The sequence below is a fragment of the Microbulbifer mixtoriginis (SeqCode) genome (genome assembly GCF_052466695.1).
On sequence record NZ_CP174285.1, the window covers coordinates 4,823,055 to 4,880,725 of the forward strand.

38 protein-coding genes and 1 pseudogene (2 of these 39 cut by a window edge) are annotated in these 57,671 nt (G+C 49.2%); 24 read left to right on the forward strand and 15 right to left on the reverse strand.

The annotated features are described in order from the left end of the window. The 5 genes from odhB to ACJJI0_RS21135 form a co-directional block, all read left to right on the forward strand. Positions 1–496, forward strand: partial view of a 2-oxoglutarate dehydrogenase complex dihydrolipoyllysine-residue succinyltransferase gene (gene odhB / locus ACJJI0_RS21115; protein WP_444884076.1) — the 3' end only. Its footprint begins 698 nt before the window's first position; only the last 496 of its 1,194 coding nucleotides appear in the window; the start codon falls outside the window, past its left edge; the stop codon is at positions 494–496. A gap of 64 nt (positions 497–560) precedes the next feature. Further along, positions 561–2,003, forward strand: a complete 1,443-nt coding sequence (gene lpdA / locus ACJJI0_RS21120; protein ID WP_252082924.1) for a dihydrolipoyl dehydrogenase — start codon at positions 561–563, stop codon at positions 2,001–2,003. A gap of 162 nt (positions 2,004–2,165) precedes the next feature. Continuing rightward, on the forward strand, positions 2,166–3,332 hold the full coding sequence (sucC, locus tag ACJJI0_RS21125) for an ADP-forming succinate--CoA ligase subunit beta (protein WP_252082922.1): 1,167 nt from the start codon (positions 2,166–2,168) through the stop codon (positions 3,330–3,332). A 2-nt stretch (positions 3,333–3,334) separates the two neighbouring features. After that, positions 3,335–4,207: a succinate--CoA ligase subunit alpha gene (gene sucD, locus ACJJI0_RS21130; RefSeq protein ID WP_020412684.1), complete on the forward strand. Its 873-nt coding sequence runs from the start codon at positions 3,335–3,337 to the stop codon at positions 4,205–4,207. Positions 4,208–4,673: 466 nt separating this feature from the next. Next, positions 4,674–5,393: a M12 family metallopeptidase gene (locus tag ACJJI0_RS21135; protein ID WP_444884077.1), complete on the forward strand. Its 720-nt coding sequence runs from the start codon at positions 4,674–4,676 to the stop codon at positions 5,391–5,393. A gap of 175 nt (positions 5,394–5,568) precedes the next feature. On the opposite strand, the gene ACJJI0_RS21140 is transcribed toward ACJJI0_RS21135, so the two are convergent. Both ACJJI0_RS21140 and ACJJI0_RS21145 read right to left on the reverse strand, forming a co-directional pair. Next, positions 5,569–6,942, reverse strand: coding sequence for an MATE family efflux transporter (locus tag ACJJI0_RS21140; protein WP_444884078.1), 1,374 nt, complete (start codon positions 6,940–6,942; stop codon positions 5,569–5,571). A gap of 12 nt (positions 6,943–6,954) precedes the next feature. Continuing rightward, positions 6,955–7,518, reverse strand: a complete 564-nt coding sequence (locus ACJJI0_RS21145) for a DUF2239 family protein (protein WP_444884079.1) — start codon at positions 7,516–7,518, stop codon at positions 6,955–6,957. 256 nt (positions 7,519–7,774) lie between these two features. Here ACJJI0_RS21145 and mtnP point away from each other — a divergent pair, with 256 nt between their 5' ends. The 6 genes from mtnP to ACJJI0_RS21175 are packed head-to-tail and all read left to right on the forward strand — an operon-like array spanning position 7,775 to position 13,178. Next, positions 7,775–8,674: an S-methyl-5'-thioadenosine phosphorylase gene (mtnP, locus tag ACJJI0_RS21150; protein WP_444884080.1), complete on the forward strand. Its 900-nt coding sequence runs from the start codon at positions 7,775–7,777 to the stop codon at positions 8,672–8,674. 5 nt (positions 8,675–8,679) lie between these two features. After that, the gene (arsS, locus tag ACJJI0_RS21155; protein WP_444884081.1) at positions 8,680–9,627 is read left to right on the forward strand and encodes an arsenosugar biosynthesis radical SAM (seleno)protein ArsS; all 948 of its coding nucleotides are present in this window, start codon (positions 8,680–8,682) and stop codon (positions 9,625–9,627) included. A gap of 36 nt (positions 9,628–9,663) precedes the next feature. Further along, the gene (locus ACJJI0_RS21160) at positions 9,664–10,347 is read left to right on the forward strand and encodes a TVP38/TMEM64 family protein (protein ID WP_444884082.1); all 684 of its coding nucleotides are present in this window, start codon (positions 9,664–9,666) and stop codon (positions 10,345–10,347) included. A gap of 7 nt (positions 10,348–10,354) precedes the next feature. Then, positions 10,355–11,830, forward strand: coding sequence for a dihydrolipoyl dehydrogenase family protein (locus ACJJI0_RS21165; protein WP_444884083.1), 1,476 nt, complete (start codon positions 10,355–10,357; stop codon positions 11,828–11,830). A 39-nt stretch (positions 11,831–11,869) separates the two neighbouring features. Next, complete coding sequence (locus ACJJI0_RS21170; RefSeq protein WP_444884084.1) at positions 11,870–12,544, forward strand: TIGR04283 family arsenosugar biosynthesis glycosyltransferase; 675 nt, start codon at positions 11,870–11,872, stop codon at positions 12,542–12,544. After that, entirely contained in the window at positions 12,537–13,178 is a 642-nt protein-coding gene (locus ACJJI0_RS21175) for a TIGR04282 family arsenosugar biosynthesis glycosyltransferase (RefSeq protein WP_444884085.1), read from the forward strand. Before ACJJI0_RS21170 ends, ACJJI0_RS21175 begins: the two co-directional genes overlap by 8 nt. A 332-nt stretch (positions 13,179–13,510) precedes the next feature. On the opposite strand, the gene ACJJI0_RS21180 is transcribed toward ACJJI0_RS21175, so the two are convergent. Beyond that, the gene (locus ACJJI0_RS21180) at positions 13,511–13,663 is read right to left on the reverse strand and encodes a hypothetical protein (RefSeq protein ID WP_444884086.1); all 153 of its coding nucleotides are present in this window, start codon (positions 13,661–13,663) and stop codon (positions 13,511–13,513) included. Positions 13,664–13,681: 18 nt separating this feature from the next. Beyond that, positions 13,682–15,157, reverse strand: coding sequence for a membrane-bound lytic murein transglycosylase MltF (mltF, locus tag ACJJI0_RS21185; protein WP_444884087.1), 1,476 nt, complete (start codon positions 15,155–15,157; stop codon positions 13,682–13,684). 413 nt (positions 15,158–15,570) lie between these two features. Here mltF and purL point away from each other — a divergent pair, with 413 nt between their 5' ends. The 3 genes from purL (at position 15,571) to ACJJI0_RS21200 (ending at position 21,407) form a co-directional block, all read left to right on the forward strand. Beyond that, the gene (purL, locus tag ACJJI0_RS21190; RefSeq protein ID WP_444884088.1) at positions 15,571–19,437 is read left to right on the forward strand and encodes a phosphoribosylformylglycinamidine synthase; all 3,867 of its coding nucleotides are present in this window, start codon (positions 15,571–15,573) and stop codon (positions 19,435–19,437) included. A 464-nt stretch (positions 19,438–19,901) separates the two neighbouring features. Further along, positions 19,902–20,225 (forward strand): TfoX/Sxy family protein, encoded by a 324-nt coding sequence (locus ACJJI0_RS21195; RefSeq protein ID WP_252082900.1) that lies wholly within the window; start codon positions 19,902–19,904, stop codon positions 20,223–20,225. A gap of 300 nt (positions 20,226–20,525) precedes the next feature. Beyond that, the gene (locus tag ACJJI0_RS21200) at positions 20,526–21,407 is read left to right on the forward strand and encodes an aldo/keto reductase (RefSeq protein ID WP_444884089.1); all 882 of its coding nucleotides are present in this window, start codon (positions 20,526–20,528) and stop codon (positions 21,405–21,407) included. 80 nt (positions 21,408–21,487) lie between these two features. On the opposite strand, the gene ACJJI0_RS21205 is transcribed toward ACJJI0_RS21200, so the two are convergent. The 3 genes from ACJJI0_RS21205 to ACJJI0_RS21215 all read right to left on the reverse strand — a co-directional run bounded on the left by ACJJI0_RS21205 (position 21,488) and on the right by ACJJI0_RS21215 (position 23,511). Further along, the gene (locus ACJJI0_RS21205; RefSeq protein WP_444884090.1) at positions 21,488–22,006 is read right to left on the reverse strand and encodes a TrmH family RNA methyltransferase; all 519 of its coding nucleotides are present in this window, start codon (positions 22,004–22,006) and stop codon (positions 21,488–21,490) included. Between the two features lie 24 nt (positions 22,007–22,030). Next, complete coding sequence (locus tag ACJJI0_RS21210; protein ID WP_444884091.1) at positions 22,031–22,630, reverse strand: SLATT domain-containing protein; 600 nt, start codon at positions 22,628–22,630, stop codon at positions 22,031–22,033. 209 nt (positions 22,631–22,839) lie between these two features. Beyond that, entirely contained in the window at positions 22,840–23,511 is a 672-nt protein-coding gene (locus ACJJI0_RS21215) for an outer membrane beta-barrel protein (RefSeq protein ID WP_444884092.1), read from the reverse strand. Between the two features lie 400 nt (positions 23,512–23,911). Here ACJJI0_RS21215 and ACJJI0_RS21220 point away from each other — a divergent pair, with 400 nt between their 5' ends. The 3 genes from ACJJI0_RS21220 (at position 23,912) to ACJJI0_RS21230 (ending at position 26,625) form a co-directional block, all read left to right on the forward strand. After that, the gene (locus tag ACJJI0_RS21220; protein WP_444884093.1) at positions 23,912–25,291 is read left to right on the forward strand and encodes an SLC13 family permease; all 1,380 of its coding nucleotides are present in this window, start codon (positions 23,912–23,914) and stop codon (positions 25,289–25,291) included. Positions 25,292–25,440: 149 nt separating this feature from the next. Then, positions 25,441–25,716, forward strand: coding sequence for a hypothetical protein (locus ACJJI0_RS21225; protein WP_444884094.1), 276 nt, complete (start codon positions 25,441–25,443; stop codon positions 25,714–25,716). 240 nt (positions 25,717–25,956) lie between these two features. Next, positions 25,957–26,625 carry a DNA-3-methyladenine glycosylase I gene (locus ACJJI0_RS21230; RefSeq protein WP_444884095.1) on the forward strand — a complete coding sequence of 223 codons (669 nt, stop codon included), beginning with the start codon at positions 25,957–25,959 and terminating at the stop codon, positions 26,623–26,625. A gap of 93 nt (positions 26,626–26,718) precedes the next feature. On the opposite strand, the gene ACJJI0_RS21235 is transcribed toward ACJJI0_RS21230, so the two are convergent. Continuing rightward, on the reverse strand, positions 26,719–27,489 hold the full coding sequence (locus tag ACJJI0_RS21235; protein WP_444884096.1) for an SIMPL domain-containing protein: 771 nt from the start codon (positions 27,487–27,489) through the stop codon (positions 26,719–26,721). Positions 27,490–28,137: 648 nt separating this feature from the next. Between ACJJI0_RS21235 and ACJJI0_RS21240 the strand changes: the two genes are divergently transcribed. The 3 genes from ACJJI0_RS21240 to ACJJI0_RS21250 all read left to right on the forward strand — a co-directional run bounded on the left by ACJJI0_RS21240 (position 28,138) and on the right by ACJJI0_RS21250 (position 32,103). Further along, positions 28,138–28,800: a hypothetical protein gene (locus ACJJI0_RS21240; protein ID WP_444884097.1), complete on the forward strand. Its 663-nt coding sequence runs from the start codon at positions 28,138–28,140 to the stop codon at positions 28,798–28,800. A gap of 1,010 nt (positions 28,801–29,810) precedes the next feature. Beyond that, on the forward strand, positions 29,811–31,028 hold the full coding sequence (locus ACJJI0_RS21245; protein WP_252082881.1) for a hypothetical protein: 1,218 nt from the start codon (positions 29,811–29,813) through the stop codon (positions 31,026–31,028). 544 nt (positions 31,029–31,572) lie between these two features. Beyond that, positions 31,573–32,103 (forward strand): redoxin domain-containing protein, encoded by a 531-nt coding sequence (locus ACJJI0_RS21250; RefSeq protein ID WP_444884098.1) that lies wholly within the window; start codon positions 31,573–31,575, stop codon positions 32,101–32,103. A gap of 160 nt (positions 32,104–32,263) precedes the next feature. Here the strand turns inward: ACJJI0_RS21250 and ACJJI0_RS21255 are convergent, their stop codons facing one another. Together ACJJI0_RS21255 and ACJJI0_RS21260 are read right to left on the reverse strand one after the other, a co-directional pair. Then, positions 32,264–32,650 (reverse strand): DUF2750 domain-containing protein, encoded by a 387-nt coding sequence (locus ACJJI0_RS21255; protein ID WP_252082877.1) that lies wholly within the window; start codon positions 32,648–32,650, stop codon positions 32,264–32,266. Positions 32,651–33,521: 871 nt separating this feature from the next. Then, on the reverse strand, positions 33,522–35,018 hold the full coding sequence (locus ACJJI0_RS21260) for a hypothetical protein (RefSeq protein ID WP_444884099.1): 1,497 nt from the start codon (positions 35,016–35,018) through the stop codon (positions 33,522–33,524). 3,216 nt (positions 35,019–38,234) lie between these two features. Between ACJJI0_RS21260 and ACJJI0_RS21265 the strand changes: the two genes are divergently transcribed. The 3 genes from ACJJI0_RS21265 to ACJJI0_RS21275 all read left to right on the forward strand — a co-directional run bounded on the left by ACJJI0_RS21265 (position 38,235) and on the right by ACJJI0_RS21275 (position 49,464). Further along, a complete protein-coding gene (locus ACJJI0_RS21265) occupies positions 38,235–42,890 on the forward strand; it encodes a fibronectin type III domain-containing protein (RefSeq protein WP_444884100.1) in 4,656 nt (1,551 codons plus the stop codon). 185 nt (positions 42,891–43,075) lie between these two features. Then, positions 43,076–49,108, forward strand: a complete 6,033-nt coding sequence (locus ACJJI0_RS21270) for a toxin TcdB middle/N-terminal domain-containing protein (protein WP_444884101.1) — start codon at positions 43,076–43,078, stop codon at positions 49,106–49,108. Positions 49,109–49,113: 5 nt separating this feature from the next. Further along, positions 49,114–49,464: a hypothetical protein gene (locus ACJJI0_RS21275; protein WP_444884102.1), complete on the forward strand. Its 351-nt coding sequence runs from the start codon at positions 49,114–49,116 to the stop codon at positions 49,462–49,464. Positions 49,465–50,777: 1,313 nt separating this feature from the next. Here the strand turns inward: ACJJI0_RS21275 and ACJJI0_RS21280 are convergent. The 3 genes and pseudogenes from ACJJI0_RS21280 to ACJJI0_RS21290 all read right to left on the reverse strand — a co-directional run. After that, a pseudogene (locus tag ACJJI0_RS21280) lies at positions 50,778–50,921 on the reverse strand (ribonucleotide-diphosphate reductase subunit beta); the annotation flags it as partial. A 318-nt stretch (positions 50,922–51,239) separates the two neighbouring features. Then, positions 51,240–52,487: a ribonucleotide-diphosphate reductase subunit beta gene (locus tag ACJJI0_RS21285; RefSeq protein WP_444884103.1), complete on the reverse strand. Its 1,248-nt coding sequence runs from the start codon at positions 52,485–52,487 to the stop codon at positions 51,240–51,242. A gap of 452 nt (positions 52,488–52,939) precedes the next feature. Continuing rightward, entirely contained in the window at positions 52,940–55,879 is a 2,940-nt protein-coding gene (locus ACJJI0_RS21290) for a ribonucleoside-diphosphate reductase subunit alpha (protein WP_444884104.1), read from the reverse strand. 39 nt (positions 55,880–55,918) lie between these two features. On the opposite strand from ACJJI0_RS21290, the gene ACJJI0_RS21295 reads away from it, so the two are divergent. Next, complete coding sequence (locus ACJJI0_RS21295; protein WP_444884105.1) at positions 55,919–56,173, forward strand: hypothetical protein; 255 nt, start codon at positions 55,919–55,921, stop codon at positions 56,171–56,173. A gap of 528 nt (positions 56,174–56,701) precedes the next feature. Here the strand turns inward: ACJJI0_RS21295 and argF are convergent. Beyond that, entirely contained in the window at positions 56,702–57,616 is a 915-nt protein-coding gene (gene argF, locus ACJJI0_RS21300; RefSeq protein WP_444884106.1) for an ornithine carbamoyltransferase, read from the reverse strand. Between the two features lie 22 nt (positions 57,617–57,638). Next, positions 57,639–57,671, reverse strand: partial view of an acetylornithine transaminase gene (locus ACJJI0_RS21305; RefSeq protein ID WP_444884107.1) — the 3' end only. The gene runs 1,152 nt beyond the window's last position; only the last 33 of its 1,185 coding nucleotides appear in the window; the start codon falls outside the window, past its right edge; it ends in the stop codon at positions 57,639–57,641.

The following is a 57,671-nucleotide window of genomic DNA, read 5'->3' on the forward strand; positions in this document are numbered from 1 at the left end:
TGCGGTAGAAGCGTTGAAGCGCTACACCGCGGTGAACGCGTCTATCGATGGTAACGATATCGTTTACCACGGTTACCAGGATATCGGTGTAGCGGTTTCCTCTCCGAAAGGCCTGGTTGTACCGATTCTGCGCAATGCGGAAAACATGGGCCTGGCGGATATGGAAAACAATATCCGCGATCTGGGTGTTCGCGCCCGCGATGGTAAATTGTCTATCGAAGAGATGACCGGCGGTACCTTCACCATTACCAACGGTGGTGTATTCGGCTCCCTGCTGTCCACTCCGATCCTGAACCCGCCGCAAACCGCAATTCTGGGTATGCACAAAATCCAGGAGCGCCCGATGGCGGTAAATGGCAAGGTGGAAATCCTGCCGATGATGTACCTGGCGCTGTCCTATGACCACCGTCTGATCGACGGTAAAGAAGCGGTTGGCTTCCTGGTAGCGATCAAGGAAATGATCGAAGATCCAGCGCGTATCTTGCTCGAAGTTTAAAAAATAAGTTCTGGGGCCTGCGGGCCCCTCGATCACACTGCATTAGAAATATCTGGAACTGATCATGTCGGAAAAATTTGACGTAATCGTAATCGGCTCTGGTCCTGGTGGTTATGTCGCTGCCATCCGTGCCGCTCAGCTGGGCCTGAAGACTGCTTGTATTGAAAAGTGGAAAAACAAGGAAGGTAAATACGTTAACGGCGGTACCTGCCTGAACGTAGGTTGTATTCCCTCCAAGGCACTGCTAGACAGCTCCTGGAAGTACCACGAGGCCAAAGACGCTCTCGACGTGCACGGCATTGAAGTCGGCAAGGTCAAGATGGATGTGAGCAAGATGATCGAGCGCAAGGGCGAGATCGTTAAGAAGCTGACCGGCGGCGTAGCTGGCCTGTTCACCGCCAATAAAGTGACCTCCATTTTCGGTACCGGTAAACTGCTGGCCAACAAGAAAGTGGAAGTCACTGACGACGAAGGCAACAGCACTGTCTACGAAGCCGAAAATGTCATTCTGGCTTCCGGTTCTGTACCGGTAAATATTCCACCTGCTCCGGTAGACAACAAAATTATTGTCGATTCCACCGGTGCTCTGGAGTTCTCTGAAACGCCCAAACGTTTGGGCGTTATCGGTGCCGGCGTTATCGGCTTGGAGCTCGGTTCAGTATGGAACCGCCTGGGCTCTGAAGTGGTTGTTCTGGAAGCGATGGATAAGTTCCTGGCGATCATGGACCAACAGGTTGCCAAAGAATCCCAGAAGATCTTCAAGAAGCAGGGCCTGGATATCCGCCTCGCTTGCCGCGTAACCGGCTCTGAAGTGAAGGGCGAGGAAGTGGTTGTTACTTACCAGGACAAAGATGGTAAAGAGCACCAGGAAACTTTCGACAAGCTGATCGTCTGCGTTGGCCGTCGTCCTTACACTGAAGGCCTGTTGTCTGAAGATGCCGGCGTGAAGATGGACGAGCGTGGATTTATCTACGTTAACGACCTGTGCATGACTTCTGCACCGGGCGTATGGGCGATCGGTGACGTGGTACGCGGTCCGATGCTGGCGCACAAGGCTTCTGAAGAAGGTGTTGTAGTCGCTGAGCGCATCGCCGGCCAGAAGCCAATGATGAACTACGACGTGATCCCCAACGTTATTTACACTCACCCGGAAATCGCTGCGGTTGGTCGCACCGAAGAGCAGGTGAAGGCCGATGGCGAGCCCTACAACGTAGGTAGCTTCCCGTTTGCCATCAACGGTCGCGCTATGGCTGCCAACGATACCCAGGGCTTTGTGAAAATCATCGCTCACGCGGAAACTGACCGTGTACTGGGTGCCCACATCGTTGGCCCGTCTGCTGCCGATCTGGTTCAGCAAGTGGCGATCGCGATGGAGTTCGGCTCCAGCGCCGAAGATATCGGTATGACCGTATTCGCACACCCGACTCTGTCTGAGACCGTGAAAGAAGCGGCACTGGGCGTGAACGGTCATGCGATTCACACCGTAAATCGCAAGAAGCGCAAGTAAGAAGTTTTTTCGATGTCGGGGCACTAATTATTGATTAATTAGCGCCCCGGTTTCATTTGCGGAATTCAAAATTTGCAACGACGGAAATTTTGAGTTTTGTCTTTCAGGTGCAGAGAGATCTGCAATTAATAAACACATTTCACATGTGAATTGGTATTGACTATGAACTTGCATGAGTATCAGGGCAAACAACTGTTTGCGGCATACGGATTGCCGGTTTCCAAAGGCATTGCAGCGGAAACCCCGGCAGCGGCAGTAGCAGCGGCTGACGAAATTGGCGGTGATAAGTGGGTAGTAAAGGCCCAGGTACACGCTGGTGGCCGCGGTAAGGCTGGCGGAGTAAAGCTGGTAGATTCCAAGGCAGAAATTGAAGAGTTTGCCAAGAAGTGGCTGGGCGAGCGCCTGGTAACTTATCAAACAGACGAAAATGGCCAGCCTGTTTCCCGTATCCTGGTTGAAAGCTGCACCGACATTGACCAAGAACTGTATCTTGGCGCCGTTGTTGACCGCTCCACCCGTCGTATCGTTTTCATGGCTTCCACCGAAGGCGGCGTTGAGATCGAGAAAGTAGCGGAAGAGACTCCGGAAAAAATCCTGAAAGCCACCATCGACCCGCTGGTCGGCGCTCAGCCTTACCAAGCGCGCGAGCTGGCTTTCAAACTGGGCCTGAACCCGACTCAGGTGAAGCAGTTCACCAAGATCTTCCTCGGCCTGGCGAAAATGTTCGAAGAAAAAGATCTGGCCCTGCTCGAGATCAACCCGCTGGTAATTACTACCGAAGGCAACCTGCACTGCCTGGACGCCAAAGTGGTAATCGACAGCAACGCGCTGTACCGCCACGCGGACCTGCGCGAAATGCACGATCCTTCCCAGGAAGATTCCCGTGAAGCGCACGCTGCCAAGTTCGATCTGAACTACGTAGCCCTCGATGGCAACATCGGCTGCATGGTAAACGGTGCTGGTCTGGCCATGGGTACCATGGACATCGTCAACCTGCACGGCGGCAAGCCAGCTAACTTCCTAGATGTTGGCGGCGGCGCGACCAAAGAGCGCGTTGTTGAAGCGTTCAAGATCATCCTGTCTGACGAGAACGTAAAAGCCGTACTGATCAATATCTTCGGTGGTATCGTTCGCTGTGACATGATCGCCGAAGGCGTTGTGGGCGCAGTAAAAGAAGTTGGCGTTAAAGTACCGGTTGTTGTACGCCTGGAAGGTAACAACGCAGACCTGGGCGCCAAGGTTCTGAGCGACAGTGGCCTGAACATTATCGCAGCGACCAGTCTGACCGATGCGGCTCAGCAAGTGGTTAAAGCTGCGGAGGGTAAATAATCATGTCAGTATTGATTAACAAAGACACTAAAGTAATCTGCCAGGGCTTCACCGGCTCCCAGGGTACTTTCCACTCCGAGCAAGCGATTGCTTACGGCACCAAGATGGTTGGTGGTGTAACTCCGGGTAAAGGCGGCCAGACTCACCTGGGCCTGCCAGTATTCGATACCGTTAAAGAAGCGGTAGAGAAGACCGGCGCTGAAGCTTCCGTAATCTACGTACCTGCGCCTTTCTGTAAGGATTCCATCCTGGAAGCGGCCAACGCTGGTATCAAGCTGATTGTTTGTATCACCGAAGGTATCCCGACTCTGGATATGCTCGACGCTAAAGTGAAATGCGACGAGCTGGGCGTGCGTCTGATCGGCCCGAACTGCCCGGGTGTTATCACTCCGGGTGAGTGCAAGATCGGTATTATGCCGGGTCACATCCACAAGCCGGGTAAAGTGGGCATCGTTTCCCGTTCCGGTACCCTGACCTATGAAGCGGTTAAGCAAACTACCGATTACGGCTTCGGCCAGTCCACCTGTGTGGGCATCGGTGGCGACCCCATCCCGGGCTCCAACTTCATCGATATCCTGGAGATGTTCCAGAACGATCCGCAGACCGAAGCGATTGTTATGATCGGTGAGATCGGTGGTACTGCTGAAGAAGAAGCCGCTGCTTACATCAAGGAAAATGTTACTAAGCCTGTAGTTTCCTACATCGCTGGTGTAACTGCTCCTCCCGGCAAGCGTATGGGGCACGCGGGCGCGATCATCTCTGGTGGTAAAGGCACCGCTGACGAGAAGTTCGCTGCTCTGGAAGACGCTGGTGTTAAAACCGTGCGCTCCCTGGCTCAGATCGGCGACGCTCTGAAGGAAGTTACTGGCTGGTAAGTAATTACTAGCTGGCTAGCACAAAAAAAGGCCACCCTTTGGGTGGCCTTTTTTTGTTTATTAAACTCAACCGTCATCCTAATTCCGTGCCAATCTTTCCCTTGGCTTCTTTTGTTGCCAGATTAATTTCGCTGCGCAGCCATTTTAATTTTCACGCTACTCACTATTTCTGTGCATTTTGCCGATATTTTTCTTCTGCCTTGTGGTTTTTTCATATTTTTGTTTTTTTATGCAATTAAATATTGAATGATATTTATTGTTGTTTGAGAAAGTATCTTATTTTTTATTTTTTCTTGGAGTGTTTTAGGGGTTATTTAATTTTTTCTAGGTGTTGTGAATTTGTTGGGGTATAAATTCCTTGTTGGGATTAAATGCGGAGGTTGGCTTTTAAGAGTCCGGTTGTAAGTTAGATAAAGGATTTATTAACCCTCAAAATAATGACCAAATAATTGTGGAGGTTCACAGCATGGGACTATCAATAGATAAAAATATTCGAAATATTTCATATAAGCTGGTCTTTAGTGGTTTTTCTTTGGATAGAAATGAGGATGTTGGCGGAGTCTGGCCTAATGGGATCGTTAAATATTACGTACCGAATAATCTTGATGCTGGCTATGTAACGGCGGTTAAGAAAGCCATGTCCCGCTGGGAGTTGTGTATTTATCGGGCGTTTCAGTTTGCGGCGATTAAATTTTTGCAGGTGGGAGCGGCGGGGCAGGGTGTGATTACTATCCGGGATAATGATAGTAGTGCCACCGTAGGTTATACCAATACAACAAATCAGTATTGCGGTGTTAATTGGAGAGGGAATCGGGCTGCGATTGCCTCGCTTCCACATGAAATTGGTCATACCCTGGGATTGGCCCACGAGCATATGCGTTCAGATGCTCCCATGGCAGTGCAGAGCACACTGGACTCTTTACAAGTGCAAACCCGCACCCAGACAATGGCACGCTTTATGACTCATGGCTCGTCATTCGATGGCCAGTCTATCATGATGTACGATGCTCAAGCCCAAGCGCTGGGGGTCAGGGAAAATACCAGGACAGGCGGTTGTAAAATTACCCCCAACCAGGTAAATAATTCAAGTTGGAATCCCAGCGCGGGTGATTTGAATATGCTTTCCTATTTGTATGATGGCAGGCGTCTGACCTTACCAAGATCTTTTGCGATGCCAATGGTGTAGATCAGTTCGTTGCTGCGAAGGTGACTTAAAAAAGGGAGTCAGCATCTCCCTTTTTTACTTTTTATTTTCTTCTCTAAACGTACCCTCTAAATTTCTAGCTCTTTAGGCTTAAGCGCAAAATTTACTAAAAGATAAATTGCATTTTCTATCTGTGCCGCTGAAGTATTCGGTACTGCTAGGTGCTATACAAACCGTATTTGTGACCGTGTGTGCGACTGCGTTGGTAAAGAATAAAAGCCGTCAGGCTAAGTAGTAATAACTCAGCAATGGGCCCTGCATACCAGATTCCAACTTCACCAACGGCCAGAGGTAGTAGCACTATCAAAGGCAGTAAAAATATATAAGTTTTTGCCAGTCCGAGAATGGCTGCTCGTTTGGCGTCACCAATCGCCTGGAAGAAGGTATTAACCATCATGAGGGGGCCAGCCAAGAAATAAACCAGAGTCATCATTGGCAGGATACGCGCTACTTCTTCAATGATCAGAGGATCGTTAACAAATAGCCCACCTAAAGTGTCTTTAAAAATAATGACAGCTAGTTGAAGCAGCAGGCAGTAGCCGAATGCCGCAGTCAGGGCGATATTGATACTACTATCCATTCGCGACCAGATCTTTGCGCCAGCATTATTTCCAGCCACCGTTTGAAAAGCCTGGCTTAAGCCGAGTAGGGGTAGAAAAATAAAAGTCATAATCCGAGTGGTAATACCGTAGGCGCTAACGGTAGCGTCATAGTTTTCCGCTCCCCATGCCTGTAGGCTGAATATAACTGCCATAGAGGTGAGGGAAACGCCGATATAGCTCAAACTAGCCGGTAAGCCCAAGGACAGAAACTCTCTCCAATATTGTTTCTCATAGGAGAGGCGGATGACCTGTGTATCAATGACTGTTTTTCCGTAATGACGATAGCCGGCCACTATCATCAGGGCGATTGATTGAGCCAATGCTGTTCCATAAGCGGAGCCCGCTACTCCCATTTGAAAATGGGCAATAAAAATATAGTTAAAAACGATATTAAGAAGTATGGAGCTTAAAGAAACTATCGCCATCAACGATAGTTTCCCCTCACAGCGTAATGTGTCGGAGTTTACGGAACCAATAAATAGGGCGGGAGATAGGAAAACAAGAATTGTTAAATAGGTGTAGCCCATATCCGCCAACGGCTGGGAGCCATTGGCTACTAACATCGTCAATTGTTTACCCCCAAGAGTAAACAGCACCATAAGAAGGCCACAAACTAACAGTGCCAAGGTGATTGCCTGAGAGAAAGCCTGTTTTGCCTTATCTGTTTTTCCCGCGCCCAAGAGTCTGGCCTGAACGCTGGAGTAGCCAGCCGATATTAAGGAGGATAGTGCCACTAGCAACATAAACATTGGAAATGTCAGGGTGACAGCTGCCAGTGCGTCAGGGCCTACATACTCCCCGAGGAAATAAGCATCCAGCAGGGTAAAAGAGCCGTTTACCAACATTATAAAAATGATCGGTGCCGCTGTTTTGAAGAAAACCGGTAAAAGTGCACCCTTGAGGAAAATGTTGTCTTGTTGTTCGCTCATATACGATCCCTATTACTTATTTCCACTATGTATCTCTGCAATATCATTAAATTTGGCCAAAACAAAGTGTTTGATTTCTTCTGGCCAGGCTCGGATGGCTTTTTCAAAGCTTACTTTGCTATTTCGATAGAGGGATCGGCTGGCATCTTCGAAGCCTGGGGCGTCACCAACAACCTGCAGCATAAATCTATCGAGTTGATGCTGGCTTGTGGTGATACGCTCTTCGAGTGAAATATCTTTCTGGGCCTGCTCCACCAGCTTGCGCAGGGTTACGGAGGCTCCGCCTGGTTGCTGTCTCAGCCACTCCCAGTGACGGGGTAACAATGTGACTTCCTTGGAAATGACTCCCAACTTTGGGCGCCCTCGCTTTGCACTGGTAGGTGTTGTGCTGGGCTTCAATTTGGTTAGTACCGTCTCAATATCGCCTTGCCAATCGATCTCGATTCTTTGGCAGTTATCGGTTGAAAAAACCATGGGTTCAAGTGGTGTTTCACGGGATTTTACCTGGCGAACGATCGACTCCAGTGTGCCCCGTGCAATCAGTTGTTGTCGCTCAATGGCTATGTACTCTGGCACAACAAAAGTCTCCTATTAATTTATCCGGGCAAAATAATATTACCCGGGTAAATATAGGCGATCAATTTGTCTATGTACAGCAAAGGTCTCTCGCAAAATCTACTGGTATGTGCTGAAGGACTACTATCGGTGGGATTACCGTGAGTATTTCTGGCTCTAGGTGCGTTCTTAGGGAGTATTTTGCACCCTATCTGCCGATATACAGGGTCATTGCTCAATTCTATACTGCGGAAAAACTAACTACTTAGGAGTGAACATGGCTAGAGCACTGGTTGGTGTGATTGGGGGGAGTGGTCTCTATGAAATGCCGGGGCTGACAGATGTGCAAGAGGTTCAAGTGGAGACCCCATTTGGCCCGACATCGGATCCCATTCTTTGTGGCAAGCTGCAGGGTATCCCGGTTGCTTTTCTCTCCCGCCATGGACGTGGTCACAGGCTGATTCCCTCTGAGGTGCCCTACAGGGCAAATATCCATGGGTTGCGCCAGTTGGGTGTGCGCTATCTGCTCTCTCTCTCGGCGGTTGGCTCTCTGCAGGAGAAGGTCAGGCCACTGGATATGTTGATTCCCGATCAGTTTATCGACATGACGCGCAAGCGTGAGAGCACTTTTTTTGGTGGCGGCGCTGTAGCCCATGTCTCTATGGCAGACCCCGTATGTTCCGCAGTGGCAGATTGTCTGGCGCGGGCCTTTTCTTCCACCCAGGCCGAGCAGCCGGTGCAGTTACATCGGGGTGGTAGTTACTTGTGCATTGAGGGGCCACAGTTCTCAACGCGAGCGGAATCCCACTGGTATCGCAGCATGGGGGCGTCGGTCATTGGTATGACCAATATGCCAGAGGCGAAATTGGCGCGAGAGGCGCAGATTGCCTACGCCACACTCGCAATGGCCACCGATTACGACTGTTGGCACCCTCGCGAGCAAGCGGTTACCGCAGAAGTGGCAATCGCCAATCTGCAGCAAAATGCTACGCGTGCCCAGTTGATAGCAGCAGAGGCCATTCGATTATTGGGTATAGAGAAACCTGACTCCATTGCCCATACGGCATTGACCAGTGGATTGGTCACACCTGTGGAAACAATGTCGCAGGGCCAGCTTGCTGTAATAAAACCACTGCTTGAACCGACACAATCAGTGTTGGAAGAAGTGGAGCACTGAGACATATGTATGAAACACTGCCATTACTTGAAATATCCGATTTCCCGGCAATACGCCGCAGTACTATCGAAACCCTGCAGCTCAACATTGGTTATCGCTGTAATCAGTCTTGTGTGCACTGCCATGTAAACGCAGGTCCCAATCGCACGGAAATGATGTCGGATGCAAACCTGGCACTGCTGTTGGAGGTCATTGAGAAGCGCCGTATTCGGAGACTGGATATCACTGGTGGCGCACCGGAATTACATTGGGGGTTTCGCGGTTTGGTCAGTGCTGCACGGGCATTGGGAGTGCAGGTTATTGATCGGTGTAATCTCACAGTTTTGTTCGAGCCAGGCCAGGAAGATACTGCGGAGTTTCTCGCCCGAAATCATGTGGAAGTGGTCGCTTCTCTTCCTTGTTATTCCATGGATAACGTCGATAAACAGCGCGGCAAAGGGGTCTTTGACAAGAGTATTGCCGGTCTGCAAAAGCTCAATGAACTGGGTTATGGCAAGCCAGAAAGTGGTTTGCAGTTAAATTTGGTATACAACCCTCAAGGCCCCTTCTTACCCCCAGAGCAGAGTGTCCTGGAGGCAGACTATCGCAGAGAATTGAGAAGGCAATTTAATATTGAGTTCAATCAATTGTTTGCACTCGCCAATATGCCCATCAAGCGCTTTGGTTCCATGTTGATTTCCAAGGGGCAGTTTAAAGATTATATGACTTTATTACGTGACAGCTATAGCGCTGAAAATCTCGATGGCGTTATGTGTCGCAGCCTGGTGAGTGTTGACTGGCAGGGGAATCTATTCGATTGCGATTTTAATCAGCAGCTAGATATTCCTGTGCCAGGCAGGCCGCACCTGCATGATTTACTCAATGAGGATCTGCAGGGGAGCGCGATTGCAGTGGCAGACCACTGCTATGGCTGTACTGCGGGGCAGGGGAGTAGCTGTGGTGGAGCACTGTAAGAGGAAAGGGTTTTATAGCCATAGGGCAGGAATATTATGAGTAAAAAAATACTGCTGTTGGTGGTTATCGCGGTATTGGTGATTGCTTTTTATGCACTTGATTTACATCACTGGTTGAGTCTAGACAAGTTGCAGGAAGGCGGGGAGCAGTTCCAGCAATGGAAAGCTGCCTCACCATTTTTAGTGAGTTTCCTGTTTTTAGTTTTTTATATTTTGGTGACCGGCTTGTCCTTGCCTGGCGCGGCTATTCTCACCCTAGCCGCTGGTGCGATTTTTGGTTTGTTGTGGGGCACTATTATTGTGTCTTTTGCTTCCAGTATCGGTGCCACTCAGGCTTTTCTTATGGCCCGCTACTTATTTCGCGATTATATTCAGGAAAGGTTTGCGGTACGCCTCCAAGTTGTGAATAAAGGTATTGAGCGGGAAGGCGCATTTTATCTTTTTGCCCTGCGCCTTGTACCTATTTTCCCGTTTTTTCTGATTAATATCTTGATGGGGTTAACCCACCTGCGAGTCTGGACATTTTATTGGGTGAGCCAGTTAGGCATGCTTGCGGCCACAATTGTCTACGTGAATGCGGGAACGCAACTCGCCCGAATAGAAAGCCTTAAAGATATCGCTTCCCCTCAATTGCTTTTGTCCTTTGTGCTGCTGGGTATTTTCCCTCTGTTGGCAAAATACTTCCTCAACTGGCTTAAACGTCGCCGCGAGGCCAAGTGAGACTCCAATGAAAAAACCTAAAAAATTTGACCGCAATATTATTGTTATCGGAGCAGGTGCTGCGGGGTTGGTCAGTGCTTATATTTCTGCGGCAGTAAAAGCTAAGGTGACATTAATTGAGTCTGGGGACATGGGGGGGGATTGCCTGAATACCGGCTGTGTGCCCAGTAAGGCATTGATCAAGTGTGCTCGTGTAGCGCACTCCGCACGTACTGCGGGTAATTTCGGTGTGCGCCTGCCGGAACCGGAGATTAATTTTCCTGGGGTGATGCGGCATGTGCGTGAATCTATCCAGCAGATAGAGCCTCATGACAGCGTGGAGCGTTATTCAGAACTCGGTGTGGAAGTGATAAAAGGCTATGCACGATTGGTTGATCCCTGGACAGTTGATATCACTTTGAAAAGTGGCGGTGAAAGATCTTTGCGTGGGCGTGCCATTATCCTGGCTACTGGCGCCGAGCCTATAGTGCCGCCATTCCCCGGCCTCGATACGGTTAATTATCTGACGAGTGAAACACTCTGGGATAGGTTTGCTGAACTGGATAAGGTTCCGCATAGATTGGTATTACTGGGTGGCGGTGCCATTGGTTGTGAGCTGGCCCAGGCATTTACCCGTTTGGGGTCTCGGGTGACCTTGATTGAGCGGGATGAACGTCTACTCCCCCAGGAAGACCACGAAGTATCGGAGGCTGTTGCCAAGGCATTGAAATCTGAAGGGGTATGTCTTCTCACTGGGCATGAGGCAGTTTCTTTTAGTGGCAATAAAGATCGCCAGGAGAGCACATTACATTTACGTAATGCCGAGGGTGAAACACAGGTGACATTTGATGAGGTTATCCTGGCACTTGGCAGGCGCGCTCGCACCAAGGGTTTCGGGCTGGAAAAATTGGATTTATTGCAGGATGGTAAACTATCAACCGATACTTTCCTGCGCACTCGCCACCCCCATATTCTCGCGGCTGGGGATCTTGCCGGTCCCTATCAGTTTACCCATATGGCTTCGCACCAAGCCTGGTATGCTGCAGTAAATGGCCTTTTTGGTGATATCAAGAAATTTGCCGTAGATTACTCGCTGGTACCTCGGGCAGTTTTTATCGATCCTGAGGTGGCCAGTGTTGGGTTCAGTGAGCTCGAGGCCAAGCGAAATGATATTGCTTATGAGGTAACTCGTTATAATCTTGATGATCTGGATCGGGCTATTGTAGATGGGGCGGCACAGGGTTTTATTAAAGTAATAACAGTACCAGGTAAAGATAAAATATTAGGCGTTTCAATTGTTGGTGAAAATGCGGCAGAGCTTATCGCCGAGTTTGTGTTTGCTATGAAGCAGGGGCTGGGGCTGAATAAAATCCTATCCACCATTCATATCTATCCGACAATGACCGAAGGCAATAAATTTGTTGCAGGAAACTGGAAGCGGGCCAATGCACCCAAACGCTTGCTGCGCTGGTTGGAAAAATTTCACCAGTGGAGACTGGGGTAAGGCCTAAAAAAAGGGATGAGGCGGAGTTGAGGCAAGATAGTGCAATACAGTGTTATTGTGCCCCTGTTAAATGAGCGGGAGCAGTTACCCAAGCTGGTAGCGCAATTGAGGGAGCTGGTCGCATACAGCAGTTGTGAAATAATCCTGGTTGATGGTGGCAGTAGTGATGGTAGTGCAGAGATAGCCGCTGCAGCCGGGTTGCGGGTAATTCAATCCCAACGTGGACGCGCGCTTCAAATGAATGCGGGTGCTTCGGTTGCCTGTGGCAGTTGGTTGTTATTCCTACATGCGGATACTCGCCTACCGCAAGGTGCTCTGAGTGCCATTGCCTCTGCCTCGGTTAGGGGGGCACAATGGGGACGTTTTAATATTCGTATCAGTGGAGACAGCCTGTGGTTTCCCCTGATTTCTACCATGATTAATTGGCGCTCTCGTTTGAGTGGGATCGCCACAGGTGATCAGGCGATTTTTGTTCGTCGCTCTCTCTTCAATGAGGTGGGAGGTTATGCCCGGCAACCACTGATGGAAGATATTGAGTTGAGCCGCCAACTGTTAAAAATAGCGCGGCCCCATTGTCTGCGTCAGAGAGTCACTACCTCTGGGCGCCGCTGGCAAAAGTTCGGAATTTGGCGCACAGTCTTGTTAATGTGGCGTTTGCGTTTCGATTACTGGCGTGGCGTTCCGGCGGAGTGTCTGGCAAAACGCTATGAGTAAATCTTCTCTGCCCTCTCTGCGTTTGGTGGTAATGGCTAAGGCGCCCCTTCCCGGTTATGCAAAAACCCGTTTGATTCCAGCTCTTGGGGAGCAGGGTGCCGCCTCTTTGGCTGAGCGTTTGTTGCAGCAGACATTAATGGAAGCAGTAAAAGCCGACCTCGGCCCAGTAGAGTTGCATGTTGCGCCGGACTCACTGCATCCCTTCTGGCAAACACTAGCCCTACCCAGGGGGGTAACTCTGCATAATCAGACGCAAGGCGACCTAGGTCAGCGTTTGTGGCATGCGGCCAATACTTGTCAGGTGGCGGGCCAGGGACTTTTATTACTGGGCACAGATTGCCCTGCATTAACGGCCGCGCGTCTGCGAAAGGCGGCCGTTGCGCTAAAGAATGCCGATGCAGTTATGTGCCCGGCAAAAGATGGTGGATACACCCTGTTGGGGCTCAAGCGGGTGCACTGGAGATTGTTTGAGGACATTTCCTGGAGCACGGAGGTGGTTGCCCAGCAAACCCTGGAGCGCCTACAGGAATGTGCAATGCTCTGCCGGTGTTTGGAAGTGCTACCAGATATTGATGAGCCAGAGGACTTGCAGTTTTTGCCTTGTGCCTGGGGAGTGTCTCAAGCGGAAAGCTAGCTGGTTTCTACTAGCCAGGTGGGGATTCAACAAATTATCTGTTGTACAGTGGGCCTTTTATAGGGGGCGGCCAGTGTAACTGCTACGAAGGAGTTAGCTAGGGTAGGGGGGCTCCAGAAAGATGATTTCCCGAATGACTTGCCAGCGCCAATCCTCATAAACCAGGTTGATGCCCAGCCTTAATTTTCTTTCCTGGCCAGCTAAGTTATTTTTTCGGGAAAATATTACCAGCGCAGAGTTGTTGTTCGCTGCCACATGGTGAATTTTTTCCAGCTGTTCAGTGGCAATTCACCGGTATCGTGCTTGTGTTTGAATAAATCGATAAATGCGCTCTAATCGGCCAGGGTCAATTGGTCGGATTCATCGAGCATGTAGACCTGCATATTCCTGTAGTAGACGCTCTCCAGCTCATCCACTCGGCAGTGGACTCCTGCCTGTACAAGATAATCGATAAACTCCTCGATCTCTTTAACAGTGTCTTCCATCTCTCTGGCGCCTGTAATTTATAGCGCGGGTGCGGCACTGCCTTCCGCTTCCACTGCGCTGTTCTCTGCAAGAATCCCACCGTTTTCATCATTGGCCGCCAGGCGTTGTTCTTCGATACGGCTGGTCCAGCTCAGCAGAGCCTGGTAGTGGCGGATATTTTGCACATAGGTGACTGGCTCCCAGCCGCGTGCGTAGCCGTGCTTGGTAGATTTGTAATACTGGCGCTTGGCCAGTAGTGGCAGATGGTCGCGTACATCCGGCCACAGATCCGGGTTTCCGCCCATACGCTGGGTGAGTACGCGGGCGTCTTCCAGATGACCGTAGCCCACGTTGTAGGCGGCCAGAGCCATCCAGGTTCTGTCGGGCTCGCGGATGCGTTCCGGTAGCTTGTTGCGGATATGCACGATATAGCGAGCGCCGCCCTCAATACTCTCTTCCGGGTTGAGGCGGTTGACCCCCAGCTCTTTGGCGGTATTCAAAGTAAGCATCATCAGGCCGCGAACCCCAGTGCGTGAGCGAGCGCGGGGATTCCAGTGGGATTCCTGGTAGCTGAGTGCAGCCAACAGATGCCAATCCAGCTCGTATTGATCGGCCACTTTTTGCATAACTCCGCGCCACTTGGGCAGTCGCTCGCGGCTACGCCTGGCGAATGCCTGGGCACCACCGGGATTCAGTTCGCTGACGTGACCAAAAAATTCCTCGCGCAGCTGTGCAATCATGCCATTGGTATTGGCACGCAACATAAACAGTCGTGCTCGCTGATAGAGGCTGTCGTCGTCACTTTTGGGAAAAGCCCAGGAAACCGGTTGGAATTGGCTGAGATTAAAAGCCACTCCAGTTTTGGGGTAGAGCCCACGGTGCACAGCGTAGGCGTTGGAATCCACCACCGCATAGCTGTATTGGCCCTGGTGTACCATCTCTACCAGCTCCATAGCGTCGACATCAGAAACTTCTTCCCAGCGCAAATTGGGGTAACGCTGTGAGAGTTTTTTTAATTCTTCGGCATGGGCGCTGCCGGCGATAACCGCAATGGTCTTACCTTCAAGGTCACTGGTTCTGCGAGGACGTTTTTCTCCGAGGCGGTAGATAATCTGTTGGCGAACTTCAAAATAAGAAGGGGAGAAACGCACTTGTTCACGGCGCTCCGGGGTCACTGTCAGCCCGGCAGCGGCAAAATGAGCACCCTCTTCGGGATCGCGCAGGCGAGCGAACATATCATCCAGGCTGTGCACATCGCGAATCACCAGCTTGACTCCCAGCTCTTCGGCAAAAGCGTGCAGCATGCCGTACTCAAAACCGGTGGGATTGCCAGAGGCGTCTTCGTAATAGGTGGTGGGGCCGTTTTGCGAGAGGACAACAAGTTCACCGGAAGCTTTAATTCGCTCCAGGGTATTCGGTGCTTTACTGGCAACTAATAGGGAGGCACAGCAGGATAGCGCGATGCCTTTGCACACGCGGCGGACATAGCGCAGCGCTCGGCTTCTCATCATCATAGGCTGTCCCCTCTAGCTCGTCCGTTGGTTTTATCGCTGTTATGCCTAAGGCCTGCTGCGGGTATTTCCGCCAGGGCTTTCCTCGCCAATGCTGGCACAGTCTGCCAATTTTACATTATTTGACGACAATCTGCCCAATTTGGCTTTAGGACACTGTGACATGGGCGCTTGAAATGCCATTAAGACTTTTGTAGGGAGTTTTAACCCCCTAATAAAATCGGTGAATTTACGATTGGTTTTGTTCGCCTTTTGATCACATTGATTGCTATTTAGTTCATGTGTACTCAAGTGACGGGCGGGTGTGTTGGAGTTGCGGCGCTTCGGGTACAATTGCGCCTCTCAAATTTCCGGGGCCTTGTGCGATTCTTCTTTCGCGCAATCTTTCTCATTTAGACAAGAGGCTATCTCCCGCAATGTTAGTTCTGCGTGGTGCTCCCGCACTGTCGAAATTCCGCCATAAAAAACTACTCAACCAACTGCGCGCGCTGCTACCGACCATCGACGATCTTTACGCCGAGTTCGTACACTTCGCCGATAGCGACGCACTGGATAACAAGGAGATGGCGCTGCTTGAGCGGCTACTCCAGTACGGCCCCAGCGAAGAGAAGCACCAGCCGAAAGGCGAGCTGATCCTGGTGGTGCCGCGCCCGGGCACTATTTCTCCCTGGTCTTCCAAGGCCACCGATATTGCCCACAATGCTGGTCTCACCCAAATTCATCGGCTTGAGCGTGGTGTTGCCTACTATCTGAGTGGGGTTGAGCTTAGCGAGGCCGAGCGCCAGGCGCTGGCCTCACAACTACACGATCGTATGGTCGAGGTGGTCTTTACCGAGCTCGAACAGGCTGAGCAGCTGTTTGTAGAAGAAGAGCCCCGCCCGCTGCGTGGTGTGGATATTCTCGAAGGTGGCCGCGAGGCATTGGAAGTTGCCAATGTGACACTGGGCCTGGCCCTGGCCGAAGACGAAATTGATTACCTGCTCACCAGCTTCCAGGAATTGGATCGCAACCCCACCGATGTGGAGCTGATGATGTTCGCCCAGGCGAACTCCGAGCACTGCCGCCATAAAATCTTTAATGCTTCTTGGACAATCGACGGCGAAGAAATGCCGCATTCTCTATTTGGCATGATTAAAAATACCTACCAAAAAGGCGGCGACAACGTGTTGTCTGCCTATGCGGATAATGCCGCAGTTGTGGTGGGCAACGTGGCTGGACGTTTTTACCCAGACCCGGAAAGCAAGGAATACGGTTTCAGTAGTGAAGCCATTCATCTGCTGATGAAGGTGGAGACGCACAACCACCCCACTGCAATTGCTCCTTTCCCCGGCGCTGGTACCGGTGCCGGTGGTGAAATTCGCGATGAGGGCGCGGTGGGCCGCGGCTCCAAGCCGAAAGTGGGCCTGACCGGCTTTACCGTTTCCAACTTGCAGATCCCCGGTTGGGAACAGCCCTGGGAGTCCAATTACGGCAAGCCCGAGCGTATCGTTACCGCTCTGGATATTATGATCGAAGGCCCCATCGGTGGTGCAGCATTTAACAATGAGTTTGGCCGCCCGAATATCTGCGGTTACTTCCGTACCTTTGAAGAGAATTTCGATGGCGAGCGTCGCGGCTATCACAAGCCGATCATGTTGGCTGGTGGTTACGGCAATATCCGCGAAGAGCATGTAGAAAAGCCCGAGTTTTCCCCCGGCGCCAAGCTGGTAGTGCTGGGTGGTCCGGCCATGTTGATTGGCCTCGGTGGTGGTGCAGCCTCCAGTATGGCCAGCGGCTCCAGCTCTGAAGACCTGGATTTTGCTTCAGTACAGCGCCAAAACCCGGAAATCGAGCGTCGCTGCCAGGAGGTGATCGACCAGTGCTGGCAGCTGGGTGAGAGCAACCCGATTGCCTTTATCCACGATGTGGGTGCGGGCGGTTTGTCCAATGCTTTCCCCGAGTTGGTGAAAGATGGCGGTACCGGCGGTAATTTCGAACTGCGCAATGTGCCCTGTGATGAACCGGGTATGAGCCCGCTGGAAATCTGGTGTAACGAATCCCAGGAACGCTATGTACTGGCGGTTATGCCGGAAGACCTGGAGCGCTTCGAGCAAATCTGTGAGCGCGAGCGTACGCCTTACGCCGTTGTCGGTGAGGCTACCGAAGACAAGCACCTGCTGTTAAATGACAAGAAGTTCGATTCCAAGCCGGTGGATCTGCCGATGTCGGTACTGTTCGGCAAACCGCCGCGCATGCACCGCGAAGCAGAGACTCGCCAGGTTGAAGCCAAGGCTTTCTCCACCGCGGATATCGACCTGAACGAAGCGGCTGAGCGCGTGCTGCGCCTGCCCACTGTGGCCAGCAAGAGCTTCCTGATTACCATTGGTGACCGCACTGTAACCGGCCAGGTATCCCGCGATCAGATGGTCGGTCCCTGGCAGGTGCCGGTGGCCGATTGTGCGGTGACTACTGTTGCCTATGACAGCTACGCCGGTGAAGCCATGTCTATGGGTGAGCGCACTCCGGTGGCACTGTTGGATGCGCCGGCCTCAGGCCGCCTGGCTGTGGGTGAGGCAATTACCAATATCGCCTGTACTCCGGTGAAGCAGCTGTCCGACATCAAACTTTCCGCCAACTGGATGTGCGCTGCGGGCCACCCGGGTGAAGAGGAAAAACTCTATCGCACCGTAGAAGCGGTGGGTATGGAGCTGTGTCCTGAATTGGGCATTACCATCCCAGTGGGCAAGGACTCCATGTCTATGCGCACCGCTTGGGAAGAAGAAGGTGAGCAAAAGTCGGTTACCGCACCGCTGTCTCTGGTAATTTCTGCCTTTACCCCGGTTACCGATGTACGCAAAACAGTGACCCCGCAACTGCGCACCAATAAAGGTGAGAGTGAGCTGCTGTTGGTTGATCTGGGTGCTGGCAAAAATCGTTTGGGCGCTTCCTGTCTGGCACAGGTCTACAACGAGTTGGGCGACAAGCCCGCAGACCTGGATGATGCCAAGAAGCTGAGAAGTTTCTTCGAGGTGGTGCAGCAGGCTCTGAACGAAGACCTGATCATGGCCTACCACGACCGCGCCGACGGCGGTCTATTCACAACCCTGGCGGAAATGGGTTTTGCCGGCCGTGTGGGTATGGATGTGGAAATCTATGAATTGGGTGAAGACCCGATTGCCGCGCTGTTCAGTGAAGAGTTGGGTGCGGTATTGCAGGTTCCCGCTTGTGAAGCGGATATGCTGGTACAGCGCTTTGCCGCTGTGGGTGTACCTACCCACAAGATCGGTTACCTGAACAATAACGAACACCTGTGCATCACCAATAACGGTGTTGAAATCTTTAAACGCTCCCGTGCTGAATTGCAGCAGATCTGGTCGGAAACCAGCTTCCGTATCCAATCCCTGCGCGATAACGCCGAGTGTGCCGAGCAGGAATTTGCTGCAATCGCCCAGGAAGATCCGGGCCTGACAGTAAATCTTACTTTCGATATCAACGACGATATCAGCGCACCTTATATCGCTAAAGGTGTTCGCCCGAAAGTTGCGGTACTGCGAGAACAGGGTGTGAACAGTCAGGTGGAAATGGCGCACTCCTTCCACCGCGCGGGCTTTAACGCTGTCGACGTACATATGAGTGACATCCTGTCCGGCCGTGTCGCTTTGGACGAGTTCAACGGTTTGGTGGGCTGTGGCGGCTTCTCTTACGGTGACGTTCTGGGTGCCGGTGAGGGGTGGGCTAAAACCATCCTGTTTAACGATCGTGCCCGCGATCAGTTTGAGGGCTTCTTCAATCGCAACGATACCTTCGGCTTGGGGGTGTGTAACGGTTGCCAGATGTTCTCAGTGATCAAAGAGCTGATTCCAGGTGCGGATCACTGGCCGCGCTTTGTGCGCAACCTCTCTGAGCAGTATGAAGCGCGCTTCGCATTGGTAGGCATTGAAGACTCACCTTCCGTGTTGTTTAAAGGTATGGCGGGTACTTACATGCCGGTTGCCGTTGCTCACGGTGAGGGGCGCGTGGAGTTTGCCGATCAGCAGGCGCTGGAGAAGTGTGAAGCTTCTGGCACTATCGCGATGCGCTACCTGAATAACAAAGGGGAAATCAGCCAAACTTATCCGGCCAACCCCAACGGCTCGGTCAATGGTATTACCTCCCTAAGTTCTGAAGATGGTCGCGTGACTATTATGATGCCGCACCCCGAGCGTGTTGCCCGAGCTGTCAGCAATAGCTGGCATCCAGATGAGTGGAAAGAAGATTCTGGCTGGATGCGCTTGTTCCGCAATGCGCGGGTATTTGTCGACTAAGCCGATTCTCTTCTGCACCTCACAATTCTGTCGGGGTGCAAATTATTCTCTAGGCAGGTAAATGGATTTTTGTGGCATAAGGATATGCCGCCTGTATCAGCTGTAAAGTCGCCCTTCAAAATCGATAGTGATTCTTCGAATTCAGTGTCGAGTGTATTTTTACTATTAATTGATTTTTTATGGTTTTGTCAGTGTTTGCATCTGGCACGATTTACTTTTTGGGGCGCTTTGGATATTTCCTGCTACACTTAAAGGATTATTCGAAATAACTTTTCTCGCTATGGTGCAGTTATCTGTATCGATTCACAATTTTTTAATTGGCTTCTATGCAGAAATTCGGCATGGGGCGCTACTCATAAACTCCCTTCGATTGATCTTTCGCTTGTCGCATTTTTATTGGCGCAGATCCCAGCAGTACCAAAGATTCTTTTTCCTACCTAGCAACAGTGACTAAGGAGATTGTCATGGCGTACAACGAAACACTAGCAGAAAAAGTGCGCAATTTATTACAGGGAAGTCAGGGGCTATCTGAAAAGCAGATGTTTGGTGGCCTCGCATTTATGTTAAATGGCAATATGGCTTGTGGTGTGGTTGGTGAAGAGTTGATGGTGCGGGTGGGGCCGGATAATTATCAGGATGCTTTGGCTGAGCGTTATACTCGCCCTATGGATTATACCGGTCGCCCCCTAAAGGGTATGGTCTATGTGGAGGAAGATGCAGTGGAGCAGGACCTCGATGAGTGGGTAAATCGGGGGGTGGAATTCGCGGGGTCTCTACCGCCTAAATAACATAAAGCAAAGAATAGAGATGCAATGGTAGCCAAGATTTCCTGGCTTTTGCACTTGGATTTTTATATCGATTCGCAAAAAAGAGTACACTATTCTCGAAATATTTCGACAAATGACATTGAGGTCGTTTATGCAATCGAGAGTGGTGTATTTCTTTTTTCCTTTTTAATTAAATGTCTATTTATTTGAAAACTTCGTCGCGAACAACTTGTATCACCTATATTCAGCGCCGGGCGTAATTAGAACAAGGGTGGCTGTTTGTTGTGGGTAGAGACTGCAGCATTTGGCAAGGGATCGAGTATGTATTTTATCGAATTAAATAATGGCGTGGAGATTCCCCAAATCGGAATGGGGATGGCTGCGATAGGTAGTTGGCAGCAAGATGATGGTTTTGTCACCGAGGTAATCCTAAAGGCCATGGCAATTGGCTATAGGCATTTCGATACGGCATCTTTATATGGCAATGAACGCGCCTTGGGCCGAGCTATCAAGGAGTCGGGTATCCCCAGGAGTGAACTGTTTATTACCAGTAAGGTCTGGGATACCGAGCAGGGAGGAAAGAAGACACACGATGCTTTTGCACGAAGCTTGGAGCGTTTGAAACTGGAGTACCTGGATCTTTATTTAATCCAGTGGCCCGTTCCCGCTTATACAAGGGAAACCTGGGAGGCGATGGAGGGGCTATACCAACAGAAAAAAGTTCGAGCTTTAGGGGTATCAAATTTCCGCAAATCAGATATTGAGCAAATAGCATCTTTTGCCGAAGTTCGCCCGGTTATTAACCAAATAGAGTTGCATCCATATTTCACCCAGCAACCACTAGTTGACTATTGTCAATTTCATAAAATTGCAATTAGTTGTTGGTCCCCACTGGGTACCGGGGGCTGGGCAGAGGTGCCTTTGGCTGAGAAGCCGATAATGGACCCGGTGATCGCTGAAATTGCTGAAAGGCATTCAGCTACGCCGGCACAAGTCATCTTAAAGTGGAATATTCAGCAGCATCGTATTGTTATACCTAAATCAGAATCTATAGAGCATATAGGAACTAATTTCTTACTAAGCGATTTTAATCTGAGTAACTCCGATATCCAGTCGATTAACAACTTGAATTGTAACAAGCGGCTTGGTGGTGATCCGGATTATGTACACAAGAAAAATATAACTTTAAAAGTACCGGATTGAGGGCAGAGCTTAAATAATGGAAGGAGATAATTTATCTATCCTGCCGTTGTGTCTATAACACTGTAAAGAAGTTTGTTGTTTTAAGCGGACCGCGAGGGAGTCATCTTTCTTAATAGCTCATAACTTGCGATAGCACAGGCCGAGGTGACATTCATTGAGGAATTAACCCCATGCATAGGGATGTGCACCGTCGCATCGGCTATTTCCAGTATTTCGGAGGCAATTCCATCTTTTTCAGCCCCTAAAACCAAGCAGACCTTATCTCCCTCAACGACAGGGGCTTGACCCAGTTCAACACTTCTGGATGTGATCTCTAAACAGATTATCCGGTATCCCTCTTCCCGTAGTGCTAAGGCGGCTTTTAGGGCATCTTCCTCGTGTTGATAGGGAATATGCTGCTCAGTTGAGCGGGATACCTTACGGATCTTGGAGTTTGGTGGTAGCAGACTATCTCCAGCCAGGTAAATTTTCTCTACGCCCAGGGCATCGGCAATGCGAAAGAGTCCACCGATATTGCTGGGTGTGCGAATATCAGTGGCCAAATAGCAAAGGGGAAAGTTGTGTTTGCTGGGTGAATGATCGCTGTGCTCTTTCTGCATAGTTACCGCTGCTGAAAATGGCTACTAACTGCTGAGAGGTTCTTGGGAACTCTCTACCTGTGAGCCTATTTTAGCTTCTTCGAAAGAAGTATTCCTCATGCGCTCCACTAAAGAAGGCTCCTTGCTGGCCTTTTGGCTTTGTATCTGCATCGCTTGGCGATAAACCTTGTCGGAGACAATAAATTCTTCGGCCCGTTGATTAATTTCACTGTAGCGGGTATTGAGTTCGGAAATTTTATTGGAGAGGTGCTCCAGGTCGAGAATGCGATCAAAGTAGAGGGCAATTAACCGTTCACATTCTCTGGCAATGGCTAGGTATTCATTACCCACCTGGCGGTGTCCCTCATAGTTTTTCTTGAAGTTGAAGAAAGTCTGTACTCCCCCCAGTAAAGCAGCCAGCAAGGCTAAAGCGGCGCCACTCCACTTGGTCCAGTCGGGGAGTTCCGCATTGATTAGGGAAAAGAACAGAGAGCCAAGGAATAAGTTGACCACCACTATGGGGACTCCGCAGAGCACATGCAGATTGCGCCCCTTCATAGAGGCGCGGAAGTGGCTGTGCTTACACAGATGGGCATTCCAGCGCAGTTTGTCCAGTACTGCCACGGTATTCGGTATCGTGCTCATGAATCCCTTCTGCCCCTTTAGTGTTATTTTTGGAGGGCGATAGTTTGCCGGATAAAAATGAGATGTACAGGGTGGAGCAGGGAAGATTGGGATTGATGTGTTTAATTTACACACTGAGGGTTTAGTGGGCCTTGTGCTGGCGGTTAGTGAGCACCCGCCTTACAAGGCCTCAATTTGAGGGCTTCAAATAGGAGCTGGTAGTGAATTGCCTAGAAGCTATACGTTACGCCGACAGAAGACAGGTTGGCCTTCTCTTTTTTAATCTCGTAGATGGTGTGTTCCAGGTTGATGCCCCAGTCACCGTTCTTCCACTTAACTTCAGCACCGTAGTATGGGTTGCTGCCGCTGTCCTTCTCATTACTCCAGCTATAAGACCTATCGTAGGACTCTGCATACAAGAGCTCGCGATCTAGGCTGTATACGCTGAGGTTGCCGGAGTCTTCAGTCTGGCCGCTGTTATTTTCATTCCATTGGTGTACACCAAAGCGAACTCCGGCATTTAAGTTTTGTTGAATTTGCGTCGAAAGGGTTAATCCTAAGCTATAAGAATTGTATTTGGATTCCTGCAGACTTCTGAAATCGTAGTTTTCTATTAATACTTCATCTTCATTGTGCCACTCGAGGCCGTGAGCGCTCTGTTCATAGTCTCTGTGGATATTGCCGAGATTCGCTATACCGCCTTCGAAGGCAATATAGTTATTTACCTGATAGCCAACAGTCAATGCGTAGCCGGTTGAGTGGAGGTCCTCTCTTATCGCAGTGGAGTCTTCGCTATCAAACTGCATATTACCCAGTGAGGCTTTTAGGTAAAAAGGCTTCTCCTCTGCGTAAACGCCGCTACTAACTAATGCGATTAGGGCGGTGAGAGCGATATGATTCAAGGGGTACCTCAATTCAGTCAGTCGACAGGCGCTTGGGTGTTAGCAAGCGGCAAAGATCGTAAAGTCATGATTGGCGCGCATTGTACATCTGTACAAATTAAGCGTTAAGCAGAAAGGGTCCTTCATTACTGGATTGAAGCGGAAATTCTCATTGCTATGACACTAGGCTTGTCTTTTGGTGACGGCGGTTGAGCCCTTCCCTCATGACTACTAGGTCTGCTTATTTAAATATGCCCCCTTCTCGGAGTATTTTCTTCAGGTCAAGGCTGCGAAAGCCGCTCGATTTCTTGTATTTTGTGCAGCTCCAGATGAGAGGGGTAGCACTGCTCACCAAATTCATCTGGGGAATAAATCAATAAGAAAGTTAACCCTTCTGGCTAGGGGGGAATTGGGAGCTGGTATGTCGATTGCGCGGCAACAATTTATCGTCTTGGGGCCGTTACTGGCTGTAGCGTTTTACATTTCTTTGACTCTACTGGGGATGCAGTATCTTCCCGCAGTGACGGCAGCGATCACCCTGCTAACAGTGACTTGGTGGGTAACAGAGGCGCTTCCTATTCCCGCCACTTCTCTGGTGCCATTTGTGCTTTTACCCCTATTTGGGGTGACGGATCATAAGACTGTTGCGGCATCCCTCGGTAGCCATGTAATTCTGCTTTTGATGGGCGCTTTTATTCTGTCGAAAGCCCTTGAAAAGAGTGGTGCCCACGAACGGTTGGCTCTATATATGTTGCGTATCTTTGGGGTATCTAGCGGTAGGCGCTTGGTGCTCGGTTTTATGCTGGCCGCTGGTTTCCTCAGCATGTGGATTTCCAATACCGCCACAACCCTGATGATGTTACCCATTGCCCTGGCAATTCTCTCTCGTATTGATAATCAGCGCCTCACTGTTGCCCTGGTTCTGGGGATTGCCTATGGAGCAAGCCTTGGAGGCGTGGGGACGCCTCTGGGGACACCGCCCAATGTCATTTTCATGGGAATATATGAAGAGGTCACCGGTCGGGAGTTTAGCTTTCTTGGCTGGATGAAGATCGGGGTACCGGTTGCCCTGGTAACTTTACCGATAATGGCCCTCTGGCTTACCCGCAATGTTCACTTGAAGAATGAAATTGAGCCGCCCCAAGTCGGTGAGTGGCGGGCTGAGGAGAAACGCACTCTGCTAGTGTTCGCCATCGCTATTTTCTTCTGGGTAACCCGCAATGCACCGTTTGGTGGCTGGAGCGATTGGCTGGGGATAGGAGCGGCGGGAGACAGTACCGTAGCTCTCGCTGCAGTGGTGGCAATGTTCCTGGTACCCAATGGCAAAGGGGGGCGCTTGCTGGACTGGCAGACAGCGGAAACCATTCCCTGGGGCATGTTGTTATTGTTTGCAGGTGGTATAGCCCTGGCCAAAGGATTTTCAACATCTGGCTTGAGCGACATGCTCGGTAATGGATTGTCCTTTCTTACTGCCATGCCACTATGGCTGATGTTGGTGATTCTATGTTTGGGAGTTACCTTTCTTACAGAGATCACCAGTAATACAGCCACTGCGACTCTACTCATGCCCATTCTCGCTGTGGCGGCGACCTCTGCGGGCTTTGAACCTATGGTATTGATGATCCCCGCGGCTATGAGTGCCAGCTGTGCCTTCATGTTGCCTGTTGCCACAGCCCCGAATGCCATTGCTTACGGGACTGGTAAAGTGCGTATACAGGATATGGTTCGCGAGGGGGCGGTACTCAGTGTGACCGCATCGTTGATTATTGCGGGGATGAGCTGGTTGATTTTACCGGGTTGAGTTCACAGGTTTCTCTAGGGCTGGTATCCATTACTTTAGAGTGGGTGGTAAGTGTTTTAAACTCCGCCCCTTTGAGCCTAATAAGGTTATGTACCGGTTACAGAGTGTGAATGGTGTAATCGGAAAAACATGCGGTACAGGAGGTAGATGTGAAGAAAGCTGAGTATAAAATTGCCGTCGGGAAGTCTGGCTTTTCCAGTTTGGAAGAGGAAGTTACCCAGCTGCTGAATGAGGGCTGGAAGCCGATTGGTGGCTTGGCGTTTAATGCGGGTTACCCCTACCAAGCGATGGCGCGAGTGGTGAATGTTGCCAAGCCTTCTGGCCATTCACAGAGCCAGGCCCAAGCGTCATCTGAAGCTGAACCTACCAGAAGGCAATCCTATGGTGCTCAGGATGCTATGCGTATGATTGATGAGCTCACCTGAGATTATTGATTCGTAGATTGTTATGCGCTGATGTATGGAGGCAACTTTACATCCCTGCGGTGATCAAGCCAATTGTAAGAGCTCCCTTACTGATTAACGACCTTCTAAAGAAGGTGGGAGAAGAGGCTATGATAGGCTCACTCCGATAGCCTGGACACACTGTGGTCCTGTCAAATGTGCTCACCGCTAACTTCATCACTCGTACGACATGCTTTAGCTATTAAAGGATATTAAGCATAAATGCGAAATTTTCTCGATATTGAAGCCCCCGTCATTGACCGTTTCGGCGGAAAGAAAGGCCTTACGGCCAGACTCACAAAGCCTAAACCCGCTAAAGAAATCTCAGCAATACCCAACAGCCAATGGTTGTCTGCGGCTTCTCGGGCTGTATTTCAGGCGGGGTTTAGTTGGAAAGTCGTGGAGAAAAAATGGCCGGGGATAGAGCATATTTTTTATGGCTTTGATTTGTCCTTTTGCCGATATCTCTCTGAGGAAGCGCTGGATGACTTAATGCGCCAGGAGGGCATGATAAAGCATTGGACCAAAACCCGCTCAATCTCCCGGAATGCAGACTTCTTCTGGCATTTATCCAATGAGAATGGGAGTCTGGGGGAGTATTTTGCTAGCTGGAATACGAAAAACTATGTAGAGAATCTCCAGAGTTTACGCAAAGGTGGAGACCGACTGGGAGGCAAAACCGCCCAGGTTTTTTTGCGTCGTATGGGGGTGGATACACTGGTCTTTGCCAGCGATACTATCCGTGCTCTGGTGAGAGAGGGGGTAGTAGATAAATCTCCCTCTTCAAAAAAAGACTGGGCCGCACTACAAGCAGCTATTGAAACTTGGCAGGCGCAGTCGAACCGCAGCTTAAATGAGATTAGCCAGATATTATCCTTATCTATTGGGTAGTTCGTTAAGCTTGGTAGATGGAGCCCACTGCTTAAGCAGTTTAAAGAGTGGGCTCAGATCATCAGAATTGTAATAACACTAGAACTGGTTTAACTATGGCTGAGGACGAACACGAAAGTCTACAGAGAGCTCCGCCTCATAAATAACCTCATCAAATGATTTATCCTGGCCAGAATCAAAAAAATTGCTCTCAAAGTTGATGCTGGAGTCACGGGAAGCGGTAACAACAACCTCTTCTATAGCCATGGCGCCTTCAGTAGCTCGGTAGTGTATGTTATCACCGCGAATGCCTATCGGTGTCAGCTGGACACCAAGCCCTTTTTCATAATCCGCTTTCTGTTCCAGAATATCTTGCAGAGCCCTGGATTTAACTTTCTTGTTAAACAGATGCTTTTCTGAATGCTCAAATATGGTGTTTGCTATTTCAACGTCTTCGTTTTGATCTGTGAGCTGCGCAATACTGTGGAGTTGGCTTTCCTCGTTGATTGAAATAGTTATGCGGTTAACAACCTTATAGCTCTTAGGCTTCTTGCCCATCCAGCCATATTGGGGTGAGGAGGAAAATTTTGAGCTTTTAATATTTGCTCCCTTGATTCCAGCCTCTGTCAGGCTCTGATGCAATTTGGAACGGAGCCTGTGATTGGCGTCAATTGCATTTGAAAGTAGCTCTTCTTCCGTTGTGACAATCAAACTGACAATGGCCTTATCGGAGTATGCGGTTTCTTCCGCGCTGCCACGGATGGTAACAATATTCTCCGCCGGGTGGAGGAGTCCACGTAGGTCCTGGGGTGTACCTCTAATTTCTGGAGCTGCCAGGCAAGCACTAGATAAGAGTAAACTGATAATTAGTAGTGTTAGTTTCATTTCACTATATCCTTGTTGGGTTTTACAGGTGTACTACTTATGCGGTGGAATATCGATTAATTTCAAAGATGTATATTGTTGCCAGGCCCTAATAGCTTGAAGAATGATTATTTTTGTTAAAAGCTGTATAACCTAGCAGCTTTCTATTTAAATCAAAGTATATAAATTGCTTACTGAATATTAATAAGAAATACCTTGATTATTTGTTTGTCTTCACTTTTATTGAATTGTATCTCTGATTTTTCAATAAATTATCTTTTAATGACTGTTCGTGTCAATGTTCAATACTTTGCATTGTATTTTTGCTCTCATGTTGCTTTATTAAGACCTTTTGTCTTTTGCGGCTTGATCTATGTCACGGTTTTTGTGGTGAGTGTATCACGGAAGGTCGATTGCATAGCTAATAAGGTCGCGTTGGCTTACGTGTATCTCAAACCAAATAATAACTATATTTGTAGCGACTTACGGGGTGAAGAAAAATCATGGGAATTCATTTTTTAAAAAATTTATTGGTCCTGGCTCTCACTATTCTGCGGGCTTAATTATCATTAATAGAAATTATTGGTTTTTGAAAATGAGTGGCTCAGATAACCGTGGCTGGGGCTGCGGCAATGGTCACGTGGTCAGTTGGGTACAATTGCGATAAAAATGGAGTGGAGTGATTCATTCGAAGGCTATTTTAATCATTTTGTACCTTCTACTTCAGCGATGGTATCCAATGGAGGAGGCCACACGGTGGTACCTCTAGATGCGGAGACCAACCTATCAATTATTGTTTCTCCTAAATACATAGAATATTCAGATATGGAGCGCTACCTTCGTGATGAGGTTGGTGCTGATCTTAATGAAGTAGATGCTTTTGATGAGGGATGTAGTTCAAATTGGGAGGTTAATTGTTTTCTCTCTTATATGGCCCATAAGAGTGAATATGATAATGATGATTGTCCCATTATAGAGCGCCAGGCTCTTTATTCCGGTAACGGACTGGATTCCTCTTTTTTAACTCGTATGGGAATTGCCAAGGTTAATGGTAGTGGCAGCATTGATGGTGAGGGCTTTAAATGGTTGGTTGAGGATAATAATTGCCAAATTAGTGATCCTCAGTTGATTGGCTTAAGAAATGGTTGTTATTTACTTGGTTATGCTAAATTTCAATGTATTTCGGATAATCTGAAATTTGATCGAATTAATAGCCCTAACTCTCTGCGGTTATTGGCCCAAAAAACGTATTATGTTTTGGAGATCGATTCGGATTTGCATATTCTTGAGGGCCCAGTTCAACTTCCCAACCATGGTTGGGGGGCTAGATGAACCGATGTATTTAGGTGATGGCAAGGTAGCTTGGAGCTACATCAAGAACCTGAATATTAAAAATTATGGTGGTGGCCAGACAGAATGTCTGGCAGGTGATAATTTATCATTCCAAGAGTACCAATTAAGCCCCCCCCCTGTCAAAAGGATAGTAAGTTTGTGCCCAGTATTGTTGCTGGGCCATTTTCTATAAATGGTGGAATGAGTTTCATGTTTCTGCTTGAACTCTGCAAAACTTATTTTTTTGTTTAATAGGTAAGCAAAGTTTCAAGGTATATTTTCTAAATTAGACTGGCCTTCCTTTGCCAAAGCGGTGCTTGCTGAATATCTAATGTGCTAACCCGTGAAGCTAAAATCCTTTCCTTTCTGGAGCTGTTCGTATCATTAAGTTAAAGCGGCAGGCGGGTAGTACCTCCTGAAATAAAATAGACTCCAGCTATGGAATTTAATACTTCGATTTTGCACAGACGTCAGCGGTGAAATTCATCTCATATTCTGGGTTTATATCCATATAGAGAATTTACCTAACATCCCATACTTTTACTCGATTTTGAATATCTTCCTCTGGGGAATGCATAGTTGCCCTAATCTCTATATTGTTTTTTTGAGAAGTCTAAGGATGTGAATGATTTGATGATATCTCGTAATCTTGACTAAATGGGCCTGGTGGAGGGTGAGCCTCAATAGGCTTGGGCAAGCTTTCTTTCTTGATAGAGGGAGGGGGGTTAATAGAGGAGGATAGTAACTTCAATATTCTTTGCATTGGGCTCATGGATCAGTACGGATCAAGGCAATTTTGATTTGAGTTAATTCGATTAGCAGCTGGTAGTCAAATATGTGACTGATTGGTCTGCAAGCCTGTCGCCCCCGGTTCTCGTTTGGCGCCCTAAGTCCTATATCCGTTGAGCATCCCCGGATAACTTTCCCTGTCCAAAAATGACTCCGGCCAATAAAAATAATTTTTTGGGAAGTGTGATCTAGAGCCGGGAAATAAATATAAGGAAACAACAATGACTCTTTGTAAACGACTAGGTGCGAGTCTCTCACTTGCACTGGCTGGCCTATTTGCTTCCGTATCTGCTGCGGCAGATAACTGCTATATCCTAGTCCACGGACATGGTACCGAAGGGCATATAAAACAGCGCACCAACTCCCAGGGTAAGTTAGAGCAACCAGCCCTAGATTATTGGAGTGAAGCTTTCTTTGATAAATATAACGGCAGTAATTTTATTGAGCAGCTTCGAATCAATGGCGGCAACTATGGAGTTGTAGGTTATAACTCCACCGATGAAGGTGAAATGCCTTACTGGCATGATGGCACAGCTGGCGAAATTGCCAGACAGATTATCGATATTCGCAGCGGTAAGGGAGATGGCTATCAACATGAGAATCAATGTAAAGCCGATGATACTTTTTGGGTGATTGCCCATAGCCAGGGCGCTGCACAAATGATGTACTTATCGGGTAACGCAGTGCCTGGGTCTCCTTATTACAATCGTGCTTATAATCAGTTTGATAGTAATACTATTACTGAGAGCAATAAGGTTTGTACTGGTCGCTGGTTTTGGAAGAGATGTAAAACGGAAACCAAAACCAGAAATGTTGCCGGTTTAGATGATCGCTATGCTGTAGAGGTCGACTTCGACAAAGCTATGAATGGTATTGCTGCGATCTTTACCACTGGAGGGGCTATTACAGGCACCGAGTTCGTCGATCGTCTGTGTAATGGTAGCTGGATCGAAAGCGTGGTTAACGACCTATTTATCGGTCGTGAATGCTCAGCGGTACGTTATCTGCAAACTAATGATGTGTACTCCGTGCGCAACTATGTGGGCACTAACTTGGCATCGCCCGTATATACCATTGGTGGTTATGCTGGTTTCCCTGGTGTTGCAACCGCAAGTTCTATATTGCTTGCTGGTGAGGACGATGGTTATATTAATCTCGCATCCCAGATGAACTGCTCCGGTTCTGCCAAGCGTAATCTCTATTCAGACCTGAAGGAATACAAAACCTTCCTGGGCATTGCCTATGGCAGCGCTATCTTCTCCTGTGACAACGATCACAAGGGCACGGCGCGTTCATATAACCTGGCAAGCCTCTATACTGACCACGATGCACAGCGTAATGGTGGCATTATGTCCCCAGATTATACCGGCATTCCTAATGGTCTGAACTGCGGTATTGGTAAGAACAGCGCTGGTCGTATTGCTGCCTGTACTCAGTAATTTTTAGATTTATTTTTGTGCCTTTTTTGGCTCATTAGGGGGCTTAATCGCTTCCTGCTTCCTCACAGGATAAAGCCCGCTTATTTATAGCGGGCTTTTTTTAGGGAAAGTTCAAGGTGGGTGGTATCAACCGCTGTTACTTGCCAGTGCCATTCGGTCATCTTTTCCTTGGAAATGGTGCGTATTCCAAAACGTTAGCTATCTATATTGTTTATTGTATGGGGCTTATCGGAATAGTTCGAAGAACTAATTCATGGGAGGATATATATCTGGCAGTGCCAGTCAGTAATCTCTCCAGATAGTCTCGCTCAGTGCAAATATATCCTTTAAAGAGTATCAAATAGAATAAAACTGATAAGAGTTGCTTCATATACTCACCTGTATTTAATATTTGATTTTTTTGTCCGATTAGTCATAACTATAGCTTCTATCATTGGAGAGTGGGCGATGTAGTCCTCCTTATATTTGGCTTCTCAAGTCAGTCGTGTTCTAAAGGGCTAGTCTTGATAGAGTGTCTTTGGCAGTAGTCTTATGGAGCGGCTTTATGGGCAATCTTAAGTTGGCAGCGGGTGTTGAAATCCCTGCTATTGAAGTGGCCAAGCTGGGTGGTGGGAAAATTCAGCTGGGTAAAACGGAAGGGAGCTTCCCCTGGCAAATGGTAGTGGTTTATCGAGGTAAGCACTGTCCGCTCTGTACCAAGTATTTACGGGAATTGAATGTGCTGCTGCCGAGATATCATGAAGAGGGCGTTTATGTGACAGCTGTGTCAGCGGATAGCGCCGAGAAAGCGTCTGAACAAATGAAGGAGGTCAAGCCAGATTTTCCGATAGGTTACAACTTATCCATCCCTCAGATGCAGCAACTGGGTGTCTATATCTCCAATCCCAGGTCTCCAGAGGAAACTGATAAGCCTTTTGCCGAACCCGGGATTTTTGTGATTAATGAGGCTGGTAAGCTGCAAATCGTTGATATTTCTAATGCGCCTTTCGCCAGACCAGACTTGCAGACTTTGTTGATGGGGATCGAGTTTATTCGAAATCCGGAGAATAACTATCCAATTCGGGGAACCTACTAAAGTCCCTAAGCTGGGGCCGAGTTTCCCAGAAAAACGCAATAAAAACCCCATTGGGATATGAGATTTTTATTGCGAGTTAACGGTTAACTTTGTAGCTATTTATCAATTCTTTTTAGAGTGTCAGAGGTTTGCCATAGAACCCAGTTTGAGGCCAGTGACATTAGAAATTATTCAACTCTTCACGTAGGTCGTGTTCCAGCTCCTCAGTGCCAGTAATCCATACGCTTTTATCTGGTGCGGGGAATACACCAACTTCAATATTATCTTTTCTCAAGCCGGGGAGCCATTTCTTCAGAAACTGTGGGAGGGGAATACTTTTAGGCGTGAGTTCGGTTTCATCTTTAGCATAAGCGCTAGCAAATTCTGACGTAGGCCATACGGGTAAATATTCAAAACCTCCGTCCTCATCGGTATGTATTTTGAGGAAGCAGTTTTGGTTATCGACTAATATCCAAATTTCCCGCTCTTCACCGATTGCACTCAGGAAATATTCGTATCGGTCTTCACAACTCTGGTTAATTACTTCATTTAGATTGGGAGTACTCATATATAAATTCGCAATGGCTGATTGGTAGCAGGCTGATATTTACAGGCCTGCTCGAATAAGTGTGTAACAGTAACACAGTCAATGCGTGGCATTATGCGCGAATACAAGATACTGTCCAGATGGTTTGATGTGTTGCCCGGTAGTACAGAGGTGCGGTAGGGATTCTATAGAATATAAGTCTATGAATAGTTTGGAGAGTAAATCGAAGTACTCTCAATAAAAATCGGCTTGAAGGCTTATTCCAACAACTCTCTCTATGAGCGACAATTTTTCTTTTTGTGGTAATTCATTGGCCCGAAACCTGTTGCGAACTCTACCATATAATACAATATAAAACCTCAATAAAATCAACTGGTTACGGGTTGATTTTTATAGTAGATAACGCTCAGATTTACTCTATCTAACGACGTTTAAATTAGATAGGTACATTATCTGTTGGTTTAGCCTATTTTTGGCCTAGAGTCTCTAGTTGCTATTAGAGAAGCTCTGTCAATATTGGAGCTTGTTTATACAAGCTAGGGGCAGTTTATCATTGTGCAATTTAAGTCATGAGTCGATAAAGCTTCAGTTTCCACTGTTACTGCTCTTGTCACAAAGCTGTGATCAAGAAAGGTATCGAAAAGGGCTTTTGCCTGTGACTCTGAAATTCGGGGCAGCCAGCAGAGCATCGAGACCAGTGCCGAGTATTTCCCCGGTAAAGTTCTTGTGATGGCCGGGTAACCGCGAAAGCGGTTACCGAAAAGATCGCGCCTACCGGCGATCATTTGGCCATGTTATGTGGCTACTCCTGGTTTCATTAAAGACATGGCGGGCCAGTTTCGCTTGCTGGAGTTTGGCAAAGTTGAATTACTATCGAGGAATTGCAGTTCCTTTAAGCAAGCCGCTCAAACTCTTTCTTCGACATATACTTCGCAGTAGGGTAGTAGGGCCCCATGACCAGGCTGTCCATAGGCGCGGGATTTTCCTCAGTAGGTACCGGAATATTGAGGGGGGAGTTCGGCCAGTCGTAGTTGCTCAGTGACGCCTGGTAGCGTATGTAGACGCAGTTGACCCAGCTGCGAGCGCCGATATAGTGCCCCTCGCCGGCTCCGAACTCTATCCATTTGACGCCGTGCTCACGGTCTGCATTTTTGGGCCGATCGATCGCCCGGCTCATGACGATAGTGAACTTACGATCCTCAACTAGTGGTATCTCTTCATCGAAGATTGTCGACCAGCCTAGACCCGACGGCGCCGTGCCCCCAGTGGTAAGAGACCAGTAGCGTACCTGGGTTTGCTCTTCGGGCCAGCTCACCTGACCATGCTTGGTTTTAGGAAAAGTCGGCATCTTACCTTCGATCACCACGACCTCGCCAAAAGCTAGCGAGAACAGGCCAACCATGTATACAGTGTCGGGGTTGTTCAGCCATGCTCCGTCATTGCTTGCAGGGCAACGGATAACCCGTTTGATAGGATCGGGGATGAAGGCACCTTTGACACTGTAATCCATATTCCAGAATCGCTGGAACATGGGGGCGGGCATAGCAGGTGCATTGACCCGGTCCCAGGAGTCCTCAATCAATTGAAGCCACTCTTTAGTCGGGAATTCCTGCTTCTGCCCCTCCTTAGAAGCCAATAATGCACGGCACATTCTCTCGCCTGTTAACACCACATCGTCGCTGTTATACAAACCCTCTTCGCCCTGGATCGGGGTCTCCGGAAGGTGCAGCGTGACTGTTGGTAGCCCCAGCTCAACTGGCAATCCACCCTCCTCAAGTGGCGGCATGCGCACGTTGCCTGTGCCATCATAGCCGTTGTCGGGCATATAGTTACGAAACGCGAGGTGGATGCCGGCTCGCTCAGAGTTGGTACCGGTATAAAGTGTATTGGGGCGCGGCTTGCGAGGAGCCTGCCCCGAGCGGATATATACGGTGTAGCGTCGGCGTTCTGTCGGTACATCGCGCCTATTGGGCGACATAAAAGGGTTGATTGAGCCCTCATCGGGCACGATTTGGTCGTCACGCAGGTAACTACCGTTCCCCTGTACTCCGCCCGGCAAATTGTTTGCGATGGTGAGTGAGAAATAACGCAGGTGACCGTAATGTCCCCGCAGCTTCAGGTAAGCGCCTTTTGGCAATTTGAACTGACCGACGAAATAAGTGGAATTTTGATCCGGGTAAGCATTCGCGACTTGAATATCCTGATGCCCGCGCAACAAACCGTAATCGAGCCCCTTTGGCCCACCCCAGAAGCAGCTTAAGCGCTGGTAACGCCAATTAGTGACCTCGACAACAGTCATGGGTACCGGCGTGAGTGCAGTCGTGTCGCCAGGCAAGGTAGTTGGCTCAACCTCTTCAGTGCGCTCAGGTGTCACTTCATCGTTCTTCATGGGGAGTCTCCAAGTGATGCTGCGCCTCGGCCAGTAGCCTAGGGCCCCTGGGCAGAGCGTTTGCGTGTGAGTTTTATTCGTGTCATTTTGTTATCTGGGGGGACATCAAGTGAATTGGGCTCACTTACAGAGTGAGAATCTATAGCATAGAAATTTAGATTTATGCTTGCTTTACGCGACATTTTTCATGCGATGACGTGGCAGGATTAAGCACACCTTTTCGTCGCCATTTTATTTGCACGAAACTATGAGATTTTGTCGAAAGCTAGCCTCCTCTATGAGTACGCTGGCTTCCAGTAAGATAGAGTCGTACAAGTCATTGCTACTCCCTCAGTTCAACTAGCTTTATGAAGAGCGCTTCCTGAGGCTTGACCACTAAAACGAAAGCGAATTTAGCCGATTTCGTACTCAACGATATTGGACTTCTGTCTAAGGCTGTTGAGTCGCTCGATATCTTGTGTATTTGGTAAATTAAAAATGCAGATCTTCGATAGCTGTTTCATCAGCCCGAACTATGTGGTAATAGATTTTTAGGGGATAGGCTAGGTTGGCTGAGGGGATTGTGTCCAAGCGCTCTAGAAAATAACGTTTGTATTTTTATATTGTACGCTTCGCGCCGCCCATGCCGAGCAGGTACTGTTATAGCTGCTTACCGGGGATCGGCCCCATAGAAAATTCCCCGCGGCCTTGCAATCGCCTCCTCCTCTTCGATCGATACTCCAGTGGACCAAGGCTTTATCAATGTCGGCTAGGGTGCTTTGCGTGAGTGGCTAGCTGTTATTGGGGACGCCCACATGGATCCGGCCAAAACGTTAGTTTCCTGTATCTAATTCTATACCCCAAGGCCAGCATCTAATCTGATTTACTAACTGCTGATGCTCTTTCATCCTCAATTTGTAGAACTACTCACCTTCGTTGGGTTTATGCCTGGGCGCCGTATCAGGATTCTCTAGTCTGGCAATTACCATGGCTTTATGATTGCCTAAAATATTGAAGTAGGTTTTGTGATCAATAAGCGTGAGTAAAGACTCGCTGCTAGGGCTTCTATCGTTCATATCTCCAAGGCAAAACAGACGGTTACAGGATGGATCAAAAGCAACCTCTTGCGGTTGTTTATCTAATTGGTACAAGTGGCCATGTATATCTCGGACAATAAAATCTAGACCAAAGTTGTTTCTGTCAATCTTCAGACAGGTACTCATAGTATTAAGAGTGAGTTACTTAACTTTACAATGCTGTGCTTTGATAATTATGAATTGCTTCGCATCGATAGATTATGTGAATTCTGTTTTACTTCCTGTCTCTTTGCAGATTTCATTACAAGTTGCATTAGGTCCAAAAAATATATGACCATTTAGACACGTGAACTCTTTGTGAACCTGTTTGTGCATGGTCAGTATGGCCTTCTCTTTTTTATAAGCTGTCCTCCAGTGACGCTGTGCATATAATCTGCTGATTATACGAAGTTTGCTAACGCTGAGAGTAGCAGGCTATCCTACATGCTAATTAACCAGATGCCTCTCTGACCGATGCAGCGGATGCATAGCACAGCTTACAGGTGTGCCAGATACTTATAGTTTATGCTGATCCCACTAGTAAAATATTAAAGTATAGGGGTTTGAAAACGCGGTGCTCTAGCTTGTGACCATTAAGTTGATGACCCGCTTTCAGCCTCTGATTAACGTTAGTATTGAGCTGATAATGTAGTGACTCCTCAAATGGTAGCTTGCTTCTGCTACGGATAATGGCAGCCTGGAAGGCCCACCTTGTGCCATCATTTCGCCATTCCCGTAGTGATACTCTGGATAATGATAGTGAAACTGCACTATATAAATTCATAATCTTCTACTTCTATTGGGAAGGTGGAGTTTTTATTCGCCGGTGAATTGCGAAGAAACAAAGCCCATTTTCTTGAGACGCTTGTCACTCTAAGTTATGTGTGGGCTTCGTTTTGTCGGATAATCCAGGTGGTTGAGCGTATTGTATAGTCAGAATGATTGTGCTGATTAGGTGATGTAGTGAAAATGAGGGGGATAAAATAAAATGGCTAATTATGATAACAAAGATAGGTAAGTGGTTCAGTGGAGTACTATTTCTGGGGGTTGTGGCAGTTTCAATCTTCGCTGTCAACGCCATTTATTTTAAACCTTGGTCTATCAACATTTTTTTGAAAGGGCATTTTTTAAGATCTAAGGAGTCAGTCCAGAAAATCTCACTATGTACGGTATTCTTGAGAAATTTGGGTTAGATGAGCACAATGCACATCTCGATGATGTGTCTGATAAAGAGCAGCAACGTAAATTGCTGAAAGCATAAAAATGCGACCTGGGTGATTACAAGTCTCCCTGCTTCCCTGTAATACGTGCACTTATAAACAAAGGTAATTTTACCATTTCTGAGGTGGTAGCAAGCACAAATATATCTCAGCTGGCAGTAATTCAAGTTATGAAGAGTGTGATTAAGCAAAGATTGGTACGAGTGTCATTAGGTGAAGATGCGAGAGAGTGAAAAATTCGGTTGATTCGCAAAGGTAGCGCTTTATTACCTGGGTTTAAGGCCGTAATGGATGGCTACATTGGAAGCTGAGAAATCCCTTAATGCCGCGCTTTCGGTGTCCCTTCCTGAGTTGCTTGACAATGCAATTAGAGTATTGGAAAAGTGATCTTATCTGGCCCGGATGCAGCAAGGCATCTTGATGAAAGATGGGGATGATTGATCAATGTGAAAATAAAATTCACTCGCCAAGCATCTGCAATAATTATATAGGGTGACTTTTTGTGACACTTAAGGTGGTATTAAAGAATAAATTGTAGTTCTACCACTAAAGTTTCAAAATTTCTGAAGGTTAATCTGCCTGGGGGTGAGATTAACCTTGTTGCTATTTATAAGTTTTCCTTCAGTTGCACTTTTTTGGAATGTTCTTTATCAACGGAATGGTAGTTGAAAACTAGTACTGTATTTAAGAAATGTAATTTTCTGTAAGAATGAATTTGGCGACTTGGTTGTAAAAGTTGCTTATATTCTTGTGTGCCTCCAAATCTTGTGGTTTCTCTTTGTGAGTATTCAAGGTTTTGTGGTTTTGAAATTAAATATGTTTTCAGTGGGAGGTGTTTGGAGGGTATTTATTATTTTTCAGGTGTTTTTGAAAAGTTTGGATTGGATTCTGATGTTTGTCAGTGTTTTATCTAGATAAATTATAATAGCTTGGTTTGATAAATGTTTACTTATATTCGTAATTTATTTGTACTGCAGCTAGTTTTTGCTAGTGCAGTTGCATATGGAGATTACCTGGATGGTCCTAGTGTGGATACTGACGGGAACTTTTCTTTGGAGTATATGCCGGTAGATGCTTCATTTTCCTTGAGTCGAACATATTTAAAAGAGTATAAAAACGGTAACTATGTACGAACTCTCTCCCTGAATTCATGGGGAACGTCAAATAAATTTGTTTCGATATCTGGGCTTTCTGCTGGTACCTATCATTATGAATACTGGCATGAGTTTGAGGAGTGTATCCCAGACGACGATTTTAACCGGACTGCTTTGAGAGCTCCCGAGCTATGTAGGGGGGATACTATAGAGTATGAAACTGTCATCGCCACACATACTGTTAATGTGGTAACTCAGTTGCCAGTGCCTTCCAGTATTAGTTATACCTCTTTCGATAGTGATGGAACCTACCCGATTAGCTGGTCCTCAGTTACTCACGCAAGTAAGTATGAGCTTTACCGCAGCCTGAATGGTGGTTCTTGGAATAGAGTTTATAGCTCATCAGGGACTAGCTTCCCTGAAAGCAGCCGTTCCAATGGCAACTACCAGTATCGTGTACGCGCTTGTGTTTCTAACATATGTAGTGGTTACAAGACCGGCGGAACTATGAAGGTAGAGCATACTCCATCGGTTCCATCTTCCATCAGTGTACCCAGCTATACACCCTCTAGCAGTGCAAATCTAAGCTGGTCTGCCAGTAGCGGGGCCACTCGTTATGAATTACAGCAACGCAAGGATAATGGAAGCTGGTCGGGTAATGTTTATTCTGGTTCCGCTACCAGCAGAACTGTTTCTTCATTGAGTCATGGAAGCAACTACCGATATAGAGTGCGTGCTTGTAATACTACCTGCTCTGGTTATCGTGAAGGAGGGGATTTGATTGTCTCTTATCGCCCTGGAGTACCTACTCCTAGCCTATCAACGAAGAACAGCCCAGATGGTAAATACACACTTAGCTGGAATGCCATGCAATTTGCCGCTATCTATCAGGTTTTGGATGCTAACGGTTCATCTATTTATAGTGGCTCGGGCCTGAGTAAGAGTTTTACTGATATTAATAACGGTACATACAGCTATAAGGTACGCGCTTGTAACGAAAATAAATATGCCTGTTCCGATTATTCCTCACTGGTAACAGTTAAGGTCGATCGCGACGTAGGTGTGCCGGTATTGTCAATAGATTCAGCGGAGAGTTGGAAAGGAAAGCTTACCCTAAATTGGGGAAAAGTGGATAAAGGCGGCCTCGAAGTTAAATATGAGGTGTTGGATAATACTGGCAAGCAAATTTATCTTGGTACTGATCTAAAATTCACTATCACAAACTTGAGTAATGGACAGTACTGCTACAAGGTTCGAGCACTGACCTCTAGCGATCAGTCCAGTTATTCTCCGCAAGATTGTTCTACTGTTGCCATACTACAACCGCCAGTAGTACCAGACTATATCACTTTGCCTTCTTCTACTGGTGAGGGTTATACAGTGAACTGGCCATCGGTCGATAACGCCGATAGCTACCTCTTGCAGCAACGTATTAATGGTAACAGTGAGTCGGCTTGGCAAACTGTATACTCGGGCTCTGGTAATGTTTATGACTACAATGCCTCTCCATTCGTATACGGTACCCACGATTATCGTGTCCAAGCTGCTAACAAGGCAGGTTCATCCGACTTCAGTGACACTTTTACAGTTACTGTTGAAGTTGATCCAACGGTACAGATCCGTAAGCAACTCTATTACAATGAAGCCGATCAAGTACCGGCAGCTCAACATAATCCGGCTCAAGGTATTTTCTCCCGTGATAAAGCGGCCTTCCGCTACCTGGACCTGATGTATATCGTTGATACCGACACCAATACGGTCATCAACCCTTATGCCAGTGGTGAAGCCACGGTTGAATTTTCCAGCCTGTATGACACTGTTGAGCGTAACCTCGCCACTGATGTGGAAGCGTTTATTTTTGAGCAGCTGACCCATCATCCCAACAATGAAAACCTGCAGCGTTTCACGCTGGATGTTTACTACGATCGCGCGGTAGCGGAAATGATCCTGGCCAATGAAGCCCTGGATAATGCTCGTATCAGCCGCCTGCGTAACGAAGCGGTGGAGGTTGAAGTTGGTCATATAGAAACCGCACACCAGTTGTTGAAAGACGCCCTGGAGCAATACAACTCCCTGCTGACTTATGCACCGGAGTTTTTAGCGCAGTGGGGCCCCACCCGTGGCCAAATCAGCCCCCGTTACTACGACCCCAACGACCTGGCACAAAAAGATGTAACCCCGGCAGAATTACTGTTCACCGGTTACAAAGATGTCACCATGCTCTATCAGCTAATGAGCAAGTTGGTTTCTACTAAAGTGCAGCAAGCGCGTTTGGCCGTCGTAGCCGGACAGACCAATACCACCTTGTTGGCGCAAATGGTTGATGAGATGGACACGCTGCGCAGTGAGCTGATTGCCAAAGAGGCATCGTTGCGTGCGATCTTTCCGAATGTCGACTTTACCCAGGTTCAAGGTTTCTCCGGCCTGCCTGAAGCTGTATCCGAATGGAATACCCATATCAGCGATTTGGAAAACTCAGTGAGCTGGCTCACTGGAGAAACCAACATTCTGGGTCTGCCCCAGGATGCTGTGTTGCTGGTACAGGGCTACGGTATTGATGGCAACACCGTGTTTGACTCCTTCGATGCACTGAGTGACTTTCTGGGCAACGAAAGCAGTGGCCCTATTGCCACAGCGCAAAACAGTTTGGTAGCAGCAAAAACCAGCTATGAGAACTATCGCCACAGCGCCGATAAGCTCGCTACGGAATATACCGATCGTCACCAGCAACTGGGCAACTGGTTGTACAGCTTGCTGGGCCTGGAATTCCCGAGTAATTGTTTTAACCAAGACTGCATCATTATTGAAGAGTCTGCGCAGCAAGGTAGTGAAATTGCGCTACAGGCGAAAAACATCGAGCTCGCGGAAATTGCGCTGAGTAATAATTTGCAGCGTATGGAAAATCTGCTGGATACGATTCAAATCGAAATTGAGCGACGCGCGGAAGAAGAGGGTATCGTCGACGGCATGTCGAAGATCATCCTGGATTATGGCTCCAAGCAGGAATCCATTTCGAAGCAGATCACCAATATTCGTGAAGAAGCGGAGAAATCCAGAAAGCGGGGTGGCTTCCTGAAAGTGGTGGGTGGCGCGATCAAAGCGTATTTCACCGGGGATACAAGCACTATGAAGCAGGGTATTGGTCAGGTAGTTTCCAGCCATAAGAATCTCAAGAGTATTAAAGAGATTGGTAAACTGGAGGCGCTGAGCATTCGCCTGGGCGCAGAGGAGCGAGCGAAGCTGAATGACAGCACGAATAAACTGCTTGATGTGGAAAGCCGTGCACGTGTGCGCACCATGTGGCTGGAAGCGAATACCATCGCTCTGGATATTGCCCAGGCAGAAGCGACCGTAGAGCAGGAAGTTGAGCGCCTGATCGGTATGCTTAATCAGGCACAGCGGGTTATGAGCCAGATGTTCACCACCAACGCTAACCTGGCAGAGCGTTATTTTGCTGACCCGATTCACGCCAGTCGCCTGACTACAGAAATGCTGCGTGCGGAACGTCACTTTGAAGAAGCGCAGAAATGGTTGTTCTACACGGTTAGTGCACTAGAGTACAAGTGGCAGGAGCCTTTTGTTGGTCCCAGTAGTGGATATAGGAAAGAGGCTATTTATGGCTTGCGTAATGCTGAGGAGCTGAGGGATTTCCACAGTGAGATGTTGTCTTTCGATCAGTTGCGTGACCTGAATGGCACTCAGCAGGCAACGGATAAATTCTCGCTTAAGGACGATGTGTTCGGTTATGTGGATCTTATCAGTGGTATCACGCAAAGCTATCCACACCCTGATCCTGAGCAGCAGAATGGCTCTTTGTTAAGCTCTGAGAAAGCTTTTCAGGAAAAACTGCGTTTGTTATCGCGTTCTATCCGTGAAGACATTTGGGTAACTGTGGAATTTAGTACTGCGAAGGAGTTACCACGCAGTACTTTCTTCAAGGGGCCTGTAATTGCGGACGATGATGATCTGACTTGCTTGGCAGCCGGAGGTACATACCTGGATAAAATTGAGACTATTGGACTCAATATTCCAGTCAAGTATAGCCTTATTAATGAAACTGAAGTGCCAGCGTTCTTAACCTACGGAGGTACCAGCTTCCTACGTAGTAAAACGCCAGGTACTTTGGTGGACAACGAAGGTGATGTGGGCATTCAAGGTGAGTTAATTACCCATAGTCCTCGTTTCTGGGATACCGGGGAAGGTAGCAATTTAGCCTTCCGTGATAGCTATCGCGTATTTATGTCTGCAAATCTGGATACGTTTAACACCGGTTCTGGCTCCAATTCCACGATTACTAGCGTCTTCAAGGAGCGCAGTGTAGCCGCAACAGGTTGGCGCTTATCGATTCAATTGAAAGATCGGTTTGGTCAGCTTGTCGATATTGATGCAATTAAGGATATTGAGCTGATCTTCAATCATCGCTATAAGTCAAGAAATTTTGATACCTGTGGTGATGATGACGGCGGCCCGCTGTTATTACTGAAGCAGCCAGTAACTCACTAATTCTAACTTCAAAAAATAGAGAACTTAATTTGGCAATCCAGTGGCATTTATGCTGCTGGGTTGTTGCTCTATTTTGGGGGTTATTTCTTTTTCACCGAACCTCGCCGGTTTTATTCATAAAGAAAAAATTATTAAGTTCTTAAAGTGTTTTTTATAAAGCACTTCTCTCTAAAACAAGGATGCTTATGCTGCGCAAATTATTGCTCTCTTGCTGCTTGCTTGCATCATCTACGGCGGTTATCGCTGCGGATGAACATACCGCTCTGCAAGCGCCCGTTCTCAATCTGCCGACAGGCCCAGGAAGTATTTCTGGGCTCGGTGAAGCTTTTACCCCTAATTTAAATACCGGCACCAGTTCGCGCCTAGTGAACTTGGCTGTGCCCCCTGGGCGTAATGGACTGGCTCCGGATGTATCACTGGAATACAACAGCGGGTTTGGTAACGGGCTATTAGGACTGGGGCATAAACTGGTTATTCCCTATATCCAGCGTCAAACCGACAAGGGCCTGCCTAATTATTCAGAGTGGGGTCAGGCTGATCGGCAGGATAACGACCGCGATGGTCGCACCGATGAGTTTGATGAGTTTGATACGTTTATCAATCACCTGGGCGAAGAATTAGTTCTGGTGGAAGACGGTGTTTATCGCACCAAAAATGCCAGCGATTTTGCTCGCTACGAGCGTCTGTCGAAGGGTTGGCTGGTGACTCAATCCAACGGCCTGCGTTGGTATTTGGGTCAAGACTCTAATAGCAGAGTCAGTGGCAACAACAGCACATCGGTATTCTCCTGGTATCTAGAGGCGGTAGAAGATACCCATGGCAATCGTATCGACTATCAATATCGCAAGTTGGATGATGGCGTTCAGATTTATCTGGACAGGATTCAATATAATACGAATGGCGATATGGCGGTGCAGTTTCACTATGAAGACCGCCCTGACGTCCTAACAAATTATAAAGCGGGTTTTGAGATTAAAACCGCTTATCGCTTGCAGCGCGTGGAAACACAATTTGCCGGGCGCCATTTACGTAAATACGAATTTTCCTATCAGCCGCTAACGGAATGGCAAAGCCTCTCTTTGTTACAGGAAGTCCATTCCAGTGCAGGCGAGGGTGAATCTACGGTAACCCTGCCACCAGTGCGCTATGGCTATACCCACTACCAGCAGGATCAGGTGTTTATGTCACCGATGCCGGCTGCGAGTCAGGTACCACTGAATAACCCCGACGTTGCCTTCTTGGATATTAACCGCGATGGACTGCCGGATATTATTAACACCGCACCGAATAAAGACAGCTACTGGCTCAACCTAGGTCCAGGGGACGATGGCCTGCCGCAATGGCAGAACTATCGCGAAATGAGTACTTTTTCCTATAGCCGAATTTCTAATCCCGCCGTTACCTGGGCTGATATCGATGGTGACGGGCTGGTTAATATGCTGCAGTACAATTCCGGCAGTATTGATTACTTCCACTTGGATGAAACGCATAATTGGCAGTATAGCGGGGCACTCAATCGCCTGTATATTCCCCTGGACAGTCCAAACGTTGAAATGGTGGATATCAATAACGATAAGCGCATTGACGTTTTTACAACCTCTGCTAGCACTAATGGGAAGGTTACATCTCATATAGTGCAGTTGAACCACCCCGATGGCTGGTCGCAGCCCATCGAATTACCGATACCTGCAGATAGCCAGAGAGTGCGTTTGGGTGATCCCAATGTCTTTCTCCGGGATATGAACGGAGATGGTCTGCCTGATCTGGTTTGGGTCAGCAATGGCTACGCGGCTTACTATGCTAACCGTGGCCTGCAGGGTTTTGCTCCCGCAGTAGTGTTTGCCAATAGTCCCGATACGTTACACAACCTCAAGAATGTTCGTGTTACTGATATCAATGCCGACGGCCGTGCGGATCTAATTTACCTCAATGGCACTCAGGTATCGCTATGGCTGAACCAGGGCCTGGATACCAAGCAACATCAGCTGGCAAAGTTTAGTCAGCCACAATTAATTCAAGCCCAGGGAAATGTATCCGCCGAAGAAGTGCGCCTAGTCGATATTAATGGTAACGGCTCTACGGATATTGTTTGGTACAGCCCCGGTCGCGGTGCTAATACTTTTTATTTCGCAGAGCTATTCCCCAATGAGCAACCGAATCAGCTAAAAACGATCGACAATGGCCTGGGTGCATTGACGACCCTGGAGTACGGCTCTGTTGTCGAGGAGATGGTGAGAGACCGCGAGGGTAACAGCCCCTGGTCGCAGGGTATCCCTGTGGCAATGCAGGTACTTAAGCGCGTTGTTGTGGATGATGGTCGCGGTGGTGAACAGCAAACCACCGAGATGGATTACTGGGACGGCTTTTACGATGCTGCCGATAAAGAATTCCAGGGCTTTGCACACAGTGAAGAGCGCCGCGTGGGTGATGCCAGTACCCCGACACTGGCAACCCGCTACGAATTCCACCTGGGCCAAAAAGCCGATGGCACCGAACAGGAAGCCCTACAGGGCAAGATCAAACAAATAGAAACCCGCGATGCCTTCGGCGGAATTTTTTGGCGCGAGGAAAATCAGTGGGAGTTGCGCCAACTGCTGTCTGGTTATGCCGAGGAAAGCCGCAAAGTCGAGTTTGCGGCTATGACCGAACGCCAGCAGCATATGCTGGAGCGGGGCAGCGGTACCCCAGTGACCCTTGCCTGGGAGTATGACTACGATAATTACGGCAATACCACTTATATCAAAGAGCTGGGCCGTACCGATGGCAACTGGCAGGACGAGCGTATTACCCAATTGCGCTTCAGTGCGGAATCCGCCTCTGCACAGGGCCACTGGTTCCTGCACCTACCACTAGAGCGCAAGGTTACCGACCTATCGGGCCGCGCTGTGGCCAAAGAGCAGTGGTTCTACGATGATGAAAGTTTCTCCGCAGGTAATTTAGGCGCGGTCTCCAAGGGCAACCTGACCCTGCGTCGACTCTGGCACGATGCTGAGAGTGCAGATGCCTATGTTGCCGCAGAGCGCCACCGCTACGATGCCTTCGGCAACCGCATTCAAAGTTATGACCCCTTGTGGGACGCCAACACAGGCCACCAAACCAAAGTCACTTACGACTCGCAATATCACACCTTCCCAACAGAAGTGGGTTTGCATACCGGCAGCCGCTGGCTCACCGCTCGTGCGGGTTATGACAAGGGCCTCGGTGTACTTACCGACTACACCGACTTTAACGGGCAGCAGACCCAATATGGTTACGACAGCCATGGACGCCTCACCGCCATGGCCAAGCCAGGGGACAGCCTGCAACTCCCCACGGTTGAGTACGATTACCAACTGGCGCAGATGGTGGATGGTCACCGTATCAGCTGGGTAGAGACTCGCCAGCGCGAGCGGAGTGGTGCTAGCGGTACCATCGACAGCCGCCGTTTTTACGACGGTCTGGGCCGCACCCTGATGGTGCGCAGTGAAGCCGAGCAACCGGGACAGGTTGTGGTCAGCGATCACAGTAACTTTAATGCGCGCGGCCAGGTAGTGCAGACCGCACTGCCTTACTTTGCCCAGGGGCTCGCCTATCGCGCTAATGATAAAGGCCAGCACCACCGACAATATCTTTACGACGCCCAAGGGCGTACCCAGGAGGTTTATCAGCCCTATACCGCGCAAAGTGGGGAAAGTGTCTTCAATCGCATCACCTATTTGCCCATGGCACAGATGCTGGAAGATGAAGAGCAAACTCGTGCGAACAGTGTTCACCATGGCGCCGCCAAAAAACTGGTGTTTGATGGCCTGCAAACGGCGCAGGGTGAATACCGCCTGAGGCAAGTGGATGAAATTGTTGGAGCCAATACCCAGGGCGGCATCGGTGGTGCCACCTGGTCCACCTATTACGACTACGACCTCAATGGTAATTTTACCCGCCTGCAGGATGCACAAAATAATGTGCGCACCATGCACTACGACGACCTGGGGCGCATGCGCTTCTTGGACGACCCCAACCGCGGACAGCGCTGGCAGTACTTTGACGATGCCGGCAACCTGCTGGCCACCCGCGATGCCCTGGGGCAGGAGCGGCACTATCGCTACGACGGCGCCAACCGTCTCTTTGCCGAGTATCAATTATCGCCGCGAGGAGAAGCTCCCAGCGGCGCAAATTGGCAACCGGGCTTGCAGCTGGGCTCCACCTCACCGGTAGTCAGCTACCAGTACGACCAGCGCGGCGAAGAGGGCGGTGCCTTCCTGCTTGGGCGCCTGGCCAAAGTGACCGACCAAGCTGGCTTCGAGCAATGGGGATATGATGCACGCGGCCGAGTGGTACAGCGCCAGCGCAAGATTACCGGCCCACAAATTGACAGCCCCCTCTACACCACGCGCTTCGCCTATGACAGTGCCGGGCGTATGACACAGCAGTTCTACCCCGACAATAGCCGGGTGAACTTCGAATACAACACCCGCGGCCTGCTCGAGCGCATCCCGGGAGTGGTGGAACGCCTGGACTATACCGCCAATGGGGTTTTGCAGCACCAAGGGCTGGCCAATGGTGTTGAAACTGATTGGGGCTTTGACGAGCGCCAGCGACTGGCTGGCTTGCGCACCCAGCGCAGCGGGGACGCCCTGCCACTGCAACAGTGGGATTACCGTTTTGATGCCGTCTCCAATGTACTCGGTATCGACGACAAACGCCCCAGCGACGCTCTCGCCGCAATGGCTGCCGAACTCGGCGCAACCAGTGCCCAGGCAGCCTCCCTGGCAAAAAATATTGTCTACAGCTACGACGATGTCTATCGCCTGACCGGCGTTGCCGACGATATCGAGCAGGTTTATTACAGCTACGACAAAATCGGCAACCTGCTGCAAGTGGGTCGCGCGAGTGTCGACCTGGCAGATATGGCTACCGCTGGAAATACCCAGATCACAGATCTGCGTTATGGCGGCAGCAATGACAATGGCAACACTGGCGCCTCCAACCGCAGCAGCCGTGGCAGCCTGCCTGGACCCCAAGCGTTGAGCTGGGCTGAAGGCCTGATTGAATACGATGACAACGGTAATCGTACGCAAGCCGGCGACCAGACCTACCACTGGGACCACGACCAGCGCCTGACTTACGCCGGTAATCAGCAAGCCGCTGACCAGTACGGTTATGACTTTAAACACCAACGCCGCTTTAAAATCACCGAACGTACAGGCGAAGCTCGCAGCGTCACTCTGTATATCGACGGAGATAGTGAAGTACGTGATGGCAAATTACTGAAGTACATCAGTGTTGGTCAGAAACGTATTGCCCGCAGTGACCAGAGTGGAGAAGTGTTCACGCCGACTGAGTATTACCTGCACACGCACGTAGGTTCTACCGACCTGACTCTGGATAAGGCTGGCAAGATCATTAATGCCTTTACCTATAAGTCTTACGGCGAGCTGGAAAATATCTTCGGTGATAGTACCGCAGCACCTTACCGCTATGCGGGTAAAGAGCTGGATGAATCTACGGGGTTAGGTTACTTCGAGCGTCGCTACCTGCAGTCTGACTTTGGTACCTTTATCAGCCCGGATCCGGTGCTAAACCACTCGGGACGTTTTGCGGATCCGCAGCGTTGGACGCCTTATCGCTATGCGCGGAATAATCCGATAAATTATGTGGATCCCAATGGTGAAACGGCTATTAAGCAAAGCGGCCAGGGTAATGTTTCTCCCGCACAAACTAGTGGTGCAACGTTGGCCATTCACTCTAGAGGTAATAGCCTTATAGATGGCCATGCCTGGGTCGTATATACCGATGCATCTGGTAACACAACTACCTATGGGACTTGGGGAAACAATCCCCGTGAGCTAGGAAACGGGCTGCACAAGAATTTAGAGATTGGGCAAAAAAGTGAGGCCTCACGAGTTTTAGCGTTAACCGTAGAGGGAGAGCAAGCTTTTCTTGAGACCGTTTCTGAATACGAAGCAATGGGAGAAGATGCATGGGAATTAGGTGCTCCTTGTTCGTCCTTTGCGCGTGATGCGTGGGATTCTGGCACTGGTGAAAACTTAAACTCGAATTATGGACCTGTAAGTAACCCCATGACATTGAAAGAATCAATTATCAAGGCCAATGGAGGGCAAAATCATGCCGTTGGAACGGGGCCGGATGGTACTTCAAGTGCATCATTTGGATCATTTGGCCGATCTTCAGGATCAAGTAGCATTACCCCTCTACAAAGCCTAATACCGGAACCGGACTGATTGTAATGAAGTTTAGAATATTTTTGCTGACCCTGTTATCGTCTTTCTATGTGGCATGTAGCTTTGGTGAGCCGATGATTTTAGAGAAAAAGGATACCCAATTTTTTACTGTTAAAGTAATTGATGTTGAGCATGATACTGTAAGTTTACTGGTTTCAGGCCTGTCTTTTCATAGTGCGTTATCGGTTTCAAAAATAAGCACTGAAGTTGAGGGGGGTAATTTATCAGTCAAGGTTCATTTGCAGCCAGGATTGAAAGGAGGGAGTGGCTCCTTTGAGCAGGAAGTTATTGTTCCTCCATCGGTATCAAATGTTGTATTCGGAAATGATAAAGTTAAAGTTTGGAGTAGAAATTGATCTAAAATAATTATTTTTGAGCCTCGATTATTTTTTCGGGGCTTTTTTATCTGACTAATATTTTATTGTTTGTTCAAATTTATAGCTTTGCTTTATTTCTCGGGTGGGCGAGGGTGTTTTTTGAAGGCGGTTTGTATGTTCCTGAGGAAAAATTTATTACTTGATTTATCCTGGTTGACACTCTTGCTAACTTGCAGGGTTCTGTAAACAAATACAGTTGTCTGTTTGGCCTAGAAGGAAATGCACCATGGCTTGAAACAAGGTGCAGTTTCAGAAGAGCATTGGTTTGACCCAATTCTTTAAAAAATATGGAAGTGAAGAGCAGTGCAACCCGGTGTGGACGTCATGCGCTGGTCACCCCTCGTACAATCTTTGACTCTATAAAGTTAACCCTTATTACTTGGGGCCTCGGGATTTTTCTCATCACTCAGGATAAAAAGGCATTTCTTGTATGGAGTTGTCATGTCATTTGGGTATCTCTTACAACGCAGCTTGGCGTATGAAGCAGGAACTCATGCGAGTAATGATGGAATGAGACCACCAATATAAACTGTCTGGTATTCGTTGAATTGAGTGTTGCCTAGCAGGGTGGAGAGTGTACTGGATACAAACTTGGCCATGAAGGCAAGGGTAAGCCACTTTATGGCTGCCATCGGAAACAACCAAGGAAGGACGCCCACCCGTATCAAGCTTTACAGAGAACTTATACTTGAGGTGTAGGAGTAACTGTAAGGCCGACTAGCTTTGAGTTCCCCCTAAATCAATAAAGACTGACAAAGTTTACTACAAAGAGTAACTAGAAAGCTTTCTGAGGAGTACAGGGAGGATCGGTTCTGATGTAAGTATTGGTAAACTCCTCCTTCAGCAGATAGTAGATTTTGTCATTTTTGGAGGGTGATCTATTTTTGAATGAGTAAACCGCCTATTGTAGTAAATCAAGGTGGTTCCTAGTGAAAAATTATTACGAGTTTTTAATAAACTAAATAGATCCTCTTAATAAAAGCTTGGCCTACTTAAATTGCAATATATTGAAGACTGTTAAGTATTTCAGCTACTTCTAGTAGGTGGTAGGCTATACATAAAGAACGGGCATTATGCCCGCTTCAATATATCATTTCTTGTGAGTGACTTTTTTGTAGTAATTCCATTTCTACAGTCTGTTGGGGAAGATTTCGCAAGCACGAAATCTCGCTATTAGTATCTATAAATCTTCCTTTTTGTATTTCATTACTCTCAGTTCAGCAAATAAGAAACATTCTCAAAGTCACCAGATGGCGTGATTGGAGTCAGTTAATTCTATGACTCACAGCGGCTTACCACCACAATGCACCGCCGGTCTGATATTCGATAATGCGGGTTTCAAAAAAGTTTTTCTCTTTGCGCAGATCCATAATCTCAGAAATCCACTGGAACGGGTTTAACACGTTAGGGAATTGTTCTTTGGGGCCTTGCTGGCTGGGTGACGGTTAGCGATACACTGGAAGAAGCTACTAGGTGAGAGCGAGAGTCGGGCCTCGCTCTGCAAAAAAGTTAATGAGTTATTTGTTGCGGGGACTTGGCAGGTTCCACTTGAAATAGACTCCGAGGGGGCAAGGTGTATTGCAATAAATGTTAAGTCAGGGGGTGGAGAGGTAAGAAAAGCCTTTTTATGCTTTTGTTTTAAACTATTCAGGATTTAGATAAAAAAAACGGGCTGAAAGCCCGTTTTCAATACTTCTCTTCCTGTGAGCGACTACTTTTTCCTTTTGTAGTAATTCACTGGCCGGAAGCCTCTTTTACCACTGCAGCGCGCCGCCGGTTTGATATTCAATAACGCGGGTTTCAAAGAAGTTTTTCTCTTTGCGCAGGTCCATAATCTCAGACATCCACGGGAATGGGTTCTGTGCGCCAGGGAATTGCTCTTTCAGGCCCAGCTGGCTGAGGCGGCGGTTGGCGATAAACTGGAGGTATTCCTCCATCATATTTGCATTCATGCCGAGTACGCCGCGGGGCATGGTGTCGCGGGCGTAGGCCACTTCGAGTTCCATACCTTCGAGAATCATCTGGGTCACTTCCTGCTGGAATTCCGCCGTCCACAGGTGTGGGTTTTCCAGCTTGATCTGGTTGATCACGTCGATGCCGAAGTTCAGGTGCATAGACTCGTCGCGCAGGATGTACTGGAACTGCTCGGCAACACCGGTCATTTTGTTGCGGCGGCCCATAGACAGAATCTGGCTGAAGCCACAGTAGAAGAAGATACCTTCAGTGACGGCGTAGAAGGCGATCAGGTTGCGCAGCAGCTCCTGGTCGGATTCTACGGTGCCGGTTTTGAAGTTGGGATCACCGATCGCCTGGGTGTGGGATAGGCTCCAGGCGGCCTTCTTGGCAACGGCGGGCACTTCGCGGTACATATTGAAGACTTCGCCTTCATCCATGCCCAGGGATTCTACACAGTACTGGTAGGCGTGGGTGTGGATCGCTTCTTCGAAAGACTGGCGTAGCAGGTACTGGCGGCACTCCGGGTTGGTGATATGGCGGTAGATAGCCAGTACCAGGTTGTTGGCAACCAGGGAGTCTGCAGTGGAGAAATAGCCCAGGGAGTATTCCACGATGCGACGCTCGTCCTCGGTCAGACCGTTGGGGTCTTTCCACATGGACACGTCTTTGTTCATGTTGATTTCCTGGGGCATCCAGTGGTTGGCGCAGCCATCCAGGTATTTTTGCCAGGCCCAGTCGTATTTAAAGGGGACCAGCTGGTTGAGGTCTGCGCGGCAGTTGATAATACGCTTTTCATCCACCTGGATGCGGGCTGCACCCATTTCCAGTTCTTCCAGGCCGGGCGCTGGGTCCAGGCTGGCAACGGCTGCACGTGCAGCCTCAACAGTGGCGGAGCCATTTTTTGTGGTGGAGCTCGCTGGAGTTTCCGCAGAGTAAGAAGCGCTGGGCTCTTGTACGGATTTCGCCTGGGGCTCCGCTGCGGTCTGCGCCTTAACGGCTTTTTCGGGTTGTTGGGGCTTTGTCTCGAAATCGTCCCAGCTCAGCATAGTCGGCCCTTTTAATCGGTCTCGTTATCGGAAATTCGATATTAATTTCTGTGTTCTTCCTGGCGCTACATTCGCAGAGCGAGGCCAGGGGTGCTATTCCGGAATTTTCCGGCAGTGGTCAATCGCTGCAGGTATTTTTACCCCAGCGGGGCACAAAGTTTCTGTGCCAGATCAATTATCACTTTGCTTTTAGCCAAAATTTATTTTTGGGTTTTCACCGCATGGCTGTGAGGTTTGTGGCAAAGTTTTTTTCGTGGTTTTCATACGCCGCACAGTTTGTGCGGGTTACTGAAAACGCAGTTGGGAAAAAACGCAGACGATCCCCGACCCGAAAATTCTTCCCGGTGTTTGCAGCCGGGTGGGCCGGGGTCGTTGCGCATGGTCATGCCCGCACTTGCGGTTACGACGCTCTCCCCCGAGAGTGAGTACAGGCCCCAGGAGGGGCCAAATTTTTACTGACAGGCTTCGCAGTCTGGATCGTCCAGAGAGCAAGCCTGCGGCACTGCAGCCGGTGCGGGTGCAGCCTGTTCTACAGGCGCTGCTGCGGCGGCACCATTGCTGCTGCCGTGTGCGCTTACCGCGTTCAGGGTGCCGCTGTTTACCGTAGATTTCTCTGTGGTAGTGGCAGCCAGGGCACGCAGGTAGTAAGTGGTCTTCAGGCCGCGGAACCAAGCCATGCGATAGGTCAGGTCCAGCTTCTTGCCATCAGCGCCGGCAATATACAGGTTCAGGGATTGGGCCTGGTCGATCCACTTCTGGCGACGGCTGGCGGCGTCCACAATCCAACGCGGTTCCACTTCAAACGCGGTGCGGTATTTCGCTTTCAGGTCTTCCGGTACGCGATCGATTTTCTGTACGGAACCCTCGTAGTATTTCAGGTCGTTAACCATGACTTGGTCCCACAGGCCGCGATCTTTCAGATCGTGTACCAGGTAGGGGTTTACTACGGTGAATTCGCCGGACAGGTTCGATTTCACATACAGGTTTTGATAAGTCGGTTCGATCGACTGGGAAACCCCGGTGATATTGGCAATGGTCGCGGTAGGGGCGATCGCCATCACGTTGGAGTTACGCATACCCTGGGCTTTTACTTTTTCGCGCAGGCCGTTCCAGTCCAGAGTGGAGCTGGTGTCCTGATCGATAAATTGCTGGCCGCGCTGCTCAGCCAGGATCTGGATGGAATCCAGTGGCAGAACACCCTTGCTCCACAGGGAGCCTTCGTAGGTCTGGTACTTGCCGCGCTCGGCAGCCAGGTCGCTGGAAGCGGAGATGGCTTCGAAGCTGATCGCTTCCATGGTGTTATCGGCGAAGGCTACGGCTTCATCGCTGGCGTAGGCGATGCCGGCTTTGTACAGCGCGTCCTGGAAGCCCATCAGGCCCATGCCCACAGGGCGGTGACGCATGTTGGACTGACGTGCACTTTCAACCGCGTAGTAGTTAATGTCGATAACGTTATCGAGCATACGTACCGCGGTTTTTACGGTATTGGCCAGCTTGGTGCGGTCGAGTTCACCGTTTTCACCAATGTGTTGCGCCAGGTTGACAGAGCCCAGGTTACATACGGCGATTTCGTCGTCGGCCTTGGTGTTGAGCGTGATCTCGGTGCACAGGTTGGAGCTGTGTACCACACCGGCGTGCTGTTGCGGGCTGCGCAGGTTGCAGCTGTCTTTAAAGGTGATCCAGGGGTGGCCGGTTTCGAACAGCATGCCCAGCATCTTGCGCCATAGGTCGAGCGCGCGGATTTTCTTGAACAGACGCAGCTTGCCTTCGGCAGCCAGTTGCTCGTAGTGGTTGTAGCGCTCTTCAAAGGCGGTGCCGAACAGGTCGTGCAGGTCTGGGCAATCGGCCGGGGAGAAGAGGGTCCACTCTTTGTCTTCGAACACGCGCTTCATAAACAGGTCGGGGACCCAGTTGGCGGTGTTCATATCGTGGGTACGGCGGCGGTCGTCACCGGTGTTTTTGCGCAGCTCGAGGAATTCCTCGATATCCAGGTGCCAGGTTTCCAGGTAGGCACACACAGCGCCCTTGCGCTTACCGCCCTGGTTGACGGCTACTGCGGTGTCATTGGCCACTTTTAGGAAGGGCACAACACCTTGTGACTTGCCGTTGGTGCCTTTGATATAGGAACCCAGGGAGCGCACCGGCGTCCAGTCGTTGCCGAGGCCGCCGGCCCACTTGGACAACATGGCGTTGTCGCGGATAGCACCGTAAATACCGTGCAGGTCGTCCGGTACTGTAGTCAGGTAGCAGGAGGACAGCTGCGGGCGCAGGGTGCCGGCGTTGAACAGGGTCGGGGTGGAGCTCATGTAGTCGAAAGAGCTCAACAGGTTGTAGAACTCTACCGCGCGCTCGTTCTTGTTTTCTTCGTTAATGCTGAGGCCCATGGCGACGCGCATAAAGAAAATCTGCGGCAGCTCGAAACGAATATCGTCACTGTGCAGGAAGTAGCGGTCGTACAGGGTCTGCAGGCCCAGGTAGGTAAACTGGTGATCGCGCTCGCCTTTTAAAGCTCCGCCGAGTTTTTCCAGGTCGAAGGTGGCCAGGGCGGGGTCCAGCAGGTCCAGCTCGATACCCTTCTTCACGTAAGCGGGCAGAGTGGAAGCGTAGAGTTTTTCCATCTCATGCTGGGTGGCGCGCTCGGCGATATCGAGGAAGCGCAGGGCTTCGGAGCGCAGCTTGTCCAGCAGCAGGCTGGCTGTGGCGTAAGTGTAATTTGGCTCTTTTTCAACCAGAGTACGCGCAGTAATTACCAGGGCGGTATTGATATCGTTTTCGGAGACGCCGTCGTAAAGGTTCTTCAGGGCCTCGCTGAGGATGGCCTCGGCTTTGACGTCTTTCAGACCTTCACAGGCTTCGCTGACAACAGTGCGCAGGCGCTCCATATCCAGGGGAACGAGGCTGTCGTCGTCGAGTTTAACGCGGATGCTGGGGTGCGCATCGACAGCCTGTTCGGTTTGACTGGCACTTTTTTCTTTTTCTGCACGCAGGCGTGCGTGCTCTTCGCGGTAGAGTACGTAGTCGCGGGCAACCTTGTGTTCACCGGCGCGCATCAGGGCCAGTTCCACCTGGTCCTGAATTTCCTCGATATGGATAGTGCCACCAGAGGGCATGCGACGCTTGAAGGTGGCGCTGATCTGACCAACCAGCTCCTCGACTTGCTCGTGTACACGGCTGGACGCAGCGGCGGTGCCGCCTTCAACAGCGAGAAAGGCCTTGGTAACGGCAACGGAAATTTTGCCATCGTCGTAGGGGACAACGGTACCATTGCGCTTGATGACGCGGATCTGGCCCGGTGCGGTGGCGGCCAGAGTGGTGCCGTCAGTAGCCTGGTCGCTGGTTGTGCCTGATTTTGCCGCAGGCACGGTTTGAGAGCGCCCTGTCTCTGTGTGCATGTAAATCTCCGAAAGGTTTGTATTGTTGTCTGTCCGCGTGTGTTCACCAGAACAGCGCCACTGGACTGCGTGGCATGTGCGGAGCGAGTCCATCGCTTGGCCAGTGATTCCTCCCACACCGTGAAGGCACTGGAAACAGGCGGCTCGGTGGCCGGCATTCAATTAAGCTTTGCCGGCTGCTGCCTGTGGCGGATCATTCCTTTCCGCCCGCTTACCTCTGATTCTGCTTTGAAAAAAGCAGCGTCTGGCACCGGCCGCCAAAAAGTGTGGCGGAGTGCCGGGATTCGCCCCTAGATTTGGGGATGCTCAAGGTCCCTTACCCCAATATATAGGGGGTATGCCTCGAGCGCGCTACAAGATAATGCGGTAGGCGGGTCAGTTCAAGCCGAATAACTTTGTGGTTGTTTGTGGATAAATTGTGGGTAGGCGTGTTGAGTCAGTAGCCACTTCTGCGGCAGGTCCCGCCACAGCTGGGCTGCATGGCATTTATCAGTGAAGGGAGAAGGGTAATACAAGCTCTTACAATTTTTTTTAATAGCCGGGGCGTTCTAAATTAACAACGGCAATAACCATTTGCGAATGTGCGCAATTTGAGCAAGTTGGTACTAAGATGATCAGTTTTGTGGCGTGATTTTTTTGTTGCAACATGCCTGGTTATTATTTGTTCATCCGTATTGTTTCGTCTGAACCTGTATTTTGATGCCACGAAAAAAGTGCGTGGTCGTTTTTTATACGGATGTCAGTTGGTGGAGGGGTGGTAGGGCGGAGGATGGGCCAGTCGACAGGTTGTAAATAACGCCATCGACCGACGCATAAAAAACCTTACTGGCTGTGCTCCTGTAAAAACTCCATGAGTGCTTTCTGTGCATGTAGGCGATTTTCCGCCTCGTCCCACACCTTGGAAATACGCTCGTCCTCCAGTAATTCGGCGCTGACTTCCTCACCGCGGTGCGCTGGCAGACAATGCATGAAAATTGCGTCTTCGTTGGCGTGGCTCATCAGCTCGTGATTCACTTGATAGCGGTCGAAGGCTTCTCTGCGGGCTTGTTGTTCTGTCTCCTGGCCCATGGAAGCCCATACATCGGTACTGACCCAGTCGGCATCGCGCACGGCCTCCACAGGGTTATGCACAACTTTTACCCGATCGCCGGCGGCAGCGACAATATCGGCATCTGGAGCATATCCTTGGGGGCAAGAGATACGTAGTTCAAAGTCGCAAAGCCGCGCCGCATTGATATAGGAGTGGCACATATTGTTGCCGTCGCCCACCCAGGCCACCACTTTGCCCGCGGGGCTGCCGCGGTGTTCGACGAAAGTCTGGATATCGGCGAGTAACTGGCAGGGGTGGTAACTGTCAGATAAAGCATTGATTACGGGCACCCGTGAGTGGGCTGCGAAGCGCTCCACATTTTGATGGCCGAAGGTGCGGATCATTACTATGTCGACCATGCGTGAGATCACCCGAGCGCTGTCTTCGATAGGCTCGCCGCGCCCTAGTTGGGTGTCGCGCGGTGACAGAAACAGGGCGCTGCCACCCATCTGCGCCATGCCTGCTTCAAAAGAGACGCGGGTGCGAGTGGAAGACTTTTCAAAAATCATTCCCAGCACTTTGCCGCGAAAGAGGTCGGTAGTAATGCCCTGGTTGCGCAGGGTTTTTAATTCGATAGCGCGTTCGATAATTTGTTTTAGCTCCTCTGCGGAGAGATCCATTAAGGTGAGGAAATGCCTGGTCGCCATAAATTGTTCTCCTTTGAGTGCTTCAGACTGCCTGCGGGGTAAATTGTTGAATCAG

Bases quoted from the DNA above. Each gene is read 5' to 3' on its own strand.
- lpdA (WP_252082924.1), top strand. From the start codon at position 561: ATGTCGGAAAAATTTGACGTAATCGTAATCGGCTCTGGTCCTGGTGGT.
- sucC (WP_252082922.1), top strand. From the start codon at position 2,166: ATGAACTTGCATGAGTATCAGGGCAAACAACTGTTTGCGGCATACGGA.
- ACJJI0_RS21210 (WP_444884091.1), bottom strand. From the start codon at position 22,630: ATGAGCACGATACCGAATACCGTGGCAGTACTGGACAAACTGCGCTGG.
- ACJJI0_RS21245 (WP_252082881.1), top strand. From the start codon at position 29,811: ATGACTCTTTGTAAACGACTAGGTGCGAGTCTCTCACTTGCACTGGCT.
- ACJJI0_RS21235 (WP_444884096.1), bottom strand. From the start codon at position 27,489: ATGAAACTAACACTACTAATTATCAGTTTACTCTTATCTAGTGCTTGC.
- arsS (WP_444884081.1), top strand. From the start codon at position 8,680: ATGTATGAAACACTGCCATTACTTGAAATATCCGATTTCCCGGCAATA.
- ACJJI0_RS21140 (WP_444884078.1), bottom strand. From the start codon at position 6,942: ATGAGCGAACAACAAGACAACATTTTCCTCAAGGGTGCACTTTTACCG.
- purL (WP_444884088.1), top strand. From the start codon at position 15,571: ATGTTAGTTCTGCGTGGTGCTCCCGCACTGTCGAAATTCCGCCATAAA.
- ACJJI0_RS21230 (WP_444884095.1), top strand. From the start codon at position 25,957: ATGCGAAATTTTCTCGATATTGAAGCCCCCGTCATTGACCGTTTCGGC.
- ACJJI0_RS21290 (WP_444884104.1), bottom strand. From the start codon at position 55,879: ATGCACACAGAGACAGGGCGCTCTCAAACCGTGCCTGCGGCAAAATCA.
- ACJJI0_RS21205 (WP_444884090.1), bottom strand. From the start codon at position 22,006: ATGCAGAAAGAGCACAGCGATCATTCACCCAGCAAACACAACTTTCCC.
- mltF (WP_444884087.1), bottom strand. From the start codon at position 15,157: ATGATGATGAGAAGCCGAGCGCTGCGCTATGTCCGCCGCGTGTGCAAA.
- ACJJI0_RS21285 (WP_444884103.1), bottom strand. From the start codon at position 52,487: ATGCTGAGCTGGGACGATTTCGAGACAAAGCCCCAACAACCCGAAAAA.
- ACJJI0_RS21265 (WP_444884100.1), top strand. From the start codon at position 38,235: ATGTTTACTTATATTCGTAATTTATTTGTACTGCAGCTAGTTTTTGCT.
- ACJJI0_RS21270 (WP_444884101.1), top strand. From the start codon at position 43,076: ATGCTGCGCAAATTATTGCTCTCTTGCTGCTTGCTTGCATCATCTACG.
- ACJJI0_RS21260 (WP_444884099.1), bottom strand. From the start codon at position 35,018: ATGAAGAACGATGAAGTGACACCTGAGCGCACTGAAGAGGTTGAGCCA.
- ACJJI0_RS21180 (WP_444884086.1), bottom strand. From the start codon at position 13,663: ATGGAAGACACTGTTAAAGAGATCGAGGAGTTTATCGATTATCTTGTA.
- argF (WP_444884106.1), bottom strand. From the start codon at position 57,616: ATGGCGACCAGGCATTTCCTCACCTTAATGGATCTCTCCGCAGAGGAG.
- ACJJI0_RS21160 (WP_444884082.1), top strand. From the start codon at position 9,664: ATGAGTAAAAAAATACTGCTGTTGGTGGTTATCGCGGTATTGGTGATT.
- ACJJI0_RS21175 (WP_444884085.1), top strand. From the start codon at position 12,537: ATGAGTAAATCTTCTCTGCCCTCTCTGCGTTTGGTGGTAATGGCTAAG.
- ACJJI0_RS21165 (WP_444884083.1), top strand. From the start codon at position 10,355: ATGAAAAAACCTAAAAAATTTGACCGCAATATTATTGTTATCGGAGCA.
- ACJJI0_RS21195 (WP_252082900.1), top strand. From the start codon at position 19,902: ATGGCGTACAACGAAACACTAGCAGAAAAAGTGCGCAATTTATTACAG.
- ACJJI0_RS21200 (WP_444884089.1), top strand. From the start codon at position 20,526: ATGTATTTTATCGAATTAAATAATGGCGTGGAGATTCCCCAAATCGGA.
- sucD (WP_020412684.1), top strand. From the start codon at position 3,335: ATGTCAGTATTGATTAACAAAGACACTAAAGTAATCTGCCAGGGCTTC.
- ACJJI0_RS21240 (WP_444884097.1), top strand. From the start codon at position 28,138: ATGGAGTGGAGTGATTCATTCGAAGGCTATTTTAATCATTTTGTACCT.
- ACJJI0_RS21255 (WP_252082877.1), bottom strand. From the start codon at position 32,650: ATGAGTACTCCCAATCTAAATGAAGTAATTAACCAGAGTTGTGAAGAC.
- ACJJI0_RS21135 (WP_444884077.1), top strand. From the start codon at position 4,674: ATGGGACTATCAATAGATAAAAATATTCGAAATATTTCATATAAGCTG.
- mtnP (WP_444884080.1), top strand. From the start codon at position 7,775: ATGGCTAGAGCACTGGTTGGTGTGATTGGGGGGAGTGGTCTCTATGAA.
- ACJJI0_RS21250 (WP_444884098.1), top strand. From the start codon at position 31,573: ATGGGCAATCTTAAGTTGGCAGCGGGTGTTGAAATCCCTGCTATTGAA.
- ACJJI0_RS21275 (WP_444884102.1), top strand. From the start codon at position 49,114: ATGAAGTTTAGAATATTTTTGCTGACCCTGTTATCGTCTTTCTATGTG.
- ACJJI0_RS21220 (WP_444884093.1), top strand. From the start codon at position 23,912: ATGTCGATTGCGCGGCAACAATTTATCGTCTTGGGGCCGTTACTGGCT.